General features: G+C 73.9%; 43 protein-coding genes (1 of these 43 running past the window's edge). 22 read left to right on the plus strand and 21 right to left on the minus strand.

From position 1 onward, the window contains the following. Both FIP57_RS03370 and FIP57_RS03375 read left to right on the plus strand, forming a co-directional pair. Positions 1-299, plus strand: the final stretch of a protein-coding gene (locus tag FIP57_RS03370) for a glycoside hydrolase family protein (protein WP_148572000.1). The gene continues 1,201 nt to the left of window position 1, outside the view; the window shows 299 of its 1,500 coding nt (coding positions 1,202-1,500); the start codon falls outside the window, past its left edge; it ends in the stop codon at positions 297-299. Between the two features lie 23 nt (positions 300-322). Further along, the gene (locus tag FIP57_RS03375; RefSeq protein ID WP_238993252.1) at positions 323-1,147 is read left to right on the plus strand and encodes a phytanoyl-CoA dioxygenase family protein; all 825 of its coding nucleotides are present in this window, start codon (positions 323-325) and stop codon (positions 1,145-1,147) included. 10 nt (positions 1,148-1,157) lie between these two features. Here the strand turns inward: FIP57_RS03375 and FIP57_RS03380 are convergent, their stop codons facing one another. Beyond that, positions 1,158-3,143 (minus strand): family 43 glycosylhydrolase, encoded by a 1,986-nt coding sequence (locus FIP57_RS03380; RefSeq protein ID WP_148572004.1) that lies wholly within the window; start codon positions 3,141-3,143, stop codon positions 1,158-1,160. Between the two features lie 250 nt (positions 3,144-3,393). Between FIP57_RS03380 and FIP57_RS03385 the strand changes: the two genes are divergently transcribed. The 4 genes from FIP57_RS03385 (at position 3,394) to zwf (ending at position 10,966) form a co-directional block, all read left to right on the plus strand. Continuing rightward, a complete protein-coding gene (locus FIP57_RS03385) occupies positions 3,394-6,453 on the plus strand; it encodes a M14 family metallopeptidase (RefSeq protein ID WP_238993253.1) in 3,060 nt (1,019 codons plus the stop codon). Between the two features lie 200 nt (positions 6,454-6,653). Next, positions 6,654-7,250 (plus strand): hypothetical protein, encoded by a 597-nt coding sequence (locus FIP57_RS03390; RefSeq protein ID WP_203231034.1) that lies wholly within the window; start codon positions 6,654-6,656, stop codon positions 7,248-7,250. Between the two features lie 146 nt (positions 7,251-7,396). After that, positions 7,397-9,517: an ExeM/NucH family extracellular endonuclease gene (locus FIP57_RS03395; RefSeq protein WP_203231035.1), complete on the plus strand. Its 2,121-nt coding sequence runs from the start codon at positions 7,397-7,399 to the stop codon at positions 9,515-9,517. Between the two features lie 9 nt (positions 9,518-9,526). Next, a complete protein-coding gene (gene zwf, locus FIP57_RS03400) occupies positions 9,527-10,966 on the plus strand; it encodes a glucose-6-phosphate dehydrogenase (RefSeq protein WP_148572010.1) in 1,440 nt (479 codons plus the stop codon). Here the strand turns inward: zwf and FIP57_RS03405 are convergent. Then, on the minus strand, positions 10,963-12,066 hold the full coding sequence (locus FIP57_RS03405; RefSeq protein ID WP_148572012.1) for a flavin-containing monooxygenase: 1,104 nt from the start codon (positions 12,064-12,066) through the stop codon (positions 10,963-10,965). The two genes, zwf and FIP57_RS03405, sit on opposite strands and share 4 nt — an antisense overlap. Before the next feature lie 215 nt (positions 12,067-12,281). Between FIP57_RS03405 and FIP57_RS03410 the strand changes: the two genes are divergently transcribed. Further along, positions 12,282-13,742, plus strand: coding sequence for an MFS transporter (locus tag FIP57_RS03410; RefSeq protein WP_148572014.1), 1,461 nt, complete (start codon positions 12,282-12,284; stop codon positions 13,740-13,742). 16 nt (positions 13,743-13,758) lie between these two features. On the opposite strand, the gene FIP57_RS03415 is transcribed toward FIP57_RS03410, so the two are convergent. Then, positions 13,759-16,488, minus strand: a complete 2,730-nt coding sequence (locus FIP57_RS03415) for an ATP-binding protein (RefSeq protein WP_203231036.1) — start codon at positions 16,486-16,488, stop codon at positions 13,759-13,761. A 108-nt stretch (positions 16,489-16,596) separates the two neighbouring features. Between FIP57_RS03415 and FIP57_RS24265 the strand changes: the two genes are divergently transcribed. Together FIP57_RS24265 and FIP57_RS03425 are read left to right on the plus strand one after the other, a co-directional pair. Further along, positions 16,597-16,866, plus strand: a complete 270-nt coding sequence (locus tag FIP57_RS24265) for a heavy-metal-associated domain-containing protein (RefSeq protein ID WP_275266125.1) — start codon at positions 16,597-16,599, stop codon at positions 16,864-16,866. Between the two features lie 40 nt (positions 16,867-16,906). Beyond that, on the plus strand, positions 16,907-20,164 hold the full coding sequence (locus FIP57_RS03425) for a heavy metal translocating P-type ATPase (RefSeq protein WP_148572016.1): 3,258 nt from the start codon (positions 16,907-16,909) through the stop codon (positions 20,162-20,164). Here the strand turns inward: FIP57_RS03425 and FIP57_RS03430 are convergent. Further along, a complete protein-coding gene (locus tag FIP57_RS03430; RefSeq protein ID WP_238993299.1) occupies positions 20,145-20,843 on the minus strand; it encodes an aspartate/glutamate racemase family protein in 699 nt (232 codons plus the stop codon). The genes FIP57_RS03425 and FIP57_RS03430 overlap by 20 nt on opposite strands. A 39-nt stretch (positions 20,844-20,882) precedes the next feature. Here FIP57_RS03430 and FIP57_RS03435 point away from each other — a divergent pair, with 39 nt between their 5' ends. Together FIP57_RS03435 and FIP57_RS03440 are read left to right on the plus strand one after the other, a co-directional pair. After that, the gene (locus tag FIP57_RS03435; RefSeq protein ID WP_238993254.1) at positions 20,883-21,737 is read left to right on the plus strand and encodes a patatin-like phospholipase family protein; all 855 of its coding nucleotides are present in this window, start codon (positions 20,883-20,885) and stop codon (positions 21,735-21,737) included. Further along, positions 21,734-22,777 (plus strand): lysophospholipid acyltransferase family protein, encoded by a 1,044-nt coding sequence (locus FIP57_RS03440; RefSeq protein WP_203231037.1) that lies wholly within the window; start codon positions 21,734-21,736, stop codon positions 22,775-22,777. Before FIP57_RS03435 ends, FIP57_RS03440 begins: the two co-directional genes overlap by 4 nt. Here FIP57_RS03440 and FIP57_RS03445 read toward each other — a convergent pair. Genes FIP57_RS03445 through FIP57_RS03455 form a run of 3 tightly spaced genes read right to left on the minus strand, consistent with a single transcriptional unit; the run spans position 22,762 to position 26,184 of the window. Further along, complete coding sequence (locus tag FIP57_RS03445; RefSeq protein ID WP_238993255.1) at positions 22,762-23,433, minus strand: response regulator transcription factor; 672 nt, start codon at positions 23,431-23,433, stop codon at positions 22,762-22,764. The two genes, FIP57_RS03440 and FIP57_RS03445, sit on opposite strands and share 16 nt — an antisense overlap. Then, a complete protein-coding gene (locus tag FIP57_RS03450; RefSeq protein WP_148572021.1) occupies positions 23,430-25,451 on the minus strand; it encodes a sensor histidine kinase in 2,022 nt (673 codons plus the stop codon). Before FIP57_RS03450 ends, FIP57_RS03445 begins: the two co-directional genes overlap by 4 nt. A 31-nt stretch (positions 25,452-25,482) precedes the next feature. After that, positions 25,483-26,184 carry a hypothetical protein gene (locus FIP57_RS03455; RefSeq protein ID WP_148572022.1) on the minus strand — a complete coding sequence of 234 codons (702 nt, stop codon included), beginning with the start codon at positions 26,182-26,184 and terminating at the stop codon, positions 25,483-25,485. 354 nt (positions 26,185-26,538) lie between these two features. Between FIP57_RS03455 and FIP57_RS03460 the strand changes: the two genes are divergently transcribed. Together FIP57_RS03460 and FIP57_RS03465 are read left to right on the plus strand one after the other, a co-directional pair. Continuing rightward, entirely contained in the window at positions 26,539-27,999 is a 1,461-nt protein-coding gene (locus FIP57_RS03460; protein ID WP_238993256.1) for a DEAD/DEAH box helicase, read from the plus strand. A gap of 3 nt (positions 28,000-28,002) precedes the next feature. Beyond that, complete coding sequence (locus FIP57_RS03465) at positions 28,003-28,905, plus strand: alpha/beta fold hydrolase (RefSeq protein WP_238993257.1); 903 nt, start codon at positions 28,003-28,005, stop codon at positions 28,903-28,905. Between the two features lie 27 nt (positions 28,906-28,932). Here FIP57_RS03465 and FIP57_RS03470 read toward each other — a convergent pair whose 3' ends face one another. Beyond that, a complete protein-coding gene (locus FIP57_RS03470; protein WP_148572026.1) occupies positions 28,933-29,322 on the minus strand; it encodes a transglycosylase family protein in 390 nt (129 codons plus the stop codon). Between the two features lie 368 nt (positions 29,323-29,690). On the opposite strand from FIP57_RS03470, the gene FIP57_RS03475 reads away from it, so the two are divergent. From FIP57_RS03475 to FIP57_RS03505, 7 genes are all read left to right on the plus strand, one after another. Then, entirely contained in the window at positions 29,691-30,203 is a 513-nt protein-coding gene (locus tag FIP57_RS03475; RefSeq protein WP_148572028.1) for a VOC family protein, read from the plus strand. 124 nt (positions 30,204-30,327) lie between these two features. After that, complete coding sequence (locus FIP57_RS03480; RefSeq protein ID WP_203231038.1) at positions 30,328-32,004, plus strand: AAA family ATPase; 1,677 nt, start codon at positions 30,328-30,330, stop codon at positions 32,002-32,004. After that, the gene (locus FIP57_RS03485) at positions 32,004-32,456 is read left to right on the plus strand and encodes a hypothetical protein (protein WP_148572030.1); all 453 of its coding nucleotides are present in this window, start codon (positions 32,004-32,006) and stop codon (positions 32,454-32,456) included. Before FIP57_RS03480 ends, FIP57_RS03485 begins: the two co-directional genes overlap by 1 nt. Further along, the gene (locus tag FIP57_RS03490) at positions 32,453-32,671 is read left to right on the plus strand and encodes a DUF2997 domain-containing protein (protein WP_148572032.1); all 219 of its coding nucleotides are present in this window, start codon (positions 32,453-32,455) and stop codon (positions 32,669-32,671) included. The genes FIP57_RS03485 and FIP57_RS03490 overlap by 4 nt, the downstream gene beginning before the upstream one ends. After that, positions 32,652-33,437 (plus strand): ComEA family DNA-binding protein, encoded by a 786-nt coding sequence (locus tag FIP57_RS23540; protein WP_203231039.1) that lies wholly within the window; start codon positions 32,652-32,654, stop codon positions 33,435-33,437. The genes FIP57_RS03490 and FIP57_RS23540 overlap by 20 nt, the downstream gene beginning before the upstream one ends. Next, the gene (locus tag FIP57_RS03500; RefSeq protein WP_148572034.1) at positions 33,421-34,047 is read left to right on the plus strand and encodes a 4Fe-4S single cluster domain-containing protein; all 627 of its coding nucleotides are present in this window, start codon (positions 33,421-33,423) and stop codon (positions 34,045-34,047) included. Before FIP57_RS23540 ends, FIP57_RS03500 begins: the two co-directional genes overlap by 17 nt. Positions 34,048-34,091: 44 nt before the next feature. After that, the gene (locus FIP57_RS03505; protein ID WP_148572036.1) at positions 34,092-34,610 is read left to right on the plus strand and encodes a gluconokinase; all 519 of its coding nucleotides are present in this window, start codon (positions 34,092-34,094) and stop codon (positions 34,608-34,610) included. Between the two features lie 27 nt (positions 34,611-34,637). Here the strand turns inward: FIP57_RS03505 and FIP57_RS03510 are convergent, their stop codons facing one another. The 11 genes from FIP57_RS03510 to FIP57_RS03560 form a co-directional block, all read right to left on the minus strand. Next, the gene (locus FIP57_RS03510) at positions 34,638-37,274 is read right to left on the minus strand and encodes a SpoIIE family protein phosphatase (protein WP_148572038.1); all 2,637 of its coding nucleotides are present in this window, start codon (positions 37,272-37,274) and stop codon (positions 34,638-34,640) included. A 63-nt stretch (positions 37,275-37,337) separates the two neighbouring features. Then, positions 37,338-37,745 carry a VOC family protein gene (locus tag FIP57_RS03515; protein ID WP_148572041.1) on the minus strand — a complete coding sequence of 136 codons (408 nt, stop codon included), beginning with the start codon at positions 37,743-37,745 and terminating at the stop codon, positions 37,338-37,340. Between the two features lie 14 nt (positions 37,746-37,759). Further along, a complete protein-coding gene (locus tag FIP57_RS03520) occupies positions 37,760-38,566 on the minus strand; it encodes a CPBP family intramembrane glutamic endopeptidase (RefSeq protein WP_148572043.1) in 807 nt (268 codons plus the stop codon). A gap of 110 nt (positions 38,567-38,676) precedes the next feature. Beyond that, positions 38,677-39,408, minus strand: coding sequence for a glycosyltransferase family 2 protein (locus FIP57_RS03525; RefSeq protein WP_238993258.1), 732 nt, complete (start codon positions 39,406-39,408; stop codon positions 38,677-38,679). 167 nt (positions 39,409-39,575) lie between these two features. After that, the gene (locus FIP57_RS03530) at positions 39,576-40,007 is read right to left on the minus strand and encodes a hypothetical protein (protein WP_148572045.1); all 432 of its coding nucleotides are present in this window, start codon (positions 40,005-40,007) and stop codon (positions 39,576-39,578) included. After that, positions 40,004-40,891: a prenyltransferase gene (locus FIP57_RS03535; protein ID WP_203231040.1), complete on the minus strand. Its 888-nt coding sequence runs from the start codon at positions 40,889-40,891 to the stop codon at positions 40,004-40,006. The genes FIP57_RS03530 and FIP57_RS03535 overlap by 4 nt, the downstream gene beginning before the upstream one ends. Before the next feature lie 5 nt (positions 40,892-40,896). After that, entirely contained in the window at positions 40,897-41,214 is a 318-nt protein-coding gene (locus FIP57_RS24270) for a lycopene cyclase domain-containing protein (protein WP_148572049.1), read from the minus strand. After that, entirely contained in the window at positions 41,211-41,537 is a 327-nt protein-coding gene (locus FIP57_RS03545) for a lycopene cyclase domain-containing protein (protein ID WP_148572051.1), read from the minus strand. The genes FIP57_RS24270 and FIP57_RS03545 overlap by 4 nt, the downstream gene beginning before the upstream one ends. Continuing rightward, complete coding sequence (gene crtI, locus FIP57_RS03550) at positions 41,534-43,117, minus strand: phytoene desaturase family protein (RefSeq protein WP_203231041.1); 1,584 nt, start codon at positions 43,115-43,117, stop codon at positions 41,534-41,536. The genes FIP57_RS03545 and crtI overlap by 4 nt, the downstream gene beginning before the upstream one ends. Next, positions 43,114-43,986: a phytoene/squalene synthase family protein gene (locus tag FIP57_RS03555; RefSeq protein WP_148572052.1), complete on the minus strand. Its 873-nt coding sequence runs from the start codon at positions 43,984-43,986 to the stop codon at positions 43,114-43,116. The genes crtI and FIP57_RS03555 overlap by 4 nt, the downstream gene beginning before the upstream one ends. Continuing rightward, on the minus strand, positions 43,986-45,059 hold the full coding sequence (locus FIP57_RS03560; RefSeq protein WP_148572054.1) for a polyprenyl synthetase family protein: 1,074 nt from the start codon (positions 45,057-45,059) through the stop codon (positions 43,986-43,988). Before FIP57_RS03560 ends, FIP57_RS03555 begins: the two co-directional genes overlap by 1 nt. A gap of 107 nt (positions 45,060-45,166) precedes the next feature. On the opposite strand from FIP57_RS03560, the gene FIP57_RS03565 reads away from it, so the two are divergent. Beyond that, positions 45,167-46,048, plus strand: coding sequence for a DICT sensory domain-containing protein (locus FIP57_RS03565; RefSeq protein WP_148572056.1), 882 nt, complete (start codon positions 45,167-45,169; stop codon positions 46,046-46,048). Here the strand turns inward: FIP57_RS03565 and FIP57_RS03570 are convergent. Both FIP57_RS03570 and FIP57_RS03575 read right to left on the minus strand, forming a co-directional pair. Beyond that, positions 46,027-47,640 (minus strand): bifunctional AfsR/SARP family transcriptional regulator/alpha/beta hydrolase, encoded by a 1,614-nt coding sequence (locus FIP57_RS03570; RefSeq protein WP_162529670.1) that lies wholly within the window; start codon positions 47,638-47,640, stop codon positions 46,027-46,029. The two genes, FIP57_RS03565 and FIP57_RS03570, sit on opposite strands and share 22 nt — an antisense overlap. Positions 47,641-47,677: 37 nt before the next feature. Continuing rightward, positions 47,678-48,307 (minus strand): GNAT family N-acetyltransferase, encoded by a 630-nt coding sequence (locus FIP57_RS03575; protein WP_148572060.1) that lies wholly within the window; start codon positions 48,305-48,307, stop codon positions 47,678-47,680. A 202-nt stretch (positions 48,308-48,509) separates the two neighbouring features. Here FIP57_RS03575 and FIP57_RS03580 point away from each other — a divergent pair, with 202 nt between their 5' ends. Beyond that, positions 48,510-49,775, plus strand: coding sequence for an NAD(P)-binding domain-containing protein (locus tag FIP57_RS03580; protein WP_148572062.1), 1,266 nt, complete (start codon positions 48,510-48,512; stop codon positions 49,773-49,775). Positions 49,776-49,869: the final 94 nt, after the last annotated feature.

Genomic DNA, 49,869 nt, shown 5'->3' on the forward strand with positions numbered 1-49,869 from the left:
TCGTCGGGGCCGACACGTCGCTGCACCAGTGCGAGGGGCCGATCCTCGCGCAGGTGCAAGGTGAGTGGTGGTTCCTGGCAAGCGACGGCGACGCCCGCCACTACCCTGTGTACGACCTGCGGATGCGCCGGGTGGGCCGGCTCGACGCGCCGTACGGCACCAACATCCCGCACCCCCAGCTCGTCCCGCTCGAGGACGGCGACCACCTGCTCGTCACCTTCGACGGCACGCAGTTCACCGAGAAGGTCATGGGGTACGGCGGCCACGGCGACGTGATCGTCATGCGGAGCAAGGACTGACGGGAGCCACGATGCCCACCTCGATGAGCAGTGCCGTGCACGACGACGTCGAGAGGGCGCGCCGGGAGCTCCACGACGCCGGGATCAGCGCGCTCCGCGGCGCGTTCACGCCCGAGTGGGTGGCGCAGCTGCGTGAGGACGTCGACACCGCCTTCGAGGAGGCCCGGAGCCGCGAGGGCGGTGCCGTCGGCCGAGGCCCGCAACGGTGGTACGTCGAGCTCCACCCCCAGGCCCTGCGGGGATTCGTGGAGCTGGTGGACCACCCGTGGGTCCGCGGCGTCTGCGAGGCCGTCCTCGGACCGGACTACCAGGTCGTGGAGATCGGCTTCGACACCCCGTTCCCGGGGGCGGAGCACCAGCCGTGGCACCGCGACTTCCCGAGCCCGCGTGAGACCCGCGAAGAGCGCCGGCTGACGTCGCTCGCGTTCAACATCACCACGGTGTCGACGACCGACGAGATGGGGCCGTTCGAGATCGCGCCCGGCACGCAGTGGGACCCGGGCGACGACTTCGACCACGGCATGTTCCCGCCCCGGTCGCGCTACCCCGACTTCGAAGCCGTGGCGGAGCGGAAGTACCCGAAGGTCGGCGACATCTCGGTCCGCTCCGCGTTGACCGTCCACCGCGGCACCCCGAACCGGTCGGACGTAGCCCGTCCGGTGGTCGTGCTCGGGGTCGACGCGCCGGGCGCCGGCAACCACGAGCACCACGACCCGGCGGTCACGCGGGACTACTGGGACGCGCTTCCCGAACGGGTCCGGCGGCACCTCTGCGTCGCGGTCGTCGACGAGCTCACGCCGATCACGCAGAAGCACACGATCGAGGGGCTGGTGATGGGGGAGGGCTGAGCGGTCGCACTCACCGGGCCAGCGCCCACACCCGCACGTGGTCGAAGAACGCGGGTGCGTCCATTGGATCCTCGGCACCCATGGAGACCAGCCCGATCCGCAGCCGGTCGCCGGCGAGCCGGTCGTGGCGCCAGGTGCCGCCGCGCACCCAGCGGACGCCGTCCTGGCTGGTGTAGGCCGTCAGCAGCACCCGCCCGCGGCGGCTCTGCTTCACGACCCGCAGCCACGTCTCGTCGCCCGGGGCACCGACCACCGTGTTGCCGTAGCGGGTCAGCCCGCGCGGGACCGCCTTGGCCCACTCGGTCTGCCGGGTCTCGAAGATCGACACGTGCACGAGCTTTGCGTAGCGCTGGGGGCCGGCGTAGAGCACGAGCCCTGCCTGCGCGAAGTTCTGGCAGCACCCCTCGGGCGGCACCTCGAGGGCGACCTGGGTCTCCACGACGAAGTCCCGGCGGGGAGCCGGGCGGGTCAGGACCGACGCCAGGCTCTCGCTGTCCGCGTGCAGGTCCGCGGTCTGCACGTCGAGGCGGAACCGGCCGCCGGACACCTCGTGGGTCGCCGGGTCATCGGGCTCGCGCACCCACGACCACGCGTCGGAGAGCGCGCTGCCGTCGAAGGCGTCACCGAAGGCAGGCAGCTCCGCCCCGAGCCGGTGCGGCTCGACGGGGTCCGCGCGGTAGCGGCTCCGCTCGCGCGGCTGGGCGGCCGGTGCCGGCATGACCGTGTCGGAGGCCCAGCGGCCGGCCCGGACCGACGGCCAGCCGCCGCGCCAGGTCACCGGGTCGAGCAGCACCGGCCGCTTCGTGAACCCGCGCTCGCCCTTGAACCACGGGTCGTCGCGGTCCACCGCGTGGTAGGCGGTCCACCACTGCCCACGCCGGTCCTGGAAGACCGAGTTGTGGCCGAGGCCGACCCAGCGGTTGCCGTTCATGCTCAACACCGGTGTGCCGCCGACCCTGGCGGCCCGCAACGAGTTGCCCTCGCGGTCCACGAACGGCCCCAGTGGGCTGCGCGACCGTCCGGCGAAGACGCTGTAGCCGGTGAGCGGGCCGTTGCAGCAGTTGGTGGCCGAGCCGAAGTAGTAGTACCAGCCCTTGCGCCGCACGACGTGCGACCCCTCGTAGCGGTTGGGGATCGCCACTGCCTGCTGCAGTGCCCGCCTCTCGGCGAGCGTCCGTCCCAGGGTCATCACGCCGGACCGCTGCGGCTCGACCAGCGGCGCTTCCTCCTGACCCGTGGTGATCTGCTGGGCCGCGCCGGTGGTGCGGATGCCCTTGCGGGTCAGTGCCACGCGCTGGCCGAACACCCCGCCGTAGTAGCTGCCGTAGTAGAGCACCGTCCGTCTGCCGACGGACTCGCCGAGCAGGTCGGGGTCGAAGGTCCAGAAGAAGTCGCACCCCGGGCCGTTCTGCCGCGGCGCGACGACCGGCTCCGGCGAGATCCGCCAAGGCCCCGTGGGGGTCCGGCTGGTGGCGACGCCGATCGCGCTGTCACCGTCACAGCCGCCGACCCCGCTGACCGACCGGCGGGTGTTCGTCACCGTGAAGGTCAGGTAGTAGCGCTTCGTGGCCCGGGAGTACGCCAGGTCGGGCGCCCACAGCCCCGCGTCGCGCTCGGCCCAGGAGGGCAGCCGCGGCAGTGCGTCACCGACGTAGCGCCACCGCACGAGGTCCTTGCTGACGAGCATCGGGATCGGGTGGAACGGCGGGCTCCCGGGCCGCGACGTCTCGCGGTCGTTGAGCGGGTCGGTGGTGCAGAGCATGTACCAACGGTCACGGTGCTTCCCACGCCCGCGCAGGACCGAGGGGTCCGCGCAGCTCTCGACCCGGCCGCCGCCTCGCACGACGGGGAGCAGCGGGTTCCGGTAGCGGTCGGCGCCGACCTGGTGCTTCGTCGGCGGCGGCGCCTGCGCCACGACGGCCGCCGAAGGGGCGGTGGTGGGGGCGAGCGCGAGGACGAGGGCGGCGACGACGCCGGCGGTGGTGGCCCGAGCCATCCGGACACTCTCGACCGGTTCGGCGTCCGTGGCAAGAGCATGCCGGTGACCGGCGTACGGACTGGAGGGCACTTGACAGCCGGGGCCGACGGGTCGAGCGTGTCATGCACCGGCTGACTCGGGAGGCCTCATGCGGCGTTCGGGCTCATTTATTGTCGCGACTGCACTTGCGGCCGCCCTGCTGGCTCCCGGGAGCGCCCCGGCCGCGCCACGCGACCGCGGAGGGCCCACGGCCGGCGTTGACGTCTACGTGGCCACCGTCGACCTCGACCAGGTGGCCGACGTGGTGGCCTCGGGAGTCGAGCGCCGCGAGCTCGTCATCCGCGAGGCGGCCGGCGGGAAGCAGGTGCGCGTCGAGGTGCCGCTGAGCGCTCTCCAGGCGAGGCGGCTCCGAGCCCAGGGGATCGACCTGGGGCTCAAGCGCATCGACGGGCAGTCGGTCGCGGAGCGGTCGACGGCGATGGCGGCCGAGGGGTTCGAGGTGTGGCGGCGCTACTCCGGCGCGGACGGTCTGCGTGCGCAGTTCCGCGAGATGGCGGCGAGCCACCCCCGCATCACCGAGCTGCAGACGATCGGGAAGACGGTGCAGGGCCGTCCGATCGTCGCGCTCAGGGTCACCCGCGACGCCCGGAAGGTGCGGGACGGCAAGCGGCCCGCCGTGCTGTACCTGGCCGCGCAGCACGCGCGTGAGTGGATCACCCCGGAGATGGTCCGCCGGCTGGCGCTGCACGTGCTGGAGGGCTACGGCAAGGACGCGGAGCTCACCCGGCTCGTGGACCGCCGCGAGCTCTGGTTCGTCCCGGTCGCCAACCCCGACGGCTACGACCTCACCTTCGAGCCGGGCCAGCGGCTGTGGCGCAAGAACCTCCGCGACAACAACGGCAACGGGGTCGTGGACGCGGGTGACGGCGTCGACCTGAACCGCAACTTCCCGACCCGCTGGGGCTACGACAACGAGGGCTCGTCGCCCGACCCCGCGAGCGACACCTACCGGGGCCCGCGCCCCGCCTCGGAGCCGGAGAGCAAGGCGCTCATCGGGCTGGCCCGCCGGGTGGGGTTCGAGTTCCTGGTCAACTACCACTCCGCCGCGGAGCTCCTGCTCTACGGCACGGGGTGGCAGGTGGCGACCGCCAGCCCCGACGACGTGATCTACGAGGCGATGGCGGGCGACGACGCACAGCCGGCCGTGCCCGGCTACGACCCCGACGTGTCGGCCGAGCTCTACACCACCAACGGTGACACGGACACCCACATCACCGAGGCCTTCGGAACGCTCGGCTTCACCCCGGAGATGTCGACCTGCGAGGCGGCCTCGGCGGTCGACCCCGACGACCCGTGGCTGCCCGAGGATTGCGGCAGCGGCTTCGAGTTCCCCGACGACCCGGTTCTCGTCCAGCAGGAGTTCGAGAAGAACCTGCCCTTCGCCCTGTCGGTGGCGCGGTCGGCGGCTGACCCAGACGACCCCGACTCCGCTGTCGGCCGCACGGCCGAGGACTTCCGGGTCGACACGTTCGACGTCTCCTACGGCACGCCGCAGGAGGTCGCGGTGGTGGCCAAGCGCGCCCTGCGCGACGTGCGGATGCACTACCGCGTGGACGGCGGTCCGGTGAAGGTGACGCGCGTCCGGCCGTGGTCCGGCGGCGAGCGCTACGGCGACGAGAACGACGTCTACTACCGCGAGCTCCGTGGCACCGTCCGCGGCGCCCGGCCCGGTGACCGGGTGCAGGTGTGGTTCAGCGGCAAGGAGAAGGGCGAGCGCCGCTCCGCGAGCGACCGGTTCGGATACACGGTGGAGTCCGACACCGAGCACGACGTGCTCGTCATCGCCAACGAGGACTACACCGGGGTCGACCCCGACTACCCGCCCGAGGTGACCGCCCCGAAGTACGCCGAGCAGTACGTCGACGCGGTCGAGGCCTCCGGTCGCACCGCGGACGTCTGGGACGTGGACGCCGACGGCGTGCCGCACGACCTGGGCGTGCTCTCGCACTACGACGCCGTCGTCTGGTACCTCGGCGACAACCGGCTCACCCAGGACCCTGAGGACGTCGAGACCGAGTCCCCGTTGGGGCCCCTGCCCGACACCGCGGTGGCGGAGCGCCAGCAGTACCTCACGCTCGCCGTGCGGGACTACCTCAACGAGGGCGGCAAGCTCGTCCACGTCGGCGAGAGCACCCAGCACCAGGGGCTCGAGGGAATCAGCGACGACCTCGTCGGCGGGCTCTACTACGGGCTCAACGGCGACCCCACCGCCGACTGCGTGATCTCGGACCGGCCGACCGGCTCCCTGGAGGGGCTCTTCGACGACTGCCTCATCCTCGCCGACGACTTCCGGCAGTACTGGCTGGGCGGCTACCGGCGCACGAGCTTTGCCGACGCGGTCGGCGTCGAAGGGGTGCGCCACCCCTTCCTCGGGTTCGCCGGTGAGTTCGGCGGAGCCGGGGCGACCCCGGACAACCCGCTCGACGAGGCCGGTCACTTCACGGTGACCAGCGACGTCCTGCCGCCCTCGCAGTTCCCGCAGTTCCGGAGCCGCGGCACCCTGTCGTTCACCACCGACGTCGGCGCGCTGCCCTTCGAGCCCGTCGAGGGCGAGCGGTACGCCGGCGCGCTGCACCAGGACGGCTCCTACATGCGGCTCACCCGCACGGCGACGATCCCCGACGGTGCCGGCGCAGCCTCCCTCGACCTGCAGGTCTCGGCCGCGACCGAGGCGGGGTACGACCACCTCGTCGTCGAGGCGCGCCCGGCCGGCACCGAGGAGTGGACGACGCTCCCGGAGGCCGGAGGGCTGACGAGCAGCACCTCGCCGGCGGAGTGCGAGGACGACCCGTTCCTCCTCGACCTGCACCCGTTCCTGACCCACTACCTCGACGCGGAGACGTGCACCTCGCCCGGCTCGTCGGGCGAGTGGAACAGCATCACCGGCTCGACGGACGGGTGGCAGCAGGCGTCGTACGACCTCACGGGGTTCGCCGGCGAGGAGGTGGAGCTGTCGATCAGCTACGTCACCGACCCGTTCAGCGGTGCGGTGGGCGCGTTCGTCGACGACACCCGGCTCGTCGTGGACGGGGCGGTCGTCGACGCGGACGGCTTCGAGGACGCCACCAGCGACTGGACGGCGGCCGGTGCGCCCGAGGGCTCGCCCGGCAACGCGGGCGACTGGCAGATCGCCGGACGGCTGGTCTTCCAGCACGCCGGGACCTCGACGGCCGACACGCTGCTGGCCGGGTTCGGGCTCGAGCAGCTGGCCTCGGACGCCGAGCGGGTGGCCTTCATGGAGAGGGCGTTGGGCGGGCTCCTGCGGTAGCGACGGACGGCCCTTCCGAACGGCGGGAACCCGTCGTCCTTGGACCATCCACAAAGAGGAGAAAGACCCTCTGGAACGAACGGCCCCTGGCCGATTCTGGTGGTGACGGTCGGACCGGCGGAAACGCCGAGGGAGCGACAGCTCCGGGGCAACAGGGCCTCCCGGACAGCACCGTCCACCATCACACCCAAGGAACCATCATGCGCAGAAAGACGCTCGACTCCCTCCTCACCGCCACCGGCGCGGTCATCGTCCTCGTCCTGCTCGTCGCCGGAGGGCTCCTCACCTGGGCCAGCTCCTACGTGGGCGACCAGGTCACGGACCAGCTCTCGATGCAGGACATCACGATGCCGGAGAAGGAGGCGCTGGAGACCGAGGCGCAGCACGAGGCCCTCGACGAGTTCGCCGGCCAGAAGATGACGACCGGCGAGCAGGCGAAGGCCTTCGCGGACCACTACATCCTGGTCCACATGAACGCCTCCAGCGACGGCCGGACCTACGAGGAGGTCAGTGGCGAGTTCATGGCGCTGAGCAACGACCCCGACGCCGACCCCGCCGAGGTCGAGCAGCTCGGTGCGCTCCGCCAGTCGCTCTTCATGGGCAACACCCTCCGCGGCCTGCTGCTCAACGCCTACGCCTTCGACACCATGGGCAAGATCGCCGGCTACGCAGCCATCGCGTCCTTCAGCGGCGCCGGTCTCCTGCTGGTGCTCGTCGGAGCCGGCGCGGTCCACGCCCGGCGCACCCCCTACGAGGTCGAGGTCGGTCGTCCGGACCGGGAGCTCGTCAACGCCTGACACGGGCTGTCAGATCCACCGCTCACGGCGGCGGGACCCACGAAGGTCCCGCCGCCGTCGCCTTTTCGTTACCTCCCGGGGGATGTGGGCGCGACGTCCCGGTTCTAAGGTGCTTTGGTCCCGAACCACCCCCGGAAGGACCTGACGTGGCTGCTCGGAGCCCCCGCCTCCTCCTCGCCCTGGCCGTCGGCGTGACGCCGACCGCGCTGCTCGTCCCACTCGCGCCCGCCGCGAGCGCCGCGCCCGGCAGCTGCGCCGTCGCGCCGACCCACGAGATCTGGGAGGTGCAGGGCGACGGCGCCGAGACGCCGCTCGGCGGCAGCGAGGTGACCGTCCGCGGCACCGTCGTCGGCACCCTGCCCGGTTTCGACGGGTTCCACCTGCAGGACCCCGACGGCGACGGCGACGGGGCCACCAGCGACGGGGTGTTCGTCTACAGCCCCGGCACCGAGGTCGGGCTCGGCGACACCGTCGCGGTCACCGGTGGGGTGTCGGACAGGTTCGGGCAGACCCAGATCACCTCCCGCGAGGACGTCGCGGTCTGCGAGGCCGGTGACGAGGGCGACCTGCCCGAGCCGGCGCCGCTGGAGCTCCCCGCCGGGGACGAGCAGCGGGAACGGCTCGAGGGGATGCTCGTCGCCCCCGAGGACAGGCTCACGGTCAGCGAGGTGTACGACCTGACCTCCTTCGGCGAGCTGGTGCTCTCCGAGGGCGGCCTCCTCGTGCAGCCCACCGAGCTCGCGCGCCCCGGCACCCCGGCCGCGACCGAGGTGGCGGTCCGCAACAAGGCCCGCCGGATCACCCTCGACGACGGGGTCAGCGCCCGCGTCAGCACCACCAGCCGCCCGTACCTCACCCCCGGGACGCCGGTCCGGGTCGGCGACGAGCTGACCTTCACCGAGCCGCTGGTGCTGGGGTACGGGTTCGACCAGTGGCGGCTCCAGCCCGCGGACGGGACCTCCGCAGGCGTCTTCGAGCCGCAGGACACCCGGACCGAGGCGCCGGACGAGGTGGGAGGCGACCTGCAGGTCGGTGCCTTCAACGTCCTCAACTACTTCGTGACGCTGAGCGGCCCCGACGCCCGTGGCGCGAAGAGCCAGGCGGCCTTCGACAAGCAGGCCGGCAAGATCGTCCCGGCGATCGAGGCCCTGGGCGCCGAGGTCGTCACCCTGATGGAGATCGAGGACACCGACTCGACCGGCCACAGCCCCGGCGACGCCGACCAGGCGCTCGCCGACCTGGTCCGCCGGCTCAACCTGGCTGCGGGGGAGGAGAAGTGGGCGTTCGTCCCGCTCCCCGACGAGCTGTACGCCGTCGACCGCGACGTGATCCGGAACGGGATCATCTACCAGCCCGACGCGGTGCGGCCGCTGGGCGAGCCGGTCGGGCTCGTCGACGAGACGGTGTGGCACAACGCGCGCGAGCCGATCGCGCAGTCCTTCCGCAGCGTCGCCGAGGACGACGTGTTCACCGTGGTGGCCAACCACTTCAAGTCCAAGAGTCCCGGTGAGCCGACCGGGGACAACGTCGACAGCGGTGACGGCCAGGGCGCGTGGAACGGCGACCGGGTGCGCCAGGCGAAGTCCCTCGCGGCCTTCGCGAAGGGGCTCGCCCGGTCGACCGACGACCGCGACGTGCTGCTGCTCGGCGACCTCAACGCGTACACCCAGGAGGACCCGATCGAGGTGCTCCGCCGCCGCGGCTTCGCCGACCTCGGCGAGGAGCACGACCCGGGGCGCTACAGCTACGTCTTCGACGACCTGTCCGGCTCGCTCGACCACGCCCTGGCCAGCCGGGCGCTCGCCCGCAAGGTCACCGACCTCGCGCACTGGAACATCAACGCCGTCGAGTCCTTCGCCTACCAGTACGCCGGCGACCCGGCGCTCTACGCGGCCGACCCCTACCGCTCCAGCGACCACGACCCGCTGCTCCTGGGGCTGGACCTGGAGGTCCCCCTGGCGCGGGACCACCGCTGCGACGGACTGGTGCCGACCATCGTCGGCACCAACGGCGACGACGTCCTCCGTGGCACCAACCGGCGCGACGTCGTGCACGCGCTCAGTGGCGACGACCGGGTGCTCGGGCTCAACGGGGCCGACCTGCTGTGCGGTGGCGCGGGCGACGACCTGGTCGAGGGCGGGAACGGCGACGACCACCTGTTCGGCGGTCCGGGCGACGACGTGCTCCGGGGCGACAACGGTGACGACACCCTCACCGGTGGCCGCGGCCAGGACGACGTCCTCCAGGGACGTGGTGGGGGCGCCTAGTGTGGGGCCATGGAGCAGCCGCACGTCATCGTCCTGTTCGGCGCCACCGGTGACCTCGCCCGGCGCAAGCTGCTGCCGGGGCTGCTGCACCTGTTCCGTGCGCAGCTGCTGAAGCACAGCCGGATCATCGGCACCTCGCTCGACGAGCTCGACGACGAGCAGTTCGTCAAGCTGGTCCGCGAGGCGTGCGAGGAGTTCAGCCCCGAGGAGCTCGACGACTGCTGGCCGGAGTTCGCCAAGATGCTCTCCTACGTGCCGCAGTCGGCAGGCAGCCGCGGCCTCGCGGAGGCCGTGAGGACGCAGGAGCGTGAGCTGGAGCCGCACGGCGAGGTGGCGCGGCTGCACTACCTGAGCGTCCCGCCGAAGGCGGCGCTCGCGGTGGTGCACCAGCTCGCCGAGGAGGGGCTCGCCGAGCGGTCCCGGGTCGTCATGGAGAAGCCCTTCGGCACCGACCTGGAGAGCGCGAAGTACCTCAACGCCCAGCTCCACGAGGTCTTCGACGAGAGCCAGATCTTCCGGATCGACCACTTCCTCGGCAAGGAGGCGGCCCTCAACATCCTGGCGTTCCGCTTCGCCAACGGCCTCTTCGAGCCGATCTGGAACCGCAACTTCATCGACCACGTGCAGATCGACGTCCCGGAGACCCTCGGCCTCGAGACCCGCGCGGAGTTCTACGAGCAGACCGGCGCGTTCCGCGACATGGTGGTCACCCACCTCTTCCAGGTCCTCGCGTTCGTGGCGATGGAGCCGCCGACCGCGCTGGAGCAGGGGCCGATCGGCGAGGAGAAGTCGAAGGTCTTCCGCTCCATGCGACCGCTGGACACGACCGCGGTCGTGCGTGGGCAGTACGTCGGCTACCGCGACCTCAAGGGGGTCGCTGAGGAGTCCGACACCGAGACGTTCATCGCGCTCAAGGTGGAGATCGACAACTGGCGCTGGGCCGGGGTGCCGTTCTACCTGCGGACCGGCAAGAAGATGGCCGAGAGCGCCCGGATCATCTCGATCGCCTTCAAGGAGCCCCCGCGCACGATGTTCCCGCACGGCTCCGGCGTCGGGCTGCACGGCCCGGACCACCTGACCTTCGACCTCGCCGACGAGTCGCGGATGTCGCTCTCCTTCTACGGCAAGAAGCCGGGCACCGGGCTGAAGGTCGAGAAGCTGTCGATGCAGTTCGCGATGCACGAGACGAAGAAGACCGAGCAGCTCCTCGAGGCGTACGAGCGGCTCATCCACGACGCCATGCGCGGCGACCACACGCTCTTCACCAACTCGGTGGGCATCGAGACCCTGTGGGAACGGTCGATGCCGCTGCTGCAGGACCCCCCGCCGGTGCGCAGCTACCGGCCAGGGACGTGGGGGCCGAACCAGATCCACCAGCTCATCGCTCCCGCCGCGTGGCGGCTGCCGTTCGAGCGGACCTGGCGCGACCCCGACGCCTATCAGGCCTAGGGAGCGGCGAGCACCGCCCTGCTCGCCGGGACCCGGGCGGCCAGCCGGGCGGCCACCCACTCCGCGTCGCGCTGCACGAACCCGAGCAGCGCGGAGCCGCGGCAGGACTGCCACGGCAGGCCGACGAAGGCGAGCCCGGCAACCCCGGTGAGCCCCCGCCGGTGGTGCACCTCGCCGTCGACCACGACACCGGGCACGTCGATCCAGGAGTGGTCGCGGCGGAACCCGGTGGCCCAGACCACCGTCGAGGGACGCACGGTAGACCCGTCGGCGAACCCGAGCACGGTGCCTTCGGCGGCGGTCAGCCGCGGGTGCACGGTCACCCCCGCCCGGCGCAGGTCGCGGAACGACGTGCCGATCACCAGGTCGCCGCGGGCCCGCATCCGGCGGGCGAGCCGGGAGTCCGGCGGACCGGTCAGGACGCCGGTGCGGCGCAGCCACCAGAAGAGGTCACGGCCGAGGACCCGCTGCGGGAGCCGTGGTGGCCTGCTGCCGACCGCGAGGGTCACCTCGCGGGTCGCCGCCAGCTCGAGCGCGATCTGCATCCCGGAGTTCCCGGCGCCGACCACGACGACCGGGCCGTCCGGGAGCGACGAGGGGTTGCGGTAGCCGCTGCTGTGCAGCTGGTGCACCGAGCCGGCCAGCCCCTCGGCGACCGCCGGAACGACCGGCACCTGGAACGGCCCCGTCGCGACCACGACGCTCCGCGCCCGCAGCGGTCCGTGCGGGGTGGTCGCCAGGAACCGGCCGTCGGGGAGCCGCTCCAGCCGGGTGACCGGGCAGCGCAGCAGCACCGGGAGGTCCCGCTCGCGGGCGAACCGCTCCAGGAACTCCGCGACCTGGTCCTTCGTCGGGTGGTGGTCGGGGGCGGCGGGGAAGGGGGCGTCGGGGAGGCCGTCGTACTCGGCGGGGGTGAAGAGCCGCAGCGAGTCCCACCGGGTGCGCCAGGCGTGCCCGAGCTCCGGCGCCGCGTCGACGACGAGGAAGCGCACGCCGCGACGGGCGAGGTGCGCCGCGGTCGCGAGCCCGGCCTGGCCGGCGCCCACGACCAGGACGTCGAGGCAGTCGTCGGGACCGGCGTCGGGGGAGGGAGCGGTCATGGGAAAGCCTTTCTTGTCGTGAGGACGAGAGCTCGACCGTAGGAACCGGCCTGACCTGCTCGCGCCGGTCGAACCACCGGGTTCGCCGGGGGCCGGACACCTGGTCGCCGGGACCCGCGAACCGGTGGTTCCGCCGGTGCGACGACGGGTGGCCGGCCGCCAGGGTCGTAGCGGCCGGATCCCCGGCACCGACCTCTCGACTCGAAGGAGACCCCATGTCCCTCCACGCCACCGCCGACCGGCCACCGGTCGGCGTCGCGGAGGAGCGTCGTCCGTGGACGGTGCTCCTGCTCATGCTCGCCGCCCAGTTCATGGTCGTGCTCGACGTGAGCGTGGTGAACGTCGCGCTCCCCAGCATCGGCGAGTCGCTGCGGCTCGACTCGGGCGACTACCAGTGGGCGGTCAGCGCCTACGTCCTGCTCAGCGGCGGGTTCCTGCTCCTCGGCGGCCGGGTCGCCGACCTCTTCGACCGGCGCAAGGTCTTCCTGCTCGGCCTCGGGCTCTTCACCGCGGCGTCGCTTGCCAGCGGCCTGGCGGAGTCGGCCACCATGCTGGTCCTCTCGCGGGGCGCCCAGGGCGCCGGGGCCGCGCTGCTCACCCCGGCCGCGATGGCGGTGGTGATGACCACGTACGCCGGGCGCCAGCGCGCGACCGCCTTGGCCGTGTGGGGCACCGTCGCCAGCATGGGCATCGCTGCCGGGGTGCTCGCCGGCGGCGTCCTGACCAGCGCGCTCGGGTGGCGGGCGGTCTTCTTCGTCAACGTGCCGATCGGGCTGGCGACCCTGCTCCTGGCCGCACGATCCGTCGCCCCCGGTGCGGGTGCGCGACGGCGCGGGATGGACCTCCCCGGGGCGGTCACCCTGGTCACCGGGCTGCTCGCGCTGGTGTACGGCGTCGAGCGGAGCGGCTCCCACGGCTGGGGCTCCGAGCAGTCCGTGGCCGGGCTCGCCGCCGCAGCCGTGCTGCTGACCGCCTTCGCCCTGCTGGAGACGCGGGCCGCCGCCCCGCTCGTGCCGCCGCGGGTGTGGCGGGTCCGCTCGCTGGTCTCGGCCTCGACCGTGATGGCCGGCGTCACCGGCGCGGTCGTCGGCGCGATCTTCCTGAGCTCGCTCTACCTCCAGCAGGTGCTCGGCTCGTCCGCGATGGTCGCCGGCCTGCAGTTCCTGCCGCTGGCCGTGGTCATCACCGTGAGCGCGGCGGTCGCGTCGAAGGTGCTGCCGCTGGTCGGGCCTCGGGCCCTCATCGCGGCCGGGCTGGTCGTCGCCGCGGCCGGCGCGCTGTGGCTGTCCGGCGCCGAGGCGGGCTGGGGGTACCTCTCCGACGTGCTGCCCGGCTTCGTGGTCCTCGGGGCCGGGGTCGGACCGATGTTCGTCGCGATCTCCGTCGCGGCGATGTCCGATGTCCCGCACGAGGAGTCCGGCCTCGCGTCCGGGCTGATGATGACCGGCCACGAGGTCGGTGCGGCGCTCGGCGTCGCGGTGCTGACCGCGGTCGGCGGTGACCTGACCACGCGGGCCGGGCTGCTCGCCGGCTACCCCGACGCCTTCCTGGTCGTCGCAGGAGCCCTGGTCGCGCTCCTGCTGCCCGCGCTGCTGGTCCCGGGCCGGTCAGCGGTCGCCAGCGGTGCGCACGGTCACGGTCACGGCCACGGTCACGGCCACGGCCACGGTCACTGAGCTGCCCGGGCGGGGCTCACCCCAGCGGGAGCCGGGTGAGCTCCACCCGCGACGTCACGCCGGTCTTGGCGAAGACGTTGCGCAGGTGGAAGTCGATGGTGCGCGGGCTCAGGAACAGCTGCGCCGCCACCTCGCGGTTCGACAGCCCCTGGGCCACGAGCGTGGCGACCTGGAGCTCCTGCGGCGTGAGCCGCGGAGCCTCGGTGTCGTCGCGCTTCCGTGCCGTCTCCCCGGAGGCCCGCAGCTCCGTCGCGGCCCGCTCCGCCCACGGGGTCGCCCCCAGGTCCTCGAAGGTGGCCAGCGCCGCCCGGAGGTGCTCCCGGGCGTCGACCCTCCTGCGGCGGCGGCGCAGGTGCTCGCCGTAGGCGAGGCGGGTGCGCGCCCGGTCGAACGCCCGCGGGGACCCCTCGTGGTGCTCGAGGGCGGCCGCGAAGTGCGCGTCGGCCTCCTCGGCCGGGGCGAGGAGCGCCCGGCCGTGGGCGGCCGCCGCTGCCGCCCAGGAGCGGCCGGTGGCCGCGGCGAAGGCGGTGAGGTCGTCGACCCAGAGCCGGGCGGCCTCCGGCTGCTCAGCGCGTACGGCGGTCTCCAGCCGGTCGACCGCCGCCATCCGCCGGGCCACGTCGTTGGCCATGCCGCCGGCCTGGTGGAACGCCGCCGCCGGCCGGTCGAGCTCGCGGACCGCCTTCGCCCAGCGGACCACGTCACGGGTCATGACGTCGAGCGTCCCGGCCGCCTGCTGGGCCAGCCCCGCCTCGACCTGCTGCAGCAGCGCGTCGTACTGCTCGCCACCGCGGTGCGCGGCGAGCACCAGCAGGATCGCCCGCGGCGCCGTGATGAGCACCGGCTGGCCGGTCTCCTCGGCGAGCGAGAGCGCCTCCGTGGCCCGCGCCTCCGCGCGGCCCCACGCACCGGTGGCGAGGTCGGTCAGGGCCAGCCGCGTGAGCGCGTAGAGCACCATCACCATCGCGCCGGTGTCACGTGCCCTGCCGAGCAGCCGGCCGTGGAGCCGGGCCGCGGCCTCGTCGTCGCCGACGTGCCAGGCGGCGAGCGCCAGGTTCGGCATCAGGTCCTGGTCGTCCTCGTCGACGACCTCGGCGGTGCGAAGCAGAGGCCTCAGCACGTCGGCGGCCTGCTGCCACCGGTCGTGGCTGACGTGGTCGAGCCCGACCGCGAGGGCGGCCAGCGCCCGGTCCCGCCGCGGGGCGTCGGCGGGGGGCGACCCCACCAGCTGCAGCGGGTCGACGTCGACACCGGAGTCGCCGCCGAAGGAGGCGAGCGCGGTCGCGAACATCGCCATCTCCCGCGCCCGGCTCTCGTCGTGCTCGGCGACGTCGTGGGCTGCTTGGAGGACCATCCGGTGGCCGACCTGGATCGAGCCGGTGTTCCACTCGATCCGGGCACGCAGCAGGGCGACGTCGGCGCGCAGCAGCGGGTCGGTGGCGCCCGGCGCCGCCGCCTCGGCGAGGAGCCGGGCTCGTCCGGGCTGGCCGGTGAGCCACGAGCACCGGGCCGCGGCGTACAGCCGGGCGGAGCGCCCCTCCGGGTCCGTCGTCAGCTCGGCGGCGCGCTCGAAGGCGGCGGCCGCCGCCTCGTGGCCGCCGCGGTGGTGGGCGCGCTGGGCCGCCCGGTCGAGGTCGGCGACCACCTCGGGGTCGGGCTCGTCGGCACCGGCGGCCCGGTGCCACACCCTCCGGTCCTCCTCGTCGGCGCCGAGCACGGAGGCGAGCGCACGGTGGGCCGCGCGGCGCTCGCCGGTGGTGGCCGCCCCGTAGACCGCGGACCGCACCAGCGGGTGGCGCAGCTCGAGGGCGCCTTCGGTGACCCGGACGAGCCCGGACCGTTCGACGTCGTCGAGAGCGGCGCTGGCGACGCCGAGCGCTGCGGCGGCGCGCTGCACCGTGGTGAGGCGACCGGAGTCGTCGGCGGCGGCCACCAGCAGCAGCCGCTGGGCGTCGGCTCCGAGCCGCCGAGCGCGCTCGAGGAAGACCCGCTCGACCCCCTCGGTGACCGGCACCTGCTTCGGCAGGGGCGCCCGGCCGCCGAGCTGGTCGGCGCTGAGGACGTCGGGCAGCTCGACGAGCGCGAGGGGGTTGCCGCCGGTGCGGGCCAGCAGCTCCGCGGCCACCTCGGGCGAGACCGCGGCGCCGGCCCGCTCGGCGAGCAGCCGGGCGACACCGGCGCGGTCGAGGCCGCGGAGCCGGAGCTCGGGGAGGTCGCCGCTCTCGAAGGTGCGCTCCGCGCCCTCGCGGGCCGCGAAGACGACGGCGACGCGCTCCTGCTGGAGCCGGCGGGCCACGAAGAGCAGCGCCGCGGCGGAGGCGTCGTCGAGCCAGTGCGCGTCGTCCACCACCGCCAGGACCGGCGTCTCCTGAGCGGCGTCGGCGAGCAGGTTGAGGGTCCCGAGGAAGACCAGGAACCGGTCGGCGCCGTCGCCCACCGCCTCGCCCAGCGCCACCCGCAGCGCGTCCGCCTGCGGCGGTGGGACGTGGTCTGCGAGCCCCAGGACCGGGCGGAGGAGCCGCTGCAACGCCGCGAAGGCGAGCGGAGCCTCGGACTCCACGCCCTGGGTGCGGACCACCTGGAGGTCTCCGGCGGAGCGCGCCCGCTCGACGACGTCGGTGAGGAGCGCCGACTTGCCGAGCCCGGCTTCCCCGCGCACGACGAGGGCTCCGCCCTCGCCCTGCCTGGCCCGGGCGACCAAGGCGTCGAGCGCGGCCTGCTCCTGCTCCCGCCCGAGGATCGCCACGGCCGGACCCTAACGCAGCCACCTGGCCGGGAACCCGGCGGTTTCCCCGGTGCGACCCGGTGTCCCCGCGTACGACGATCGAGCCACCGAACCACTCAGGAGGAACCCGTGAACACCAGCACGACCACCGGCACGACCACCGGCACGACCACCGGCACGACCACCGGCACGACCAGCACCACCACCGACTACCAGGTCGACGGGATGACCTGCGGCCACTGCGCGAGCGCCGTCCGCGAGGAGCTGCTCGCCGTCGCGGGCGTCACCGACGTCCGCGTCGAGCTGCCCACCGGCCGGATCTCCGTGGACAGCACCCGGCCGCTCGACCGCGACGAGGTCGCGAGCGCCGTGGACGAGGCCGGCTACCGGCTCGTCTGACCCCGACCCGACGATCCCCGACGACCCCCGAGGAGCCACGATGACGACGACCCCCACGACGACCCCGCCGACGACCGAGCTGGTCCTCGACATCGGCGGGATGACCTGCGCGTCCTGCGTGGGCCGCGTCGGGAAGGCCCTGGACCGGGTCGACGGGGTGGTGGCCAGCTCGGTGAACCTGGCCACCGAGACCGCGACGGTGACCGTCGCGGCGGACGTGCCGGTCACGGCGCTCGTCGAGGCCGTCGAGCGGCGCGGCTACACCGCCGAGCCGCGCCGGACCGAGACCGGCGGCGCGGGGAAGGAGCCCGTCCCGGCGGTCGACCCGGTCGACGAGCTCGACGCCCGCCGCGACGAGGAGCTGGGCCGGCTGCGCCGTCGCTGGCAGGTGGCGCTCACCGCCGGGCTGGGGCTGATGGCGGTCATGTACGTGCCGATCCACCTCGACACGATGGACTGGCTGATGCCGCTGATCTTCGTCGTCGGCACGGTCGTCCAGCTGTGGGCGGGCGCGGACATCTACCGCTCCGCGTGGACCGCCGCGAAGCACCGGGCGACCAGCATGGACACCCTGGTCGCGCTCGGCACCGGGGTCGCCTACGGCTACAGCGCCTTCGTGACGCTGTGGCCCGGGCCGGCCGAGCGGTGGGGGCTGCCGCTGCACGTGTACTTCGAGACCGCGCTCGTGGTCATCGCCCTGGTGCTCATGGGCCGGTGGCTGGAGGTCAAGGCGAAGAAGCGCACGGCGGAGTCGATCCGGGCGCTCGTCGGGCTGGTGCCGGCCACGGCGCGCGTGGTCCGCGACGGTCGCGAGGTCGAGGTCCCTGTCGCGTCGGTCGCCGTGGGGGACCTCGTGCGGGTCCGTCCCGGCGAGAAGCTGCCGGTCGACGGCGAGGTCGTCGAGGGTGGCTCCAGCGTCGACGAGTCGATGCTGACCGGCGAGAGCGCCCCCGTGGGGAAGGGCGTCGGCGACGTCGTGATCGGGGCAACGCTCAACACCACCGGCACCCTGCTGGTGCGCACCACCGCCGTAGGCGCCGACAGCACGCTGTCGCAGATCATCCGGCTCGTCGAGGACGCCCAGGGTTCCCGCCCGGCGGTCCAACGGCTGGTGGACCGGGTCTCGGCCTGGTTCGTCCCGGCGATCCTCGTGGTCGCCGCGCTGACCTTCGCCGGCTGGATGCTCTTCGGCCCCGACGCCGACGCGCTCGTCCTCGCCATCGGCACGACGGTCGCGGTGCTGATCATCGCCTGCCCCTGCGCCCTCGGGCTGGCCACCCCGACCGCGGTCATGGTGGGCACCGGCAAGGCCGCGGAGCTCGGCATCCTCGTCGGCGACGGCGAGGCCCTCGAGACCGCGCGCCGGCTGACGACCGTGGTCCTCGACAAGACCGGCACGATCACCCACGGTCGCCCGACCCTGGCCGACGTCGTCCCCGCCGAGGGGTGGGACCGCGACGAGCTGGTGGCCGTGGTCGCCGCCGCCGAGGTCGGCAGCGAGCACCCCGTCGGCCGGGCGGTCGTCACCGCGGCCGAGGCGGCCGGGCTCGCCGTGCGGCCCGCGGAGCAGTTCGAGGCCGTGGCCGGGCACGGTGTGCGCGCCATGGTCGACGGCCGCCTGGTCGTGGTCGGCACCCCGGCGCACCTCGCGGCAGCGGGCGCCGACGTCGCGCCGCTGGCCGATCACGCCGCGGTGGCCGCCTCGGCCGGCGCGACTCCGCTCCACGTCGCGGTCGACGGCCGGCTCGCCGGCCTGCTCACCGTCGCGGACACGGTGCGGCCGGAGTCCGCCGAGGCGGTGGCACAGCTGAGGGCCCTCGGTCTCGACGTCTGGATGGTCACCGGCGACAACGCCGCCACCGCCGCCGCCGTGGCGCGGACCGTCGGCATCGACCACGTGCTCGCCGAGGTGCTGCCAGCCGACAAGGCACGTCGTGTGGAGGAGCTGCAGGCCGACGGGCACGTCGTCGCCATGGTCGGTGACGGCATCAACGACGCCCCGGCCCTGGCCCAGGCGGACCTCGGGATCGCGATCGGCACCGGCACCGACGTCGCCGTGGCGGCCTCGGACATCACCCTGGTCGGCGGCGACCTGCGGAGCATCGTGTCCGCGGTGGCGCTCTCCCGACGAACGGTCACCACGATCAAGCAGGGGCTCGCCTGGGCCTTCGGCTACAACGTCCTCCTGGTGCCGGTCGCCGCCGGGGCGCTCTACTGGTGGGACGGGCTGCTCCTCGATCCCGTGCTCGCCAGCGCGGCGATGGCGATGAGCTCGGTGAGCGTGGTCACCAACGCCCTGCGGCTGCGCCGGTTCCGCCCGCCGGCCACCGCCGACGAGCTGCTGCACCGGTCGTGGCGGGACCGGGTCGGCCAGTCGGCGTACCTCGTGACGATCGGTGTCGTCGCGCTCGCCCTCGGCGCCGGCTTCACCTGGTTGAGCCGCACCGACCAGGCCGAGCGCGGCATGAACGGTCTCCTCGCCTGGTCGGAGGGGATGGGCATGCCGATGCGCCCCGCGATGAGCGTGATGGAGGAGACCGACGTCGAGCCCGTCAGCCCGCACGACGCCGGGGTCGAGATCGAGCTCGAGGGGATCGACGGGATCGTGCCCGGCGAGCCCACCACCCTCACCGTGACCGTGCGCGACGAGGAGACCGGTGAGCCGGTCGACGACCTGGTACGCACCCACCAGGTGTGGGCGCACATGATCATCACCCGCGAGGACCTCGGCACCTTCGCGCACCTGCACCCGCAGCCCACCGGGGAGGACGGCGTCCTCGAGGTCGAGGCGACCTTCCCGACCGCCGGTCGCTACGCGGTGCACACCGAGCTCCGCCGCCAGGGCGAGATGACCGACGTGCTGGCCGAGCACGAGGTCGTCCTGGCCGGCACGGCGCCCACCCCGGTGACGTTCCCCGCCCGCGACGTCCGCGAGCAGGTGCTCGACGGCGTCCGGATCCGGCTCGACGGCGACGTCCACGTGGGAGAGACCAGCGACCTGGAGTTCTCCTTCGAGGACGCCAGCACCGGTCGACCAGTGGAGGACCTGCAGCCGTACCTCGGGGCGGCCGGCCACGTGGTCGTCGTTCGTGAGGACGGCTCGTCGTTCGGCCACGAGCACGCCGAGACCTACGACGGCAAGGGCCGGCCGGTGATGGCGCTGCCGGGCACCGACTTCGGGCCGGAGCTCTCGATGCACCTGCACGTCGAGCACCCCGGGGGCTACCGGCTCTGGGCGCAGTTCCGGCTCGACGACGGATCGGTCGTCACCGCTCCGTTCACGGTGCACGCCGGCTGAGCGCGAGGTCGACCGCGGCCTCGGCGTGCAGCCGGGTGGTGGGGAAGACCGGGACCGGGCTGTGCTCCTGACCGATCAGCAGCTCGATCTCGGTGCACCCCAGGACGACCCCTCGGGCGCCGCGGTCGACCAGCCGGCCGATGACCTCCTGGTACGCCGCGCGGGACTCCTCGCGCACGATGCCGAGGCAGAGCTCCTCGTAGATCACCCGGTGGACCAGGGCCCGGTCGTCTGCCGGCGGCACCCACACGGACAGCCCGTGGCCCGCGAGCCGGTCGCGGTAGAACGACTGCTCCATCGTGAATGCCGTTCCCAGCAGCCCGACCTCCCGCACACCGGCCCCGAGCACCGCCTGGGCGGTGGTGTCCGCGAGGTGGAGCAGCGGCACCGAGGCGGCGCCCGCGACCGCGTCGGCCACCTTGTGCATCGTGTTGGTGCAGAGCAGCAGCAGCTCCGCACCGCCCGCCTCGAGGTCGCGGGCCGCGGCGGCGAGCAGCTCGCCGGCTCGCTCCCACTCGCCGCTCACCTGCAGCCGCTCGACCTCGGCGAAGTCCACCGACAGCAGCAGGCACTCGGCCGAGTGCAGCCCGCCGAGCCGCTCCCGGACCAGCTCGTTGAGGAGGCGGTAGTACTCCGCGCTGCTCTCCCAGCTCATCCCGCCGATCAGCCCGATGCGCATCACCCTGCCAACGTAACGGTGCGCGGCTAGGTTGTGGGCGTGGCTGCTCCCGGACTCACCGCGTTCGTCCTCGGTGGCGGGGGAGTGCTCGGTGCGGCGGAGGTCGGCATGCTCCGGGCGCTGTTCCAGGCGGGGATCCGCCCGGACCTGCTGCTCGGCACGTCGGTCGGCGCGCTCAACGGAGCGCTGGTGGCGACCCACGGCCCGGGCCCCGAGGTGACCGACCGGCTCGCGCAGCTCTGGGAGAGCGCCGCCGGCGGCAAGGAGGTGTACGGCGACGGGCCGGTCCGCCAGGTCTCACGCGCCGTACGGACAGGGACGCACCTGCACGACAGCAGCGGGCTGCGCCGCAGGCTCCACGAGGAGCTCGGCGACCGCACGTTCGACGACCTGGTCGTCCCGTTCCAGTGCTGCGCCGCGAGCATCGAGCGTGCCGCCGAGCACTGGTTCACCGCCGGCCGCGTGGTGGACGCGGTGATGGCGTCGGCGGCGGTGCCGGGGCTCCTCGAGCCGGCCGCGGTCGACGGCGAGCACTTCCTCGACGGCGGCATCGTCAACTCGATCCCGGTCGGCCGCGCGGTCGAGTGCGGGGCGGACCGGATCTTCGTCCTCCAGGTGGGACGGGTCGAGCGGCCGCTCCGGCCACCGCGCCGGCCGTGGGACGTGGCGCGGGTGTCGTTCGAGATCGCCCGGCGCCACCGGTTCCACCACGACATGGCGCGGCTCCCCGAAGGCACGACCGCCCACGTCCTTCCGACGGGCGGCGGCTCGCCGAAGGACGACTCGCTGCTGGCCTACCGCAGCTTCGCCAAGGTCCGCGACCGCATCGACGCGGCGTACGACGCGACCGGCCGCTACCTGGCCGAGCACGGTCTCGACGGGACGCCGTCGTGATCTGGCTCCTGCGTCGCGTCGTCGTCGCCCCGGCGATGATCGCGCTCACTGTTGTCGTGCTGACAACATTGCCTCTCTGGGTGCTGGTCGCCGCCGCCCTGTCGCCACTGGTGAAGGGGCGCATGCGGCCGCTCAGGCTGCTGTGGATCGCGTTGCTGCACATGGTGCTCGAGAGCCTGATCCTGCTGGAGCTCTTCGGGCTCTGGATCGCGTCGGGTTTCGGGCTCTTCATCCGGCGGCCGTTCTTCGAGCGGATCCACTACGACATCGCCCAGGCCTACCTGGTGATCTTCTTCCGTGAGGCGCGCCGGGTGCTGCGGCTGAAGATCGTCACGCAGGGTCCGGCGCCCGACGCCTTCCCCGGCGAGCCGGTGCTGGTCTGCTGCCGGCACGCGGGGCCGGGCGACTCGTTCACCTTGATGTACGCGCTGATGCACTGGTACCACCGAGAGCCGCGCGTGGTCCTCAAGGACACCCTGGCCTGGGACCCGGCGATCAACGTGCTGCTCAACCGGATCCCGAGCCGGTTCGTCGCGGGGCGGGAGAAGCCGGGGGAGGACCTCGAGGCGCGCGTGGCCGAGCTCGCCCGCGGGCTGGACAGCAACGACGCCTTCGTCATCTTCCCGGAGGGCGGCAACTTCACGCCGCAGCGCCGGGAGCGGGCGATCGCCAAGCTCCGGTCGCTCGGGCTGGAGGCCATGGCGCGCCGGGCGGAGCGGATGCAGAACGTGCTCGCGCCCCGCCCCGGCGGATTCCTCGCCGCGCTCGACGCCGCACCCGACACCGACGTCGTGCTCGTCGCGCACACCGGGCTCGACCACCTGCTGACGATCGGCGACGTCTGGCGCGAGCTGCCGATGGACAAGCAGCTGGTGATGCGGTGGTGGCGGGTTCCGCACGAGGAGATCCCCGCCGGGCGGGAGGAGCGGATCGACTGGTTGTTCAGCCGGTGGGAGGAGATCGACCGGTGGATCGACGAGCACCGGCCGGTCGACCTGCCGCCGCGCTCGCGCCGGCACGCGGCTCAGGCCTGGGGCTGACCCAGCCCGGCTTCGCGCGCCCGCACGATCGCCTCCGACCTGTTCTCCACGTCGAGCTTGGCGAAGATCGAGGACACGTAGTTCCGCACGGTCTTCTCCGACAGGAAGAGGCGCTGCGAGATCGCGCCGTTCGACGCGCCTGACGCGATCAGGTCCAGCACCTCGCGCTCCCGCTCGGACAGGGACGGGAAGGGCAGGGCTGGTGACGGGGTCGGCCCGGCCCCGAAGAACGACCGGAGCCGGCGGGCGACCGTCGGTCCGTAGACCCCCTCGCCGGCGGCCACCGCGACCAGCGCACGACCGACCTCCTCCTGGCCGGCACCCTTGAGCAGGTAGCCCAGCGCCCCGGCCCGGATCGCCGCGAAGATCGCCTGGTCGTCGTCGACCATCGTCAGCACGAGGACCTTGGCCTCCGGCCACCGGGCCAGGAGCTGACGGGTGGCATCGATGCCGCCCACCCCGGGCATCTGCAGGTCCATCAGCACGACGTCGGGACGGTGCTCCAGGACGGCCTCGACGCCGGCGGCCCCGTCCTGGGCCTCCGCCACGACGGTGACGTCGAGCTCCTCGAGCAGGTAGCGGAGCCCGGCTCGGAAGACCGGGTGGTCGTCGACGACCACGACCCGCAGCCCCTCGGTCGTGGACCCCACGGTCACGAGGTCACCCCCGGCAGGAGCGGGAGCTCGGCTCGCACCCTGGTGCCCTTCCCGGTGGCGGTGACGGCGCAGCCGCCGCCCAGCTCCACGGCCCGCTCCCGCATCGACACCAGCCCCACCCCTTTCGAGGCACCCTCGGGGAACCCCACTCCGTCGTCCTCCACCAGGACCGTCAGCACGTCCTGCGTCGCCTCGAGCCGCACGTCGGCAGCGGTGGCGGAGGCGTGCCGGACGACGTTGGTCAGCGCCTCGCCGACGATGAAGTACGCCGCCACCTCGACGGCGGCCGGCAGGGACGTGAGGTCGCCGTGCACGTGGAACCGCACGACGGGCGGGCCCTCCTGCGCCGCAGGGCCGGTGGTCCGCAGCGCCTCGAGGAGCCCCAGGTCGTCGAGGACGGGGGGCCGGAGACCGGCGACGAGCCGACGCACGTCCTCGACCGCGGTCCGGGCCTGCTCGGCGACCGTCCCGACGAGCTCCTCGGCGCGTGCCGTGCGCCCACGGGCCAGCGACGAACGGGCGACGTCCAGCCCCATGACGACGCCGGCCAGCTGCGGGCCCAGCCCGTCGTGCAGGTCGCGCCGGAGCCGTCGGCGCTCGTCCTCGCGCGTCTCCAGCAGCCGGCGGCGCGACTCCTCGAGGTCGCCCGAGAGCCGCAGCGCGAATGCCGCCGAGGCGACGGGGCCGCTCAGCGTGTGCAGCACGCGCAGGTCGGTGCCGGTGAGCGGGCCGCCCGGGCGACCCCCGGCCACCAGGGTGCCGACGTGCTCCCCGTGCAGGACGAGGGGGAACCGCTCGGCATCCGCGTCGACCGTCCCCGCCCGCTCGACCACCGTGCTCGTGGGGGAGACCGGAACGGTCACCTCGACGCCGGAGAGCCGCAGCCCCCGGCGTACGACCTCGACGGCGGCGGCCAGCGCCTCCCGCGGATCCTTGGCGTCGCGCAACGCGCGGTCGAGCTCTGCCACCAGGGACGCCGGGTCGCCACGGCGGCCGAAGAAGAGCCGGTCGACGCGCGCCTGCAGCCAGAGCCGCGCCGGGTGGAACAGCAGCGCGACGCCGAAGGCGGCGAGGAAGGGGGTCGCGCCTCCGGCGTCGCCCACGACCGCGCCGATCCACGCCACCAGCGCCACGTAGGCGACGGCCGCGCAGCCCAGCAGCAGCCCGGCCACCAAGGTGCGGTTGACGAGGATGTCGAGGTCGTAGAGGCGGTAGCGCAGGGCCGCCACGGCGATCGCCGCAGGCACCGAGAGCACCGCGACGTTGATCGAGTAGTCGGGGCCGAAGAAGGCGACGAGGACGGTCAGGGCGACCGCGTAGCCGAACCACCCGACCTGGCGGCGCTCGACCCCGTCCGCCCGGAGCACCCGGACGACGAGCGAGCCCAGGGCGACGAGCGTGAGCAAGGTGAGCAGCACGTCGAGGATCCCGACGACCGGGTCCAGGAGCGCGTCGAGCGTCTCGGACCCGAAGGGGTTGTCCACCTCGGTGAAGAACCCCGTGGCTCCGGGAGCGACCGCGAACGCGACGACGGCCAGGGTGATCGTCGCCCCCGACACCCAGAGCAGAGCACCCCACCGCTTCGACAACGGCCTGCCGTAGGGCACCACCTGCGGGAGGACCGTGGAGACGACCGCCCAGCCCGGCACCCAGGCCCACCCCCCGATCCACGCGGTGAGCTGGGCGAGGTCCGCTCCGGGCGGCAGCGGGGCGTGGTCGTCGCCACCGAGCACGAAGGCGGTGTAGGAGATCGAGACGGCGAAGAGCGCGGAGCCGACCCCGACCGCGAGCAGCAGCCACCCGATGCGGACCGCCAGGGGGCTGCCGACGAGGAGGGCGCCCGTCCAGGAGAACGAGACAGCGACCACGGCCTCGGGGGTGCTGAGCAGCTCGTCGAGGTAGCCCAGACCGCTCAGGACCGGGAGGGCGACCGCGACGGCCGCCGCCGCGGTGGCGCAGACGGCGAGGGCCCGGGCCACCCAGAGGGAGACCCGGACCCCGCCGCGGCCGTCGGTCACGGACACACCGTAGGGCTGGACCGCGGCCTCCTCAGGCAACGGCTCGCGCCGTGGGGCGGTTGCGCACCAGGTGGATCGCCAGCCCCACGGCACCAGCCAGGTAGAGCCAGTGCGGGTCGACAGGGCCGACGGCGCCGACGGAGAAGTCGAGCAGGATGAAGACCAGGAAGAGCGCCGGGATCCAGCGCGGCACCACGTTCGTCACCAGCATGCCGATGCTCACGGTCAGCATCCCGATGACGCACCCGACCATGAACGGGAAGCCGAAGAGGATGCCGAGCAGCGGCTCCGAGTCCAGCCCGTCCATCCAGACCGCGGCGTCGCGGCCGGCGGGCTCGAGCATCGCGACGAGCTGGATCGTCTCGGCCACGTGCATCGCGAGGAAGCCCCACATTCCCAGGAGCAGGAACGTCGCGGCGACGTAGGCGGTCCGCGGTGCCCGGCGGCGCAGCTCCTGGGCCGCCGCGAGGAAGCCGACGGCCATGAACGGCACGGCGAAGAGCCCGACGAGGACGACCGAGGCCACCAGGCCGGTGCGCTCGTTCGCCAGTGCGATCTGGTCGGCGACGTCTTCGGGGCGGTCGCCGAGCACCTGGCCGAGAGCGGCCTGGGCGGTGTTGAGCCCCGCGCCGAGGACGAGCGCGACCGCGCCGGTCCGCCAGCCGATCGTGGTCCGGGGAGCTCCGGTGGGTGCCGTGAGTGCCGGCGTCGTGGGAAGCGTGGTGGTGGTCATGGGTTCCTCCGTCTGCCTCCGGCCGGTCGGCGGACCTGCTCCGCCGTGCCTCCGTGCCGGTGGCAGCACTCTCGGCGCGCCGCCGTCCCGGGCGCTCGGGAGCGGTGTCCCGACCTCGGTGGGACATGCGGAGTGACGCGTTCGATTAGGGCAGGGGGTCGCCGACCGGTACGGTAGGACGAGTCCGGCCCCGTCTGTTCTGCCTGGGGCCGTCGATTCCACGCCCCATCCAGGGGCACCAGGTCTCAGCAGTCATCCACCAAGCGCCGCGGCAGCCTGTGCCGCGCCGGGCAGGACGACCCCTTTCAACGTTTCGGAGCACCCACCATGGCGGAAGCCCGCCCGCATGCCCCTGTGTCCTTCTCCACCTTCGACCTCCCCGCGCCGCTCGTCGCCGCGCTGAGCGCCGAGGGGATCACCACCGCGTTCCCGATCCAGTCGGCGACCCTCCCGCACTCGCTGGCGGGCAAGGACGTCCTCGGCCGCGGCCGCACCGGTTCCGGCAAGACCTACGCGTTCCTGCTGCCGCTGGTGGCCCGGCTCGCCGCCTCGGGCACCCCCCGCCGTCCGAGCCGGCCGCGCGGCCTCGTCCTCGTCCCGACCCGTGAGCTCGCCACCCAGGTCGAGGCGGCCCTCCGCCCGCTCGCCGGGGCGATGGGGCTCCGGGTCACCACCGTCTTCGGCGGCGTGCCCGCCTCGCGTCAGGTCACCGCGCTGCGCCAGGGCGTCGACGTCGTCGTCGCCTGCCCCGGTCGGCTCAACGACCTGGTGCGCTCGGGCCAGGCCGACCTCGGCAGCGTCGAGGTCACGGTGCTGGACGAGGCCGACCACATGGCCGACCTCGGCTTCCTCCCCGACGTCCGGCGCCTCCTGGACGCGACCCCGCGGAAGGGGCAGCGGCTGCTGTTCTCCGCCACCCTCGACGCCGGCGTCGACGTGCTGGTGAAGCGGTTCCTCGACGCGCCGGTCACCCACAGCGTCGACTCGGCCCAGTCGCCGGTGACGAGCATGGAGCACCACGTGCTGCACGTGGACGCCGACGGCCGGCTGCGGGTCATCACCGACCTGGCCGCCGCCCCCGGGCGGACCGTCGTCTTCACCCGCACCAAGCACGGGGCCAAGCAGCTGGCCCGCAAGCTCAACGCCAACGGGGTTCCCGCGGTCGAGCTGCACGGCAACCTGTCGCAGAACGCCCGCACCCGCAACCTCGCGAGCTTCTCCTCCGGCGCGGCCACCACGCTGGTCGCGACCGACATCGCGGCCCGCGGCATCCACGTCGACGACGTGTCGCTCGTGATCCACGCCGACCCGCCGACCGAGCACAAGGCGTACCTGCACCGCTCCGGCCGCACCGCCCGCGCCGGCGCCTCGGGCACGGTCGTCACGATGATGCTCGACCACCAGCGCGCCGACGTGCGCGACCTGACCCGCAAGGCCGGGATCAAGCCGGTCGTCACCCGGGTCGGCCACGACCACCCGCTCCTCACGACCATCGCGCCGGGAGAGCGGACCTTCCAGACCCCGCTCGTCACCACTGCTGCGACGCCGTCCAACGGTGGCGGGGCCGGCGGTCAGGGCCGCGGCCGCGGACGCTCCCGCCGGGGTGACGGCCAGGGTGGCTCCGGCCAGGGTCGTTCCGGCCAGGGCCGTTCCGGTCAGTCCCGGTCGGGCCAGTCCCGGTCGAGCCAGGGCGGGGGCCAGGGCGGGCAGCCGTCCGGCCGGTCCCGTCAGGGCGGGCGCCGCGCGGCCGCCCCGTCCGGCACCTCGCGACCGCACAGCGCCGCGGCGTTCTCGGGCTCGGTCCGGAGCCGCTGACCCGTGCTGGAGACCGTCCGCGCGACCGTCCCCACCGCCGACGGCCGCGAGCTCGAGGTGCTGGTGACCGGCCCTGAGGACGGGACGCCGCTGGTCTACCACCACGGCACGCCCCAGGGCGCCGTACCGTTCCGGCAGCTCGACGAGGCCGCGGCCGAGCGCGGGCTGCGGGTGGTCTCCTACTCGCGCCCCGGGTACGGCGGCTCCACGCCCCGTCCCGACGGCGCGTCAGCGGCGCGGGTGGCCGACGACGCGGCCGACACCGCCGCGATCCTCGACCATCTCGGGCTGGGCGAGTTCCTCACCATCGGCTGGTCCGGCGGCGGGCCGCGGGCGCTCGCCTGCGCCGCCCTGCTGCCCGGCCGCTGCCGGGCGGCGGCGTGCTGCGTGGGGATCGCCCCCAAGGACGAGTACGACGGGGACATCCGTGACGGCATGGCCGAGGAGAACGTCGCGGAGTACACCGCCGCGTTCGCCGGCCCCGACGAGCTGGAGCGGTTCCTCGCGACCCAGTCCGCGCTCTTCCACGCCAATGCCGAGGACATCGCCGAGGCGCTCGGCGGCCTGGCACCACCGGTCGACCGGGCGGCCCTCACCGGCGAGCTCGCGGAGTACCTCGCCGCGTCGACCCGGGCGGCCGGTCAGCAGGGCGTCGTCGGGTGGCGCGACGACGACCTCACGCACCTGCGCCCGTGGGGCTTCTCCGTCCGCGACATCACGGTCCCGGTCTCGGTGTGGCAGGGGCGCGAGGACGCCATGGTGCCGTTCGCCCACGCCGAGTGGCTCGCCGCGCACGTGCGTGGGGTCCGCGCCCACCTCGTCGAGGGCGAGGGGCACCTGTCCCTCATGGGCAAGCTCGGCGCGATCCTCGACGACCTGATGCAGCTCGGCGGTCTCGGCCGCTGACCACGGTCGGTCGGGTCACCCGCCGGCTCAGAAGCAGCGGTGCCAGGTGTTCGGCCACGCGCTGCCGCCGCCCTGGGGCCGGTGGCCCTTCCAGCCGCGGAATGCCACGCGCTTCGCGACCGCGATCTGCTCCTTGCGGGTCGCCTTGTGGGGCAGGGCGTTCTTGGTGAGGTTCGGGCCGCCGTAGTAGCGCCACGTGGAGAGCGAGAACTGCAGCCCGCCGAAGTGGCCGTTCCCGGTGTTGATCTTCCACCGGTGCGTGGACTCGTAGTGCGCCAGGCAGTCCCACCGGGTCTTGTGGCGGTGACCGGCGTCGGCCCGGTCGGCCGTGACGGTCAGCAGCGCCACGGTGAGGGTCGCCAGCAGAGCGACGACGAGGAGCAGCGGCAGCACGGTGGTGCGGAGGCGCACAGGCATGAAGGTTCCTTTCCACGCCTGTGAGGTGAGCTGTCGGGCTGGAGCAGAAAGGTGCTCCGCCACCGCATCGCCGGCGGACCGGCCTGGGTGACTTCGCCCCGAGCGACGCGCTGCAGCGCAGCGTGCCGCGTGGTACGTGGGTCCCCCACTCCTGCCCAGGTGTTCGTCCGGTGGGACCGGCGCGCGGCGGGCAGGACTCGGCGGACCGCGGCCGGTGATGGAGTTGTCGGCCACGCCCACTCGGGCGCGGCGAACCTGATCCTAGGTCGGCTCGGCGGCACGCGTCCACGTCGGCGGGAGGCGGTCCAGCCGCCACGGCGGGCAGGTGGTCCCTTACGCACGGGCGGTCGCGGCGTCATGCTGTGGCCATGACCGCGGACGCCACGCACGACCACACCCGGGAGGCGCTCGAGGCCGAGCGGCAACGGATCAAGGACACCTACCTGCGGCCGCCGGGGGAGCGGCCGCCCTCCTCGGCGCGCGGCCTGCACCACGAGGCGCTGATCAGCAGCGACGTCGAGCGGACCGTCCGCTTCTACCAGGAGCTGCTCGAGTTCCCGCTCACCGAGGTGATCGAGAACCGCGACCACCCGGGCTCCACGCACTTCTTCTTCGACATCGGCAACGGCAACCTGCTCGCGTTCTTCGACTTCCCCGGTCTGGACGTCGGCCCCTACGCCGAGGTGCTCGGGGGGCACCACCACATGGCGATCTCGGTGGAGCCCGACACCTGGCACCGGCTCGTGGGGAAGCTGGAGGCCGCCGGCGTCGACCACGTCGTCCACAGCGAGGTCTCGGTGTACTTCCAGGACCCCGACGGCGCTCGGCTGGAGCTCATCGCGGACCCGCTCGGGGAGATGTACGGCAACCAGGTGCTCTGAGCCCGAGGGCCACCGTCCGGTCGGCCAGGACCATGGTCCGGACCTTGCGCTCCGCCGGGTCGCGGACCCCCTCACGGGCGCCACCCGGCGTTAGCCTGCCGATCGCAGCTTTCCAGGGGGGCACGTGACGCAGACAGGCAGGGAGCAGGAGCGCGCCAGCAGCGCGGTGGCCGGCTTCCGCGACACCCTCGCGCTGATGTTCAAGGCCCGGTTCCCGGTCCTCTACGTCGAGTCGTTCGAGGAGCCGCGGGTGCTGGCCGAGGTGGCGGCCGTCGCCTCCGACGAGGCGCGGGTGCGCACGCCGCGGCCGGTGTGGACCTGGTCGGTCACCGAGGGGCTCGTCGGGCCCACGGGGGAACGCCACCCGGGCACCACCGACCCGGCGAAGGCGCTCGACCTCGTCGCCCGGCAGGAGCAGCCGGCGGTCCACGTCTTCCGGGACCTGCACGCCCACCTCGGCGACCAGCACCGTCCCGCCGACCCCGCGGTGGTGCGCCGGGTCCGGGACATCGCAGCGGCCTTCCAGAGCGGCGTCAACGCCCGGGCGCTGGTCCTCGTCGCGCCGGTGCTGAGGATCCCGCCGGAGCTCGAGAAGGACATCACCCTCGTCGACTTCCCCTTGCCCGGGGAGGCCGAGATCCGCGCGGTCCTCGACGGCATGGTCGAGGCGAACGCCGCCTCCGGCCGCATCGACGTCCGCATCGACGAGCTCGGCCGCGAGCGGCTGGCGAAGGCGGCGCTCGGGCTCACCCTCCACGAGGCCGAGAACGCGTTCGCGCGGGCGATGGTCGACGACGGCGTCCTCGACGACGGCGACGTGACCGTGGTGCTGGAGGAGAAGCGGCAGACGATCCGGAAGTCCGGGCTGCTGGAATTCGTCCCCGGTGACCTCGACCTCGACGACGTGGGCGGGCTGCAGAACCTCAAGCGGTGGCTCGGCAAGCGCGACGGCTCGTGGATGGCCGAGGCGGCGGACTACGGGCTCCCGGCGCCCAAGGGCGTGCTGATGACAGGCGTACCCGGGTGCGGGAAGTCGTTGACCGCGAAGGCGGTCGCGACCGCGTGGGGGCTGCCGCTGCTGCGGCTCGACATCGGCAAGGTGTTCGCCGGGCTGGTCGGCTCGAGCGAGCAGAACATGCGGAACGCGATCCGGGCGGCCGAGGCGACCGCGCCGTGCGTGCTCTGGATCGACGAGATCGAGAAGGGGTTCTCCGGCGTCAACGGCGGTGGCGACTCCGGCACCTCGAGCCGCGTCTTCGGCTCCTTCCTGACCTGGATGCAGGAGAAGGAGTCGCCGGTCTTCGTGATCGCGACCGCGAACAACGTCGACCGGCTGCCGCCGGAGTTCCTCCGCAAGGGGCGGTTCGACGAGATCTTCTTCGTCGACCTGCCGACCGAGCCGGAGCGCCGCGACATCTGGCGGCTCCACCTCACCAAGCGCGCCACCCACGAGAAGGCCGCACCGGACGCGGGGATCACCGACGAGCTCGTCGACGCCCTGGCCGCGGCCAGCGAGGGGTACTCCGGCGCGGAGATCGAGCAGGCGGTGGTCGCGGGGCTCTTCGACGCGTTCTCGGAACGCCGCAGCCTCACCGAGGCCGACCTGGTCCGCGTGGTGGCGAACATGGTGCCGCTCTCGGTCACCCAGGCCGAGCAGATCGCCGCGATCCGCTCCTGGGCGGCGACTCGCGCCGTGGCGGCGACGGCCTCGGAGGACCGCAACGACGCCGTGGACGAGCTCCCGCTCGGTGCGGCGCCGGAGCCGGGTGCGACCCGCGGCGGACGGGTGGTCGACTTCTGATGAGCGTCTCGCTCGTGCTCGTGCCGCTCGCCTTCGCCGCGCTCTCGGCGTACCAGGCCGCCCGTGCCTCGGCCGACGACGAGGGGCGCACCGTCTGCCACGTCGGCACCCGGATGGTCGACGAGCGGCTGCTCGGCCACGCGCTCGCCGACACCGGCGCCCAGGTGGTCGAGGACCAGGGACGGCTGGTCGCCCGCTGGCAGGGCGTCGACGCCACCTTCGCCCGGGACGACCAGGGTGTCTGGCAGGTCGACCTGACCGGCGAGGTGACGCCGGAGTCCGCGGCGCAGGTCGTGGCGGCGGTCGACGCGGCGTACGCCGCACGGGTCCAGCAGGAGGTGCTCGCGCGGATCCGCGAGCGCGCGCACACCGCCGGCATGGCGGTGGAGTTGGAGCGCGTCGAGGAGGACCGCAGCGTGACGCTGGTGCTCACGGTGGGAGCGGCCGGATGACCGGCCCGGCGCAGCGCATCGTCGTGAGGGTGGGCGCCGACGGCGCGGTCACGGCCGAGACCCACGGCCTCACCGGCCCCGCGTGCCTCGACCAGATCGCGGTGCTGGAGGAGCTGCTCGGCGCGCGGACCGAGCAGAGCGCCTTCACCGCCGACTACGACCGGACCACGACGACGACCGCGCAGGGGGTGGGAGATGAGCTACGGCAGCAGTGACCGGCGGCCCCACGGCGACGGCTCCGCGCAGCTTGCCGACCGCGGCTGGCGGTTCCGGCACAGCCTCTGGCTGCTCGCCCCGCTGCTCGGCTGCGGCGCCTTCTCGTTCGTCGGCTTCCTCTACTGCGCGATCCGCGTGGGCACCCGCCGGTGGTGGCTGATCGCGACGTTCTGGACGGTCGCCTCGCTGGCCGTGTGGACGATGGCGATCGTGCAGGGCGAGGTCGGGCGGGACGGTCCGTACGACGACATCGGCGCCGTCCTGCTGATCGTGGTCTACCTCGGCGCGATCGTGCACGGCTTCATCGTCAACCGCGACTACCTGCGGTGGCGGGCGACGTCCCGCCCCTGGTACTCCCACGCCGCGCCCGTCGCGGCCCCGGTGACCACGCAGCTCCCGACCGCCCCGCCGGCACCGCTCGCCCCGCCGCCGTTCGGGGTCGAGACAGCGCCGTACTACGCACCGCCGCCGGCGCCACCCGCACCACCCGCCCCGGCACCCGACCTCCTCGACCTCAACTCCGCCACGGTGGAGCAGCTCGCCCTGCTGCCCGGTGTCGACGACGCGACGGCCGCCAGGATCGTCGCCGCCCGAGAGGCCCGCGGCTGCTTCGCGGACCTCGACGACGCCGTCCGCGGCGCCGGGCTGCAGCCGCACCAGCTGGTCCGGCTGCGCGACCACGTGACGGTCGGACCGGTCGGGCAGCAGCGCCCGTCGCCCGACCGGGAGCCGCCTGCCGGTCGCGGTCGTGTCCTCGACATCTGAGCCGCCGGGCGGGCGGCTCCGTGTCGCGCACGTCGTGCCGCGCACGGTCGCCGAGGGGCCCGGCACGCGCTACGCGATCTGGGTGCAGGGGTGCACCCTGCGCTGCCCCGGGTGCTTCAACCCGCACCTGTGGACCAGCCGAGGCGGCACCCTCCGCCGCCCCGCAGACCTCGTCGCGGAGGCGACCGCGGCCGGGGCCGAGGGGATCACCGTGCTCGGCGGCGAGCCGCTCGACCAGCCCCGCGCGACCGCGGCCCTGGTCCGCCGGGCGCGGGCGGCGGGGCTGAGCACCGTGGTCTTCACCGGCCACACGCTCGAGGAGCTGCAGGCGCGCGGCGCCCCCGGCGTCGCGGAGGTGCTCGCTGCGACCGACCTGCTCGTCGACGGCCCCTACCGGGCCGAGCTGCCCGACCGCGCGAGACCGTGGCTGGGGTCGACCAACCAGCGGTTCCACTTCCTCACCGACCGCTACGGTCCGCCGGACGTGGTGGCGCCCGACCGGGTCGAGGTGCGGGTCGCGGCGGACGGTGCCGTCGAGCTCAACGGCTGGGCCGACGAGGAGCTGCTGGAGCTGCTCGCCGGCGACGTGGGGCGGCGCGCCCGGGGGTGAGCCGGCCGAGGTTCACGGCGTGGAGCCCCGGGTAGGAGCGTCGCATGGCTTCCGAGCGTGCACCGGTCGTCGTCGTCATGGGCGTCAGCGGCTCCGGCAAGACGACCGTCGGATCCATGCTCGCCGACCGCCTCGGGGTGGGGTACGGCGAGGCCGACGACTTCCACCCCCAGGCCAACGTCGACAAGATGGCCGCCGGCCAGCCGCTCGACGACGACGACCGGCGGCCGTGGCTGGCCGCGATCGGTGCCTGGCTCGAGGAGCGGCAGGAGGCCGGCGCGGTGGCGACCTGCTCGGCCCTGAAGCACGCCTACCGCGACACGCTGCGCAGCCACGCGCCGAGCACGGTCTTCCTCCACCTGCACGGCAGCCGCGAGCTGCTGGAGGAGCGCATGGGGCGCCGCTCGGGCCACTTCATGCCGGCCTCGCTGCTCGAGTCGCAGCTCGAGATCCTCGAGCCGCTCGACGGGGAGGAGCGGGGGCTGACCGCGGACGTCGCGCTGACCCCGGAGGAGATCGTCGACCGCTTCCTCGTCTGGTGGCAGGAGCCCGCCCCTGGGTGACGACCGCGGCCGGGTGCCCTGAGCGGGTCAGTCGACGTTCGGCGGCAGGAGCTCCGGCCCGGCCTCCGGCGGCCTCGGCTCGTCCTGGCGGTGGAGCCGGACGCCGACGAGGGCCACGTCGTCGTCGGCTCTCTCGGGGAACATCCGGGCCAGTACCTCGTCGCAGAGCTCGCCCAGAGTGAGGTCCCGCGTCGCCAGGTCGGCCAGCGTGTCACGCAGCGTCGCGGTCCCCACGTCGATGCCCTGCCCACGCCGCTCGACCAGCCCGTCGGTGAAGAAGAGGAGGGTCGCGCCCCGGTCGAGCGTCACGACGGACTCGACCCGCCTGGTGCCCGGGTCGAGCCCGAGGAGGAGGTCGGACTCCGTGGCGGCCAGCTCGGCGACCGAACCGTCCGGATGGAGGGCGAGCGGGGGAGGGTGACCGGCGTTCGACCACCGGACCCGGGTGACCAGCCGCTCGCGCTCCTCGTCAGTCTGCTCCAGCCGCGCGACGATCGCGGTCGCAGTCGTGTCCATCAGCAGGGTCTGCATGGCCCGGTCCGTGCCGACGAGCACCTCGGCGGGGCTGTCGCCGCTGTGCACCGCGATCGCCCGGACCAGGTTGCGCACCTGGCCCATGGCCGCCGCGGCAGCGGTGTCATGGCCGACGACGTCGCCGATGACGACCACGGTCGCGCCGCCTTCCTGGAGGAAGGCGTCGTACCAGTCGCCGCCCACCTGGGCGACCTGCGCGGCCGGGCGGTAGCGCACCTCGATCTCGCAGTGGTCAGGCTCGGGCGGGTCGGTCAGCATGCTTCGTTGGAGCCCTTCGGCGAGCTCGCGCTGCGCGGCGTAGAGCCGGGTGTTGTCCAGGGCGAGCGCCGCCCGCTCCGCGACCTCGCGGAGGGTGTCGATGTCTGCCTGCTCGAAGCTGCGACGATCACCACCGCGGTAGAGCGTCAGCACCCCCACGGTGCGCCCGCGCCCACGCATGGGGACGAAGGCGAGCCGGCGCGGGTCGAGGTGGCTGATGAGCTCTCGGGCGCGCCCTGGGAGGAAGATCCGGTCCCACGTCTCGTCTGACACCGGGTCCACCACCATGGGGTCGGAGCTCTCCAGCGCACGGGCCATGAAGGACGCATCGGTCGCCGACGCGATCCTCAAGGCCGTGAACTCCTCGACCACGGGGCGCAGTCGGGCGTCAGCGTGCCAGGAGCCCACGTCGCGCAGGGCGCGCCGCCAGTCGGCGTCGTCGGCGTCCTGGTCGAGGAGGGTGACCACGCACCAGTCCGCGAAGTCGGGCACCACGGACGACGCGAGGCTCGCGACGGCCTTCTGGGTGTCCAGGGTCTCGTTGAGCTCGGCGGCCACCTTGGCGAGCAGGGCGCTGCGCCGGGCTGCGACCTGCACCTGCTCGCGGGCGGCCCTCTGCTCGGTGATCTCGACGAAGTAGACCGAGAGCCCGTCGGGGCTGGGCCATCCGCGCACCTCGTACCACGCGTCGAGGGGTGGCGGGTAGTACGCCTCGAAGCTCACCGCCTCCGTCTGCTCCATCGCCCGGCGGTAGAAGGTCTCGAACTCGGTGCCGACCGCGGCCGGGAAGAGCTCCCAGATCGAGCCACCGACGAGCTCCTGGCGGCTGCGACCGAGGAGCCGCTCGGCCTCCCGGTTGACGTAGGTGAACCGGTAGCCCTGGTCGAGGCTGAAGAAGGCGCTGGTCATGGACTCCAGCACCCGGGCCAGGCGGGCCTCACCCTCCTGCACGGCGGTGGTGTCGAAGGCCGCCCCGAGCAGGCGTACCGCGATCCCGTCGTCGCCGAGGGCGCGCCCCCGGGCCGCCACCCACCGAACTCCGCCGTCGGGCTTCACCACGCGGTACTCCGCGGTGTACTCGCCGCAGTGCTCGATGGCATGACGCAGCGCCTGCGAGACGCGGTCGCGGTCGTCGGGGTGCAGGGAGTCGTTGAAGGACTCGATCGTCCCACCGAAGGTCTGCCGGTCCTTGCCGAAGAGGTCGAGCAGCCGGTCGTCCCAGCGCAGCTCGCCGGTGACGAGGTTCCAGTCGAAGGCGCCCACCCCGGCGGCGTCCATGGCGAGCTGCCACAGGAGCTGCTCCGACTCGTAGTCCGCGGTCAGCGCGGCGAGCTCGAGCTCGGCGACCACGGGCCCGGCGAGCTGCTCCAGGAGCGCCACGTCACCCTCGCGCCACTGCCGCGGGGCAGGGTCGAAGACGCAGAGCGCCCCGATGACGTGACCGTCGTCCGCGATGAGCGGGACACCGAGGTAGCAGCCGACCCGCCCGTCGGCGACCGCCGCGTGGCCGGCCACCCTCGGGTCGTGGGCCGCCCGCGCAACCACCAGCGGCTCACCGCTGGCGACCGTCCGGGCGCACAAGGAGTGCACGAGCGGCACCGTGCGGCCGACGACCTCGGCGGGCAGGCCGGCCCCTCCCGCGACGTGCTCGACGTCGGAGATCACCGAGACCTGCGCCGAAGCCGTGCCGAGCAGCCGCGCGGCGAGCTCGGCGAGTCGATCGAGGGCCGGGCTGCGGGCGCCACCCCGGGCGAGGCGGCGGGCCGCGGCGGCGCGCGCCGTCGAGCGGGCGTCGTCGACGTCCGCCACAGCGGTGGCCTCGGCCCGGGGATCGCTCGGGCGAGGACCTTCGTCGAGCTCCTCGTTCGGCACTCGGCCACCTCTCGTCGCGGACCCCCGAGTGGTGATCTTAGGCGGTAAGGCAGCGATGCGCCGTCACCCGACGAAGATGCAGAACGGGTGGCCCGCCAGGTCGGCGAAGACGTAGAGCGGCTCCTCCTCGTCGTCCGAGCGGTCCAGCAGCAGGGCCGCGCCGAGTCCTTCGGCCCGTGCGCGCTGTCGCTCGAGCTCGGCCACGTCCGGCACCGTCATGTCGAGGTGGAGCTGCATCGGCACCTCGTGGCTCGGCCAGGTGGTCCGTCTGAGCTCGTCGACCAGCTGGAAGGCCAGCTTGCGGACACCTCCCTGGTCGGTGAGGACGAGCCAGTCCGGCTCCTGCTCGTCCGGTCCCGGCTCGTCGCCGGGTCGGTAGCGGAGCCCGAGCAGCTGCCGGTAGAACTCCGCGAGCTCCCGGGTGCGGGTCGTGTCGAGGACGGTGTGCAGCAGCTGCGGGTACGACGGCATGCCCCCGTCCTACCTCACCGGTGGTGGACCCCGGCCCGACGGACCGCAACGGCGGCGGCTGCGAGGCCGAGGGCGAGGACCGCGGCGTAGCGGATCCAGTCGTGGTCCGTGTCGAGCAGCTCGCCGCTCACGTTGAACGACGCGTGCAGCAGCGCCACCGCGAGCAGGCTCCCAGCGGTCCAGCGGTCGAGCGCGCCGATCAGCAGCCGCAGCCCGACCGCGGAGCCGAGCAGCGCGACGACGTTGAAGGCGACGGCCCCTGCGGTGTCGGTGTCGTGGAAGGCGAGAGGCAGGTGGATCCCGGCGAACAGCACGGCGACCACGAGCGCACCGCGGACGTAGCCCCAGCGGGCGGTGGCGCGGCGCTGGGCGAAGCCGGCCCACGCGAGCTCCTCCCACAGGTTGATGATCAGGACGCTGGACACCACGTTGACCGCGAGGGCGGCGACGAGGGCGACGTCGACCTGCTCCTCGACCCCGAGCACGGCCGCGCCGGCCCAGGTCAGCGCCGGGAGCGCCAGCACCGCGGGGAGGAGCCAGGCGAGGGGGCGGGGGAGCCGCGTGGTGTCGCGGAGGAGCGCGCGGACGCTCCCACCCGCGCGTCGGGTCAGCAGGAGCGCCGGCAGCAGCAGCCCGAAGAAGTTGGTGAGCAGCACGAACGGCTCGACCGGGAGGTCGAGCACCAGCGGCACCCCCAGGAACAGCCAGCCGCTGGGGACAGCGAAGGCGGCGAAGGTCAGCAGCGGCGCGAGGTCGTCGGCGCCGTGCTTCTGTCGGTCGCCGCTCGGCTGCCGGGCCGCCGGGAGGGTCGTACTGGTCATCGTTCTCACCTCGTCGATCTTGTTGTTGAGGTGACAACATCGCGAGGAGACGCAGCCATGCCGTGCCGCGCGGCCGGTGCAGACAACCAGGACCCTCGTCCTGGTCCCGGTCAACGGCTGGAACCCGCGAGCCGCTGCTGCCAGCGTTCCCACGGTGGCTGGGCGGCCCAGCCGACGCGGAGGGTGTTCACCGCGCGGCGCATCCGCCGCCCCAGCTGGGCACGGCCCCGGAGGCACCGGGCGGAGACGCCGACGCGGAGCCGCCGGTCGTGGCGGATGCGCCGTCGGGGCCCCAGCACGAAGGCGAGGTCGATGTCGTCGTGCAGCTCGGGGTCGTCGCGGTGCACCAGCTGGCGAACCTCGAGCCAGACCTGGCGCCGCATCGCCATGTTCGACCCCCAGAGTGCGGGGTGGCCGAGCGCGAGGTGCACGGTCGCGAAGTAGGTCCCGAGGTAGAGCCACGTCATCACCCGGCGCACCACGGGCGGCAGGTCGTAGAACGTGCCGGAGCCGGTGACGGCATCGGCGCCGGCGTCGATCCCGGCGGCGACCCGTGCGACCCAGTCGGCCGGCGGAACGCTGTCGGCGTCGCACCGGGCGATCACGTCGCCCCGGGCGGCGTCGTACCCGGTCGAGGCGGCAGCCGGGATCCCGGGCCGGGGCTCCTCGACCACCCGCGCGCCGTGCGCTCTGGCGACGGCCGCGCTCTCGTCGGTGGAGCCGTTGTCGACGACGACGACCTCGAGCGGCGTCACCGTCTGACGGCCCAACGCCTCGAGGCACCGGCGGAGCATGGCGGCGTCGTCCTTGACCGGGATGACGACCGAGACCGTGAGGCTCACCGTGCCACGAAGGGCGGGTCGACGGCGCGGGTGCGCGAGCGGCTCCGCGCCGGGACGAGAGCGACGACCACCGCGGCTGCCAATGCCCCCGCGCCCCCGGCCACCAGGTCGCCGAGGGTGTCGGCGTAGCCGACCTGGATCCGGCTGTCGACCTGCGTGTGGCCGTATCACTCGCCGAGCTCCCAGAGCACGCCGAGCGCGAGACCGAGGGCGGCGACGACGACCGCGGCCCCGAGCCGTGCCCTCCTCGGGTACGGCGCCCCGGCGCCGGTGAGGACGCCGAGCGCGACCAGCGCCTCGAACAGGGCGGCAGCGCCGAGCCCGGTGGCCACGAGGTGCACCGGGACGTCCAGCCAGGAGTACCGGAGATACAGGTCGAGCAGGCTGGCCCAGGCGCCCGCGACCAGCATCAGGCCGGTGGCGGCGTCGGTGGCGGGCCGGGTCAGCAGCCGGAGCAACGTGAGGGCGAGCAGCACCAGGGCGAAGAGCGCGGCGGCCACGCCCTTGCCGGTGCCGAGCGCACCCAGGAAGCTGAGCACACCCACGACGCGGACGGCGTCGGCCGCCAGCCGGGTCCACGACCTGCTCGCGAGCGTCATGAGGACCAGCGTGCCCAGATCAGCAGCTGGGTGAGGAGGAACCCGGTGACGTAGTTGAGCCACAGGAACCGCTGCCACCCGGCGTGAGCCTGCTCTGCCGCGGCGTCGTCGAGCGACCGGAAGCGCCAGACGTTGTGCAGGTAGGGGAGGACCAGCAGTGCCGCGAGCGCGCCCGGCCAGCCGGTGCCGAGGGCGGTCAGCCCTGCCCCGGCGTACAGCAGGAGGGCGACGCGGACGGTGGTCGCGGCTCCGAGGACGGTGCCGATCGAGCCGATCCCGGCGGCGCGGTCGGCGCCGATGTCCTGGACGGCGCCGAAGGCCTGCGACGCCATGCCCCAGAGGAAGAACGAGACGAGTGCGCACAGCGCCACCCGGTCGAGCGTCCCGCCGGCCAGCGCGAAGCCGAAGACGGCCGGGCCGACGAAGTGGGTGCTGGAGGTGACCGAGTCGAGGAACGGCCGCTCCTTGAACCGGAGCCCCGGCGCCGAGTAGGCGACGACCGCGAACACCACGACGGCGAGGACGGCCGCCGAGGCGACCGACCCCCACGCCAGGAGGAGCACCAGGAACGGCAGGTTCGAGGCCACGGCCGCGACGATCGTGGCGCGGTGCCACCGCGAGGAGAGCACGACCCCCTCGACACCGCCCTTGCGGGCATTGCGCAGGTCGGACTCGTAGTCGAAGACGTCGTTGACGCCGTACATCAGCAGGTTGTACGGCACCAGGAAGTAGAGGGTGCCGACGACCAGCGCGGTGTCGAGCCCGCCGCCCACCAGCACGTAGGCGGCCGCGAACGGGTAGCCGGTGTTGACCCAGCTGAGCGGGCGCGACGAGCCGACCAGCGAGGAGAGGAGCCCGGGGTCGGCCGGAGGTGCGGTGGCCACGGCTGTCATCGTGCCCGCCTCGACGGTCTCGGGGCGAGCAGGGCCCACAGGGCCGGCAGGGCGAGCGCCGACGCGACCGGCCAGGCGAAGTCCTCGACCGGGGCCAGGATCACGTGCCAGCCGAGCAGCCGGTCCTCGTCGAAGCGGAAAAGGTCGGCGGCGATCATCAGGCTGTCGAACACGGCGGTCAGCACGAGGAGGACCGCGGTCACGGCCGCGGTGCACAGCCACCAGCGGCGCCCCGGCCGGCGGACGGCGGCGGCGACGGCGGCGACCACGGCGGAGCCGGCGAGGAACAGCAGGGCGACGGCGGGGTAGCTCATGACGGCTCCTCCACGCGCAGCAGCCGGCGGCCGAGGCCGTGGAGCACCATCGTCAGGTAGGGCAGGAACGCCACGAAGAACAGCTCCTCGACCGGCAGGTCGGGTGCCACCTCGATGCCGGTCATGAACTCCGACCGGCCGCGCTCGTAGAGCTCGAAGTGGAGCGCCACCAGGTCCCAGGCGAGGAAGAGCGTGAACCCCGCGGCGAAGACGACGGCAGCGCGGCGCGGGTCGGCCCAGAAGAAGAGCTTCCACCGTCGGTCCGTCAGCGCCATGCAGCCGAGGACGAAGAGGAGGCTCGCGAGGTAGACCAGCGAGCTCATGCGGCCCCCGCACCTTCCACCGGCAGCGGGCCCGCGGAACGGTCGCCCCGGAGCCGCTTCAGGACCAGCTCGGCGCTGATCAGGCACATCGGCAACCCGACCCCGGGCACCGTCGTGGCGCCGGCGTAGTAGAGCCCGTCGACCTTCGACGATGCGTTGCCCGGACGCAGGAACGCGCTCTGCCGCAGGGTGTGCTCGAGCCCGAGCGCCCCGCCCTGCCAGGCGTTGAACTTGCGGGCGAAGTCGGCCGGGCCGATCGTGCGCCGTACCACCACCCGGTCCCGCAGGTCGGGCACGTCTGCCCACGAGCCGACCATGTCGATGGCGGCGTCGGCGGCCTTCTCGACCGCCGGGTCGCCGGCGCCCTCGTCGCCACCGGCGCCGATGGTGACGTCCGCCGGCACCGGGACGAGCAGGAAGAGGTTCTCGTGACCGGGCGGCGCGACCGTCGGGTCGGTCGCGCTCGGCTTGCAGACGTAGACCGACGCCGGGTCGGGCACCCGTGGCTCGGGGCCGAAGACGTCGCGGAAGTTCTGCTTCCAGTCGCGGGTGAAGAACAGCGAGTGGTGCGGCAGCGCCGGGAGCTCGCCCTCGACGCCGAGCAGCGCCAGGACCGCACCGGGACCCGGCGTCCGCGACCGCCAGGAGCGCTCCGGGTGGGTCTGCAGGTGGCGGGGGAGCAGCTCGGTCTCGAGGTGGTGCAGGTCGGCCGCGCCGACCACGACGTCGGCCGCGACGGTGTGCTCGCCCTCGGCGTCGCGGTAGGTCACCGCCTCCACCGCGGGCCGGCGGTCGGCGGTCGTCACGATGCCGGTCACCGTCGCGCCGGTGTGGAGCGAGGCCCCGCGGTCGCGGGCCAGCCCTTCGACCGCTTCTATCAGCCGGGTGAAGCCGCCCAGCGGGTAGAGCACCCGGTCGCCGAGGTCCATCCGGCTCATCAGGTGGTACATGCTCGGCGCCCGGTCGGGCGAGGAGCCCAGGAACACCGCGGGGTAGCCGAGCACCTGGCGGAGCCGGGGGTCCTCGAAGCGGGCTGCCACGTGGCTCTCCAGCGAGCGCGTGAGCAGTCGCGCCAGCCGCGGGCTGCGCCTCAGGATGCTGGGGTGGACCAGCGAGCCCGGCGACTCGAAGGCGGTGTAGAGGAACCGGTCGAGCGCCATCGTGTAGGCATCGTCGGCGGAGTCGAGGTACTCCTCGAGCCGCCGGCCGGCCCCCGGCTCCAGCGCCTCGAACGTCTTGAGGTTGCGCTGCTCGTCGGGGTGGACGTCGAGGTGCTCGTCGTACCCCTCGAAGAACACGCGGTAGCTCGGCTCGAGCACCGTGAGGTCGAGCTGCTCCCGGGTGGTGGTGCCGAGCAGCGCGAAGAAGTGGTCGAAGACCTCGGGCATGAGGTACCAGGACGCCCCGGTGTCGAAGCGGAAGCCGTCCCGCTCGTAGGAGCCGACCCGGCCGCCGAGCTCGTCACGCTTCTCCAGCAGCGTCACCGTGTGGCCCTCGTGCGCGAGCAGCGCGGCGCTGGCCAGCCCGGCGATGCCGCCGCCGACGACCACCACCCTGCGAGGTTCGTGCAGGCGGCTCACCCGCGGTCCCCGATGAGGGCACCTGCGAGCAGCCGCGCCTTCCGAGGTCCGGGCACGCGCACCCGCCGACGGCGGATCTCCGCCGCCGGGGTCGCCCGCAGCATGGCCGACAGCTCGGCGAACGTCGCGTGCGCGGCGCGGACCGCACGGCGGCTGTGCCGCGGCAGGTGGGGTACGGCGGTCGCCGCCACGGCGAGGTCGGCGTCGATGTCGTCGAGCAGCCGGTCGCGATCGGCGTCGGTGAAGGTGGCGACGTCGAGGCCGGGGAAGTACGAGCGGCCCAGCAGCGCGTGGTCCTCGGCGAGGTCGCGGAGGAAGTTGACCTTCTGGAAGGCCGCGCCAAGCTTGCGCGCACCCTCGGCGAGCTCGTCGTAGCGCGCCCGGCCGTCGGGCTCGTCGGCGAGGAAGACGCGCAGGCACATCAGCCCGACGACCTCTGCCGAGCCGTAGACGTAGCGGTCGAACGACGCCCGGGTGTGCGTCGTCGCGGTGAGGTCCATCCGCATGGAGTCGAAGAACGGGTCGACGAGCTCGTCGCGGATGCCGGACAGGATCGCGGTCCGGGCGAAGGCGTGGACGACGAGGTTGGCGCTGTGGCCGCTGACGAGGGCGTGGCGGGCGTCCTCCTGGAGGGTGGCGAGCATCCGCGTGCGGGCGGCGAGGTCGACCGAGGCGTCGGGGTCGTCGACGATCTCGTCGGCGACGCGCACCAGGGCGTAGACGTTGCTGATCCGGGTGCGCACCGGCTCGGCGAGCAGCCGGGAGGCGAGCCCGAAGCTGCTGGAGTAGGCGCGGATCACGACCGACGCGCTGGCCTCGGAGACCTCGTCGTAGAGGGAGCGGGCGGGGCGGCGGGGGACCAGGAACATCAGGCGGCCCTCCCGACCTGCGGGACCACGAGAGCCAGGAGCCGGAGCTGCTCGAGCGGGAGCCCCGCCTCGTCGAGGAGGGTGCGAGCGCCGCGGACGTAGTCGTCGGCGAGCCCTTCGACGAAGTCACGGGCGCCGCTCTCGACGAGCAGGCAGCGGACGATGTCCGCGTCGTCGGCAGTGAGGTCGGGGGAGCCGAGGTGCGCGGCGACGCCCTCCCAGAGCTCGGTGGTGCGCGCGTAGGCGATCAGCGGGGTCTGCTTGCCCTCGCGCAGGTCGGTGAGGGCGCTCTTGCCGGTCACCCGCGGGTCACCGAACACGCCGAGCAGGTCGTCGCGGAGCTGGAAGGCGACGCCGAGCATCCGCGCGGCCTCTCCGAGCCGGCGGACCACCTCGTCGTCGGCGCCCGCGAGGACGGCTCCGGCCTGCAGCGGGAGCTCGAAGGAGTAGGCGCTGGTCTTCTGCTCCTCCATCGTGAGCGCCTCGCCGAGCGACGGTGCCCGGGTGCCGAGCGTGAAGGCCACGTCGTCGAGCTCGCCCGCGGCCGTGGTGTGGAGGGCCCGGTCGAAGAGGTCGAGCAGCCGCGCGACGGTCGTCGGTGGGACGTCGCAGGTGGCGACGGTGCGGATCGCGGCGGCGAGGGCGAGGTCGCCGGCGAGGATGCCTGCGGTCAGCCCGAGGTGGGCCGCGGCGGCCGCGGTCGCGCCGTCGTCGGCTGCGCGCCGGCCGAAGGTGCCGCTGACGTTGGGGCGCCCGCGCCGGACCTGGTCACCGTCGATCACGTCGTCGTGGACGACGAAGGCGGTGTGCAGCAGCTCCACGGCGGCGCCGACCCGGGCGGCCGCCTCGGCCTCGGTGCCGCCGAGCGCGTCGTGCGCGGCGGCGACGAGGGCGGGACGGAACCGCTTGCCGCCCCGGGTCGCGTCGCGGAGCGCCGTCCAGAGCGCCAGCTGCCCGGGGCCGGTGGCGCGGGCCCGCTCGAGCCCCTCGGCGAGCACCTGCTCGAGCGCGACGTCGTGGGGTGGGCCGGGCGGGGAGGTGCCGGGTGGGGCGTCGCTCGAGGTCGTGCTCACCGGTCCTCCAGGTGCGTTCGGGGCCGGCCGCCGCGAGGGTGTCGACGGCCGGTTGCACAACAGACAACCATGCTTGACAAACTTGTGCAAGAGTGCGAGAAAGACTTATGCAACCCGAGGAGGTCGTCATCGCCGCACGCGACAGGTACCCGGCGAGTGCGCTGACAATCAGCGAGCTTGCCCAGCGGACCGGGGTCCCGCAGGCGACCCTGCGCAGCTGGGAGGCCCGTTACGGCTTCCCCCGCCCCGAGCGGCTGCCGGGCGGCCACCGCCGCTACGCGGAGAGCGACGTCGCGGGTGTCGAGGAGGTGCTCCGCCACCGGGCGGCGGGGCTCGGCCTCGAGGCCGCGGTGCGGCGGGCCGTCGCCGGGCCGGTCGGCGGCAACGCCTCCCTCCACGGCGAGCTGCGGCGCCGGCACCCGACGCTCGTGCCGCAGCTGCTCTCGAAGCGGTCGATGGTGGCGCTGAGCCACGCGCTCGAGGACGAGTGCTGCGCGCAGGCGCAGCGCCCGCTGCTGTTCGCGGGGTTCCAGCGCCGGCGGTTCCTGCGGGAGTCCTACGCGCGGTGGGTCGAGCTGGCCCGCACCGCCGGGCAGGCCGTGGTCTTCGCCGACCTCGAGGAGCCGGCCCCGGTGCAGCCGGGCTCGCTCGTCGAGGTCGCCGTGCCGTACGACGCGGCCATCAACCGGGAGTGGTTCCTGGTCTGCGACGCGCCCGACCGGCCGGCGTGCCTCGTCGGCTGGGAGCGCCCCGGCCAGCCGCTCGCACCGGACTCGGCCCGCCGCTTCGAGACGGTGTGGAGCGTGGACCCGGTCGTGGTCCGCGAGGCGGCGCGGATCTGCGTCGAGCTCGCCGACACCTACCGCCCCGGTTGGCGGGTGCAGGAGTGGCAAGCCCTCGACGAGACCCCGGCCCCGGCGTCCGCGGACCTCCACCGGGCGACCGGGTTGGTGAACCGGATGATGGGCTACCTCGACACCGCGCGGTGACCACTCTGCGCGGCGTGCGCGCGGACGTGGCCGACGACCGCGTCCTGCACCGTGTCGAGGTCGCGCGCGTCGGGCAGGTGGACCCCTCCGTCGAGCGGCAGGAACGTGGCGCGGGGGAGCCGGGCGGCGAGGTCCTGGCCGCCGGCGAAGCGGACCAGCCGGTCGCCGCGGTAGTGGACGACCAGCGCCGGCGTCGCGATCTCGGGCAGCAGGTCGCCGACGTCGTCGTCGTAGACCGTCTCGAGGTACGCCGCCGCGACCTCCGGGTCCGCCGAGTCCCGGAACACCTTGGCCAGGTGCCACCCCGCCTCGTCCGAGACGCCGGGGCGGTAGAGGTCGGCGAGCAGCTTGGAGCCGAGCCCCCAGTGCGTGCGCGAGATCTCCACGACCATGTCGCGCAGCCGCTTGTCGGGGAAGGTGGTCGACGCGTCGGCGAAGGTGCCGAACAGCACCAGCGAGCTGATCTTCTCGGGGTGGCGGTGCGCCAGGGTGAGGGCGAGCGGGCCGGCCGCCGACATCGCGAGCACCGAGACGGGCGGCCCGACCGCCTCGACGACGGCCTCGAGCTCCTCGAGGCTGGCGGCCAGGTCGTACCCCTTGATCGGTCCTGGCGAGAGCCCCGTCCCGGCGCGGTCGTAGAGGACCAGCGACAGCTCGCCGGACAGCCGGTCGAGCAACGAGGAGCGCGGGTCGCGCCCCGAGGCGATGACGTCGAGGCTCGAGACCCAGCCGAGGATGACCACGACCTTCGGCCCCTCGCCCGTCGTGGCGTAGGCGATCCGGCTGCCGCCGGCGTCGAGGTACCGCACCCGCAGCCCGCTCAGCCCGACCGGCAGGCTGCTGGGGGTGGGTCCGTCGGCGGTCTCGCCGCGGAGCATCCCGGTCTGCAGCGCGCGCAGGGCCGCCGACGGCTCGAGCCCCAGCTCGTCGGCGAGCTTGCGGCGGTGCTGCTGGTACTGCTCGAGCGCGTCTGCGGTGCGCCCCTGTGCGTGCAGCGCCCTCATCAGCCAGCCGCGTGCCTCCTCGCGGAGCGGGTGCTCGGCGACGAACGGCTGGAGCAGCCCCACCGCGTCGGCCGGCCGGCCGGTACCGACCAGCGCTCCGGCGTACCGCTCGACGGCGGCGCACCGGAGCTCCTCGAGCCGTAGCGCGTCGAGCTGGGCGATCTCGGTGTCCGCGTGCCCGCCGTACGCCCGTCCCTGCCAGAGGTCCAGGGCGGTGCGCAGCGACGCGGCCGCCCGGTCGTCGGGCTCCTCCGTCGCCCGCTCGACCAACCGGGTGAAGAGCAGCGCGTCGACGTCCTCGTCGTCGACCGCGAGCAGGTAGCCGCGGTCGCGCGTCACCAGCAGGTCGCGGTCGCTGACCCGCGCCAGGCTGAGCCGCAGCTTGAACACCACGCTGTGCAGCGCGGCGCTCGGGTTCTCCGGTGCCTTGCCCGGCCAGAGCAGCTCGACGAGCTGGTCCACCGAGACCATCTCGCCGGCGCGCGCGACGAGGGCGGCCAGCAGCGCCGGCTGCCGGCCGCCGGGGAGTGCGACGACGGCGCCGGAAGGGTGGCGCAGCGCGACCTCGCCGAGCACGCGGATCAGCAACGGGGGTGCACCTCCCGACTGCATGCGGACGTCGCCCTCAGTCTGCAGTCGCGGCGACGCCGCGCGCCAGGGCGAGCCGGAGGATCGCGGGACGCTCGACCCGGGCCGGTTCCATCAGCCGCAGGGGCGCCTCGTCCTCGAGCACGGCGCCGTGGCCGCCGAGGTGGAGCCCGACCTGGGCCAGCAGCTGGAGTGACCGGGCGTTCCGTGCGCCCACCGTCGCCTGCACCCGCCGCACGCCGCGGGCAACCGCCACGGTCGTGACGGTGTCGAGCAGGACCGCACCGAGGCCGCGGCCCTGGTGCCGGTCGACGACCTCGAACGCCAGCTCCGCCGTCGGCCCGCGCTCGTCGACGCGCACGTAGCGGGCCACCCCGGCCGGTTCCCCGTCGACGGTCGCCAGCCAGGCGTCGTGCCGGCAGCCGTCGACGGAGGTGAGCGCCGCGAGCATCGGTCCGGGGAGCCGGACCAGCGGCGCCAGGTAACGCGCCTCGCGGGAGGCGGCGGACGACGCCTCGAACACCGCCTCGAGCGGGGAGCGCTCGCCCGGGCCGAGGGGGCGCAGGAAGGCGGTGCCCCCGCGGATCGCGGCAGGGACGGTCGCGCCCTCGGCGAGCGCCGGGACGAAGGAGAAGGTACGGCGGGCCGGTGCCTGCAGAACCTGCATCTCGGGTCCTCCTGGTCGGGCGGCCGTGCTCGTCGACGACCGGTTGCGTCCCCGACCGTGGCCGCCGGTGCTTCCCCGGTGCTGCCGCCCGCCTGTCACGCCGCTGCCACCCCGCGGAAGGAGCGCGGAAGCCGGACGTCAGGCGCGCCCCGCACGCTCGGGCCACGGCCGGAAGGACCGGCCGGACCCCAGGAGGAGCACCATGAACGCCCAGCAGATCGACACCGTCGTCGTCGGCGCAGGCCACGCCGGCCTCGCGGTCAGCCGGCTGCTGACCCAGGAAGGCCGGGAGCACGTCGTGCTCGACCGCGGCCGGGTGGGCGAGCGGTGGCGCTCGGAGCGGTGGGACAGCCTCCACCTGCTCACCCCGAACTGGATGACCCGGCTGCCCGGCTGGTACTACTCCGGCCCCGACCCGGAGGGGTTCCTGCCCGCGGCGCGGTTCGTGCGCCACCTGCAGCGGTACGCCGACTCGTTCGACGCCCCGGTGCTGACCGGGACGGACGTGCGGGCGCTGCGTCCGGCGCCGGACGGGTACGACCTGCACACCGACGAGGTGACGCTGCGCGCCCGCAACGTCGTGGTCGCCACCGGTCCGCACGGCGCCCCGAGGGTCCCGGCCTCGATCGCCACCTCGGACGTCGAAGTGCTCACGAGCAACCGGTACCGCAACCCCGCTTCCCTCGCGCCCGGCGGGGTGCTGGTGGTCGGCGCCTCCGCGTCCGGCGTACAGATCGCCGACGAGCTCAGCCGCGCCGGCCGGCAGGTGACCCTGGCCGTCGGCCGGCACACCCGGGTGCCACGCCGCTACCGGGGCATGGACCTGTTCTGGTGGCTGGACAGCACCGGCCGGCTCGCCAGGACCGTCGACACCTTCCACGACCCGTGCGAGGCGCGCGACGAGCCGTCGCTCCAGCTGGTCGGCCGCGGCGACCCCGCGCTGCGCGACCTGCCGCTGGACCTGCGGGTGCTCGCCGAGCGCGGCGTCCGGCTGACCGGCCGGCTCCGCTCGGTGCAGGGCCGCGTGGCCGAGCTCGGCGACGACCTCACCGACCGGCTCCACGCGGCCGACCGGGCCCTGCACGGGCTGCTCGACTCGTTCGACCGCTTCGCGGTGGAGACCGGGCTGGACGCCGAGCTCCTCCCCGCCGAGCGGCCTGGCCCGGTCGAGGTGGCCCCGCCGCCCCGCCGGCTCGACCTCGTCGCGGAGGGGATCGGGACGATCCTGCTCGCCACCGGCTACCGCCCCGCCCACGACTGGGTGGAGGTCCCGGTCGTCGGTCCGGACGGCTCGATCGAGCAGCACCGTGGCGTCACCCCGGCGCCCGGGCTCTACGTCGTCGGGCAGCGGTTCCAGCACCGCCGGGACTCCGGGTTCATCGACGGGGCGCGCCACGACGCGCACGCGGTCGTCGCGCACCTGACGACCGGCTCCCTCCCACCCGTCCGGGTGAACCAGCTCCGCTGAGGTGGTGTCGAGCCGCCCCTCGTGGCGCGCCACGAGGGGCGGCTCGACGGGGGCGCCGCGCGGTGCCAGGAGCCGGGGGGCGGCGTGGCCGGCG

The sequence above is a fragment of the Nocardioides caldifontis genome (assembly GCF_008087345.1).
Classification (GTDB): Bacteria; Actinomycetota; Actinomycetes; order Propionibacteriales; family Nocardioidaceae; genus Marmoricola_A; species Marmoricola_A caldifontis.

Coding starts and splice junctions, on each gene's coding strand:
- FIP57_RS03530 (WP_148572045.1), bottom strand. CDS start 40,007: ATGACGCTCGCGAGCAGGTCGTGGACCCGGCTGGCGGCCGACGCCGTC.
- FIP57_RS03515 (WP_148572041.1), bottom strand. CDS start 37,745: ATGCCGTCGTACCCGCAGCTGCTGCACACCGTCCTCGACACGACCCGC.
- FIP57_RS24270 (WP_148572049.1), bottom strand. CDS start 41,214: ATGAGCTACCCCGCCGTCGCCCTGCTGTTCCTCGCCGGCTCCGCCGTG.
- FIP57_RS03545 (WP_148572051.1), bottom strand. CDS start 41,537: ATGAGCTCGCTGGTCTACCTCGCGAGCCTCCTCTTCGTCCTCGGCTGC.
- FIP57_RS03505 (WP_148572036.1), top strand. CDS start 34,092: ATGGCTTCCGAGCGTGCACCGGTCGTCGTCGTCATGGGCGTCAGCGGC.
- FIP57_RS03490 (WP_148572032.1), top strand. CDS start 32,453: ATGACCGGCCCGGCGCAGCGCATCGTCGTGAGGGTGGGCGCCGACGGC.
- zwf (WP_148572010.1), top strand. CDS start 9,527: ATGGAGCAGCCGCACGTCATCGTCCTGTTCGGCGCCACCGGTGACCTC.
- FIP57_RS03470 (WP_148572026.1), bottom strand. CDS start 29,322: ATGCCTGTGCGCCTCCGCACCACCGTGCTGCCGCTGCTCCTCGTCGTC.
- FIP57_RS03485 (WP_148572030.1), top strand. CDS start 32,004: ATGAGCGTCTCGCTCGTGCTCGTGCCGCTCGCCTTCGCCGCGCTCTCG.
- FIP57_RS03405 (WP_148572012.1), bottom strand. CDS start 12,066: ATGACCGCTCCCTCCCCCGACGCCGGTCCCGACGACTGCCTCGACGTC.
- FIP57_RS03575 (WP_148572060.1), bottom strand. CDS start 48,307: ATGCAGGTTCTGCAGGCACCGGCCCGCCGTACCTTCTCCTTCGTCCCG.
- FIP57_RS03475 (WP_148572028.1), top strand. CDS start 29,691: ATGACCGCGGACGCCACGCACGACCACACCCGGGAGGCGCTCGAGGCC.
- FIP57_RS03430 (WP_238993299.1), bottom strand. CDS start 20,843: ATGCGCATCGGGCTGATCGGCGGGATGAGCTGGGAGAGCAGCGCGGAG.
- FIP57_RS03520 (WP_148572043.1), bottom strand. CDS start 38,566: ATGACCAGTACGACCCTCCCGGCGGCCCGGCAGCCGAGCGGCGACCGA.
- FIP57_RS23540 (WP_203231039.1), top strand. CDS start 32,652: ATGAGCTACGGCAGCAGTGACCGGCGGCCCCACGGCGACGGCTCCGCG.
- FIP57_RS03455 (WP_148572022.1), bottom strand. CDS start 26,184: ATGACCACCACCACGCTTCCCACGACGCCGGCACTCACGGCACCCACC.
- FIP57_RS03375 (WP_238993252.1), top strand. CDS start 323: ATGAGCAGTGCCGTGCACGACGACGTCGAGAGGGCGCGCCGGGAGCTC.
- FIP57_RS03390 (WP_203231034.1), top strand. CDS start 6,654: ATGCGCAGAAAGACGCTCGACTCCCTCCTCACCGCCACCGGCGCGGTC.
- FIP57_RS03555 (WP_148572052.1), bottom strand. CDS start 43,986: ATGTTCCTGGTCCCCCGCCGCCCCGCCCGCTCCCTCTACGACGAGGTC.
- FIP57_RS03425 (WP_148572016.1), top strand. CDS start 16,907: ATGACGACGACCCCCACGACGACCCCGCCGACGACCGAGCTGGTCCTC.
- FIP57_RS03380 (WP_148572004.1), bottom strand. CDS start 3,143: ATGGCTCGGGCCACCACCGCCGGCGTCGTCGCCGCCCTCGTCCTCGCG.
- FIP57_RS03580 (WP_148572062.1), top strand. CDS start 48,510: ATGAACGCCCAGCAGATCGACACCGTCGTCGTCGGCGCAGGCCACGCC.
- FIP57_RS03410 (WP_148572014.1), top strand. CDS start 12,282: ATGTCCCTCCACGCCACCGCCGACCGGCCACCGGTCGGCGTCGCGGAG.
- FIP57_RS03565 (WP_148572056.1), top strand. CDS start 45,167: ATGCAACCCGAGGAGGTCGTCATCGCCGCACGCGACAGGTACCCGGCG.